The following is a 55,606-nucleotide window of genomic DNA, read 5'->3' as shown; positions in this document are numbered from 1 at the left end:
CACCTGCTACTACTACCGCAAGGCCTACTACCGGTCGTTCTGGCTGTCGCCACCGGCCTGCGCGGTCCCGGACGGTCACAAGGAGTACGGCGGTGAGACCCGTTTCCCGCTGCTCGGGCAGAACCTGCACCGCTACTTCTTCTACGCCGCCGCGATCATCTCGCTGATCAACACCTGGGACGCGATCCTCGCCTTCCACTCGCCGAAGGGCTTCGGCTTCGGGCTGGGCAACATCATCCTGCTGCTCAACGTGGTGATGCTCTGGGCGTACACGATCTCCTGCCACTCCTGCCGACACATCATCGGCGGCCGGCTCAAGCACTTCTCCAAGCACCCGGTGCGGTACAAGGCCTGGACCTTCGTCTCGGCGTTGAACGTCCGGCACATGCAGCTCGCCTGGATCACCCTCGGCACCCTGGCGCTGGCCGACTTCTACATCATGGCGCTCGCGGCCGGCTGGTTCTCCGACCTGCGGTTCATCAACTAAAGGGCCCCTGACATGACCACAACCACTCGCATCGAACGACACCACTACGACGTCGTCGTCATCGGGGCCGGCGGCGCCGGTCTGCGCGCGGCGATCGAGGCCCGGCTGGCCGGCAAGAAGACCGCGATCATCTCCAAGTCGCTGTTCGGCAAGGCGCACACGGTGATGGCCGAGGGCGGCGCGGCCGCCGCGATGGGCAATGTGAACAGCCGGGACAACTGGCAGGTGCACTTCCGCGACACCATGCGTGGCGGCAAGTTCCTCAACAACTTCCGGATGGCCGAGCTGCACGCGAAGGAGTCGCCGCAGCGGATCTGGGAGCTGGAGACGTACGGTGCGCTCTTCGACCGCACCAAGGACGGCAAGATCTCGCAGCGCAACTTCGGTGGCCACGAGTACCCGCGCCTGGCGCACGTGGGCGACCGGACCGGCCTGGAGCTGATCCGCACCCTCCAGCAGAAGATCGTCTCGCTCCAGCAGGAGGACCAGCGGGAGTTCGGCTCGTACGACGCCCGGATCAGGGTGTTTTCCGAGACGACCATCACCGAGCTGCTGCTCGACGGCGACCGGGTGGCCGGCGCGTTCGGCTACTACCGCGAGTCGGGCGAGTTCATCCTCTTCGAGGCGCCGGCGGTCGTGCTGGCCACCGGCGGCGTCGGGCGCTCCTACAAGGTCACCTCGAACTCCTGGGAGTACACCGGGGACGGGCACGCGCTGGCGCTGCGGGCCGGGGCGACGCTGATCAACATGGAGTTCCTCCAGTTCCACCCGACCGGCATGGTCTGGCCGCCCTCGGTGAAGGGCATCCTGGTCACCGAGTCGGTGCGTGGTGACGGTGGCGTCCTGAAGAACTCCGAAGGCAAGCGGTTCATGTTCGACTACGTCCCCGACGTCTTCCGCAAGCAGTACGCGGAGACCGAGGAGGAGGCGGACCGCTGGTACACCGACCCGGACAACAACCGGCGTCCACCGGAGCTGCTGCCCCGCGACGAGGTGGCCCGCGCCATCAACAGCGAGGTTAAGGCCGGCCGGGGCTCCCCCGCCGGAGGTGTCTTCCTGGACATCGCAAGCCGACGTTCGGCCGACGAGATCCGCCGTCGACTGCCGTCGATGTACCACCAGTTCAAGGAGTTGGCCGACGTCGACATCACGGCCGAGCCGATGGAGGTCGGCCCGACCTGTCACTACGTGATGGGCGGTGTCGAGGTTGACCCGGATTCGGGTGCCGCCTTCGGCCACGTACGCGGGCTGTTCGCCGCCGGTGAGGTCTCCGGTGGCATGCACGGCTCCAACCGACTCGGTGGTAACTCCCTGTCCGACCTGCTGGTCTTCGGCAAGCGGGCGGGCGGGCACGCGGCCAGCTACGCCGACGGGCTGACCGCCCGGCCGAAGGTGGCCGTGCACGAGGTCGAGGCGGCCGTGGAGACCGCCCTCGCGCCGCTGCAACGGGACACCGGCGAGAACCCGTACACCCTTCAGCAGGACCTCCAGGCGGTCATGGGTGACCTGGTGGGCATCATCCGCAGGGAGGGTGAGCTGGCCGACGCGTTGGTCCGGCTCGCCGAGCTGCGTGAGCGGGTGGCCAAGGTGAGCGCGGCCGGCGGCCGACGCTACAACCCGGGCTGGCACCTGGCCCTGGATCTGCGCAACATGCTGGTGGTCTCGGAGTGCACCGCGAAGGCGGCGCTGGAGCGGCAGGAGTCGCGCGGCGGGCACACCCGGGAGGACTACCCGGCGATGGAGCCAAAGTGGCGGCAGGTCAACCTGGTCTGCGCGCTGGACGGCGACACCGTGCAGCTGACCCGCAAGCCGCTGCCGAAGATGCGGCCGGAGCTGATCGGCCTCTTCGACCGGGCCGAGCTGGCCAAGTACCTCACCGACGAGGAGCTCGCCGACTTCGACGCCCTCGTTGCCGACGCTGGAGAGGCGGACAACCGATGAGCGGGAAGCGTCAGTTCCGGATCTGGCGGGGCGACGAGAGTGGCGGTGACCTCCAGGACTACATGGTGGAGGTGAACGAGGGCGAGGTCGTCCTCGACGTCATCCACCGCCTGCAGGCCACCGACGCGCCCGATCTGGCCTGCCGGTGGAACTGCAAGGCCGGCAAGTGCGGCTCCTGCTCCATGGAGATCAACGGCAAGCCGCGGCTGGGTTGCATGACGCGGATGTCGACCTTCGGCGACGACGAGACCGTCACGGTCACCCCGCTGCGTACCTTCCCGGTCATCCGGGACCTGGTCACCGACGTCTCGTTCAACTACGAGAAGGCACGGGAGACCCCGGCGTTCGCCCCTCCGGCGGACGTGGCCCCGGGTGACTACCGGATGCAGCAGGTCGACGTGGAGCGCTCGCAGGAGTTCCGCAAGTGCATCGAGTGCTTCCTGTGCCAGACCGTCTGCCACGTGATCCGCGATCACGAGGAGAACAAGCAGGCGTTCTCCGGCCCGCGGTACTTCATCCGGGCGGCCGAGCTGGACATGCACCCGCTGGACGCCCGGACCGACCGCAAGGAGTACGCGCAGGCCGAACAGGGCCTCGGATTCTGCAACATCACCAAGTGCTGCACCGAGGTCTGCCCCGAGCACATCAAGATCACCGACAACGGGATCATCCCCATGAAGGAACGGGTCGTCGACCGCAGGTACGATCCCCTTGTGTGGCTTGGTAGCAAGATCTTCCGTCGGGGCGAGACGCCCCAGACCAGCGTGACCACCGCCCGTCAGGGCTCGGCGACGCCGGGCTCCGCCCGGGGTGGGTTGCACTCGCACGCGGGTGGCTCCCACGACTCGCGGGCTGAGGCGCAGGCGCAGAGCGGCGTCAACTGGCACCGGGAGGTGCCCCACCCGACCGCGCCGGCGGTCGACGACCGGGGCAAGCTGCCGCTGACCGAGCTCACCTTCGACCGGGCCGCCGCGCCGTCGCCGTTCGGCGACGACGTGACCTTCCCGCTGCCTCCGGAGCACCTCAACTTCGCTCACCCGGAGCAGGACAACAAGCACTAACCACCTGAACAACAACGGGGGTCGTGGCAGTTGCCACGGCCCCCGTCCCACTTCCCGCACCCCCAGCGCCCACCCCACCCCACCCCATCACCCCGGCGATCAAGAGCTTTCGGTCATCTGAAGGCGTGATCGTGACCAAAACCTCTTGATCATCCGGGCGTAGGGGGCCCTGAGGTCGGGCCCCGGAGATGGGGTTACGGGGTTGGGGTTAGGAGGGGGCGGAGGGCGGCCACGATGGGGGCGTCGGCGGGGAGCCAGGTGACCGAGTCCAGTTCGTCGGCGGTGAGCCAGCGGAGCGCCTCGTGCTCCAGCGCCTGGGGCTGGTCGCCGCCGAGCAGGCGGGCCGCGTACACCTTGAGCACCGAGCGGCCGTGCGCCATCCGTACGTTGCGGCCGACCCGGGCGCCGATCTCGACGCGTACGGCCAACTCCTCGGCGCACTCCCGGATCAACGCGTCGGTCTCAGCCTCCCCCGGCTCGACCTTTCCGCCCGGAAACTCCCACATGCCCGCTACCTCGGGTGGGGCGGAACGCGCACAGGCGAGCACCCGCCCATCCCGGATGATCGCTGCACCGACGATCACCTTCAGGTCCCGTCGTTCGGCCTGCCCGCCATCATTCGCCCGTTCGGTCCGCACGGGCGTCCAGGGTGCCAGATCAATCGGCGGTTTGGGTACCGTAGCCGTCCGCTAGGCCAACAAGACACGGAAGTGTGGGCGTGGACACCCCCCTCCGAGCAGCGAGAGACTAGGAGACACCGACAAGACACGGGATGGCGACGATTTGGCCACAAGCCGGCAACGGCGCTTGGGGGGTGCGGTGATGCGCGTGCTGTTCAACAGCAGGGCCAAGCACGACTACCTTTCCGACGCGTTGACCTTGCTATCTGGTTGGACGCGCGAGGGCGAGCAGATCCGACGGACGCTCGTGATCGACGATACCCAACACGCCGCACTAACTGAACGGGTCAAGGTCGTCGCGGATGCGCTGCATCTGCGACCCGAGATCAGCCGCCGGGCCGACAGCACCCAGATCCGGGTCGGGCACGGCAGCGGCGAGCCGCTGACCGAGGGCGAGGTGCTGTTGGCCGCCCGCATCGAGGACGCCTACCGGGCGGTCACCGAGGCCTGACTTCCGTCTCCGAATCCGACCCGGCGTCCTGCGGGTACCAGCGCAGCTCCACCGAGTTGCCGTCCGGGTCCCGCACGTAGATCGAGGTCGCCGAACCGCGGGCACCGAACCGGCTGACCGGGCCGGTCAGCACCGTGAAGACCCCCGACTCGATCACCTGTTTCCAGTCCAGTGGTGCCACCACCAGGCAGAAGTGGTCCACGTTCGCGCCCTGCGGCTCACCTCGGACGAGGTCGATGATGCTGTCGGGGCTGATCCGCACCGACGGGAACGGGGCGGTGCCCGCGCGCCACTCGTCGACCCGTACCGGTGCCAGCCCGAGCCGGCCGCAGTAGAAGTCCACTGACCGTTCCACGTCGGCGACGGTCAGCACCAGGTGGTCGAAACCGGTTACCCGCACCGCGCTCACGCCTCCTCCAGGTGGGCCGCCGCGCGCAGCCAGTCGCTGAACAGGGCTGGGTCGACGTCGGCGACGTCGCGCAGCTTCACCGCCGCCATCGCCCGCGCACCGGGGATCAGCCGCCCCGACGGGTCGACGATCTCCTGCCCCCGCCACAGCCCGAAGGTGACGTACGACCCGTACGCCTTGACCAGGCAGACCGGGCGCTGGCCGGGCCGGTCGCCCAGGCCCCAGACCGGGTGCCCGTGCCACATCGCGCCGGTCGCCCCGGGCAGGGCCGCCGCGATGATCGGCGTCAGCTTCTCGCCGATCTCGCGCAGTGGGCCGGCCAGGCCGGCCAGGTAGTCGTCAATGCTCACGTCAGAGCCTTTCGCTCGGTGTTCCCTGCCGCGTTCACGATCCCCGGACGAGGGACGCCGACCAAGACCCGATGCCGCTACGATCGTTGCCCACAGGTCAACGATGGGAACGGTGTGCTGGAGCGGTACGAGGTCGAGACGTTCCTGACCCTCGCGGAGGAACTGCACTTCGGCCGGACCGCCGAGCGGTTGACCGTCAGCACCGGCCGGGTCAGCCACATCGTGAAGAAGCTGGAGCGCCGGATCGGCGCACCGCTGTTCGCCCGCACCAGTCGGGTCGTCCGGCTCACCCCGATCGGCCGGCAGCTCGCCGACGAGCTGGCCCCGCTGGTGGCAGGCATGGACGAGGCCGTCCGCCGCGCGACCGACGCCGCCCGGGGCGTGACCGGGACGCTACGGGTGGCGTTCCTCGGCGAGTGGACCGCGCCGGTGCTGCTCCGGGCGGTGGCCCTGTTCGGTGAACGGCACCCCGACTGCCGGGTGGAGGTGCACGAGGCGCAGTTGTCCACCACCCGATCGGGGCTGCTCGACGGCGAGACCGACGTGTTGATCGCCTCGTACCCGTTCGACGGGATGGCCACCGGCCCGGCGCTGCTCTCCGAGGACCGGGCGCTGGCGGTGGCGGCGGGTCACCCGCTCACCCGGGAGCGGTCGGTGTCGTTGGAGGTGCTCGCCGACCACCCGGTGGTGCAGTACCCGACAGTGACCTCGGTGGAGTTCAAGCGGGACCGCACACCGGAGCGCACCCCGTCCGGCCGGGCGGTGCCGAAGGGGCCCGCCGGGAACACCTTCTCCGAGATGCTGTCCCTGGTCGCGCTCGGCCGGGGAGTGCTGCCGGTGGGCGAGCACACGCGGCGCTACTACCCGCGCCCCGACGTGGCGTACGTGCCCATCCACGACGCGCCACCGATTGAACGAGGGCCGGTCTGGCTGCCCAGCAACAACACCACCCGGGTACGCGAGTTCGTCCGCGCCGCGACCGACGCGAACCCCCGATGAGGCACGCCGAGTTCCGCCACCACCGGCTGGTCCAGGTGTACGACGCGGAGTGCCGGTGGGGGCCGGACGACGACTTCTTCCAGAAGGTGGTCGACGAGACCCCGGCCGCCCGGGTGCTCGACCTCGGCTGCGGCACCGGCCGGCTGACCATTGCCCTCGCCGCCGCCGGCCACACCGTCACCGGTGTGGACCCGGCCGACGCGTCAGTGGCCGCCGCCCGCGCCAAGCCGGGTGGTGAGCGGGTGACCTGGCTCGCGGGCACGTCGGCGCTGCTGCCGGAGCGGGCGTTCGACGTGGCGGTGCTGACCAGCCACGTCGCGCAGTTCTTCGTGGACGATGCGGAGTGGGCGCGTACCCTCGCCGACCTGGCCCGGGCGCTGGTGCCCGACGGCCGGCTGGTGTTCGACGCCCGCGACCCGGCGGACCGTCGCTGGGAGCTGTGGAACCCGGTGGATTCGCACCGGTTGGTCACGCTGCCCGACGGCGGCGAGGTCCGCGCGTGGACCGAGGTCACCGGGGTACGCGACGGAGTGGTCGACTTCACCCACCACTACCACTTCGACGACGGGGAAGAGCTCCTGAGCTCGGCGAGCCTGCGCTTCCGCACCGAGGCCGAGCTACGCACCTCTCTGACCAGAGCGGGCTTCATCGTGGATCGCGTTCACGGGGGCTGGCACGGCGAGCCCGTCGGCCATGGCGACGGCGAGTTCGTGGTCCTCGCCCGGGTGGGCACGTTGGCACCGGTTTTCTAGCCTGGATCACATGGCGAACATCGCGTACGACCGCAAAGAGCAGGTCCAGCAGATTGAGAGTGGCCTCCTCGAAGGCGAGCAGATCATCGCCGTCTACGACGCCGTCGGCACCGGCACCGGGTTCATCGGGCTGACCGACCGCCGCGTGATCATCCAGGACCGGTCCTTCGTCGGGAAGCGGTTCGCGATCACCAGCATCCCGTACTCGAAGATCACCAGCGTGAGCGTGGTCAGCAACAAGTCGTGGGGTGGTTCGTTCTTCTCCACCGGCGCCATCGCCATCCACGTCGGCACGCACACCTATGAGGTGGAGTTCCGTGGCGCGCAGAAGAGCCACCACGTGCACAACGTGATCCTGCACCACATCTCCTGACCGCACGTCCCGTCGTGGGCCCGGCTGGCGTAATTGCCTTGCCGGGCCCGCGGCGTCTCTGGTGTCCTCGGTCGACAGCCGCGCGAAGGGAGCAGCCGCCATGCCCAACACGACGAAGTCCCCCGAACCAACCGTCATCCGACCCGAGGAATCGAGACTTCGTGAGCAGAACTGTTCCCCTGGCGCTGCTGGGCGCCACTGACACCAACCTCGGAGGCCGCTGATGTCGGTCTTCGACGATCCCGGCCTCTTCGGCCGACTGTGGGCCGCCGACTACGACGGCCCGGGCAACCCCGACCCGGCGCCCGCCGTGGACTTCCTGGCCGAACTGGCCGACGGAGGTCCGGTTCTCGAACTGGCGATCGGCACCGGCCGGGTCGCGCTGCCGCTGGCCGAACGCGGCCTCGCCGTGCACGGCGTCGAGGCGTCCGAGGAGATGCTCGCGCAGTTGCGGGCGAAACCCGGCGGTGACCGGATCCCGGTGGTCGTCGCCGACATGGCGGATGTGCCGGTGGCCGGTGAGTTCCGGCTCGCGTACCTGGTCTTCAACACCCTGTTCAACCTGGTGGATGCCGAGCGGCAGGCGGACTGCTTCCGCAACGTCGCCCGGGTGCTGTCGCCGGGCGGCGCGTTCGTCATCGAGACGTTCGTGCCCGACCCGCGCAGCTTCGACTCGGACGAGCAGGTGCAGGTGCGTGAGGTCACCGAGGACTCCGCGACGATCCGACTGCACCGGTACGACCGGCCGGCGCAGCGGTTCATCCGGCAGACGATCACGTTCGACGCGGACGGTGTGCACCTGAAGCCGTTCGCCATGCGGTACGCCTGGCCGCACCAGATCGACGAGATGGCGCAGCAGGCCGGGCTCCAGCTCGCCGAGCGGTACGCCGACTGGCACCGACGACCGTTCCAGACCGACAGCCCGTCGCACATCTCCGTCTACCGGGCGGAGTAGCGGTTTGATCGGCTCGGGTTCCGGAAAGTCCGGGTGTCATCGCCCCGACGTCAAGGAACCCGAGTCGATCTGCCGCCGCCGGAAAGGTGAGATGCCGCCATGAGCAGACGAGCCATCCAGGTAGTCCTGGCCCTGTCGGTCGTCCTGATGGTCACCGGCATCATCCTCAAGGTGACCGGGGACGGCGGGGCCGACACGGCCGGCACGGTGGCGGTGTCGCTCGCCTCGGTGGGTTCGATCGTGGCGACCATCGGCTCGTCCTTCCGCAATACGCGCGGAAACGACGGCCCGCAACGGTGATCCGGCCAGTTCGCTGTCCGATCAGACGGACACGCCGGGCCGAGGTGTGGAGCGCGGCCAGCAGCAGCGGTGGCTGGGCTTCGATCCCCGAGGGCATGGGCGTGGATGTGTCACTGTGGGCACGACGACCTGTCACCGTGTGACCTGGGTCGATCTCGGTCATTGGAAGCGGGTGCCCATGATGACCAAACGAGTCGAACGAGCCGTCCTGGGGCTGGCGCTCGGCCTGCTAATTGTCGGCTGGGTCCTTCGGGACAACGAGCACGGCAGCGCCCATACGGTCGGCCGGGTGCTGGTGCCCCTCGGCTGGATCTGTTGCATCGTCGCCGGTTTCAGCCAGTCCCGTCGCGGCAAGCGCGAGAACGACCGGCTACGCGCGGCGCTGCTCGGCAGCCCCACCACAACGGGAGCAGACGAGCGCCCGGACCGTCCTCCCGGCGAAGACGACCGCCCGAGCCGGTGATCCGGCCTTTCACCCTCGGCTGATTCTGCTGGTAGCAGTAGGTGTTGATCCGCGGGTCCCGCGCCGGGTGAGCTGACAGCATGCCGGACGACTCCCGATTCCCGCGCTCCTCTCCGTACTGGCCGGTGGTCAGTCACCCTCAGCTCCGACGCGTACTGCCCGGGCTGGCCGTCTCCGCTTTGGGCGACGGCCTGGCGGTGGTCGCGGTGACCTGGCTCGCCATCCAACTCGCCCCGCACGATCAGCGAGGCACCTGGATCGCGCTGGCCATGGCGGCGTACACGCTGCCCAGCGCGGCCGGGACTGTCGTCTTCGGCCGGCTGCTACGTGGGCGCAGCGGCGCCCAACTCGCCGGGTGGGACGCGATTCTGCGGGCCAGTGCGCTCGGGGCGATCCCCCTCGCCTACCTCCTCGGCGCACTGACCATCGGGCTGTACGTCGTCCTGCTCGCCGCGTCCGCATTGCTGCACTCGTGGGGTTCCGCCGGGCGTTTCACACTGATCGCCGAGCTGCTGCCGCAGCGACACCACCTGCCGGCCAACGCCGTGCTCGCCAGCATCGCCGGGTTCGCCACCATCGTCGGTCCGCCACTGGCGGGCCTCCTGATCGCCTGGGTTGGGCCGGTATGGGTCATCGCCATCGACGCTGCCACCTTCGCCGCGCTGGCCCTCACGTACCGTCTCGCCCTCCCTGCACGCAAGAGCGACCACCGGCGTGAGCGCGGCGCCTCGCGGACCGAAGGCTTCGCCGTCATCCGCCGCAACCCCGCGCTGCTGGGCCTGCTGGTGCTGAGCCTCTGGTTCTTCTTCCTCTTCGGGCCGGTGTACGTGGCCATGCCGATCCACGTCACCGACGACCTGCACGCCTCCGCGACGCTGCTCGGCGGCTACTACACCGCGTTCGGCGTCGGCGGTCTGGTCGGTGGTGTGGTCGCCGGCCATCTACGTCGCTGGCCGCTGCGTGCCACCACCATCAGCATCGTCGTCGGGTTCGGCGTCGCCATGCTGCCGCTCGGCCTGGGAGCACCTGTCAGCCTGTCGCTGCCCGCCTTCGCCGTGGCAGGCCTGATCTGGGCACCGTACATGGCCACGTCGATGGCGCTGTTCCAGCGCAGCACGTCCATCGCGCAGCTACCGGCGGTGCTCGCCGCGAACGGCGCCATCCTCGTGCTGGCGGTGCCGCTGGGCACCATGCTCGGCGGGCCACTGGTGGGTGCCATCGGTGCACGCCCGACGCTGCTGCTGTGCGCCGTGGCGATCGTGGCCCTCGGCCTGATCGCCGGGGCAATCGCGATCTCCAGGCGGAGCTCGCGATTGCCCGGCGATGCAGCCGTCACCGAGGTCAGTGCCAGTCGCTGATCCGGACGTCGTCCGGGGCCGGTCGGCCGTGGCCGGTCTCCACCTGCTCCTTGAGGCTCATCAGGAACAGCGCCCACTTGGTGCTGCAGTGGTGCATGAACTCGACCGGCTCGCGCCAGCCCTGGTGCGCAAACTGGACGATGGTGTACTCGCCGCGCTGGTCGAGACGCCAGTCGACCTCGGTGCCGACCCACTCCTCGGGGCCGTCGACGACGCGCCACCGCACCCGCCCGGCGGGGTTCAGCTCCAGGACCTCCATGTCGAAGCCGCCGGCATCGCCGAACCGGAAGGCCAGCTGTCCACCGACTTCGCTCTTGCCCACCGTGTCGGTGGTCCACCAGGCGGCGAGGCCCTCCGGCGTTGCCACCGCTCGGTAGACGTCGTCGAGCGGAGCGACGACGCCGACCCGGTGCAGAATGTCGACCATTTTCAGCCTCCCTGGTTGGTGGTGCGGTGGCGTTCGATCGTCTCGGCGATGCGCTTGATCCGGCGGAGTCGGGCGTCCCAGGTGGAGCCGACCGCCGACAACTGGGCGACCGCGCGGGCGAGCTGCGCCTCGTCCACCTGGTAGTGACGCTCCCGACCGGCCGGCTCGGCGTGGATCAGCCCAACCCGGTCGAGGACCGCCAGGTGCTTCGAGACGGCCTGACGGGTGACGGGTAGCCGCCTGCTCAACGAGGTGGCGGTACCCGGCCCGTCGGCGAGAAGAAGATCGATCATCGTACGCCGAATGGGGTCGCCGATCGCCGACCACAACTCGTCGTCGACCGCCGCGCTCACGGGGTCGCGACCAGCCGCGCGACGTACTCGCCCAGCCGGGGCATGTAGTGGTCCCAACCGTTCTCGTGGTCGCGGTACTGCTCTTCCAGGACAGCGACCTCCCAACCCAGCTCGCGGAACCCGGTCTCGGTCATCCGGATCAGCGTCCCGCCGCCGCTGGGCACCAGGTCGAAGGTGACGAACAGCGCCTGCCCGCTCCGGTCCGGCTCGGTGAAGCACCACCGGAACGAGAACCGCTTCGGCGGGTCGACCTCGACGACGGCGAGCGCGACGGTCTTCGTCTCCCCGGTGTCGGCGTCGCGCCACACCAGCTCACCGGGCGCGCCGGAGACGGACTCGAACCGCGCGTCGTCGGGCCACCACTCCCGCATGTGCTCGGGTTGGCTGACCACCTCGAAGACGACTTCGGGGGACGCGTTGACGTGGATGTCGCGTTCGATCGTTCCCTGTTCCATGCCCACAACCTTTCGCAACCTTTGGTTGCACTCAACCTACGACAGCGTACACCCATCGCGCAACCTTTCGTTGCACGTCGCGGTTTCGTCGTACCCGGGGTGCACGATCGGCGCATGTCTGAGCCATCGCCGCACCGACACCACGCCATCGACTACGTCGAGCTCACGGTGACCGACCTCGCCGTGGCCAAGCGCTTCTACGCCGACGCGTTCGGTTGGCAGTTCAACGACTACGGGCCGGAGTACGCCGGCATCCGCAGCCCACACGGCGACGCCGCGCCCGAGGTGGGCGGTCTCCGTGTGGACAGTGAGGTTCGGGCGGGCGGCCCACTCGTGCTGCTCTACTCCGCCGACCTGGACCGGTCCGTGCAGGCCGTGAAGGAGGCCGGCGGCCAGGTGGTGAACGGGCCGTACGAGTTCCCCGGTGGCCGCCGGTTCCACTTCACCGACCCCAGCGGCAACGAGTTGGGCGCCTGGGCCGAGCAGTAGGACGCCGAGGTCGCCCGGGCGGGGCTGAGCGTCCTCGCCAGCTCCGGCAGAGTGTCGCCATGGCCGGAACAGGACTGGACGTCGAGGGCTGGATTGCGCGCGAGGGTGCGCTGAGTCGGGTCCCGGCGGCGTTCGCCGGTGTTGTCGACGTGGCACGCGCTCGGATAGCCGAGTCGTTCGACGGTGGTCGGCTGCACAGCGCCTACATCTACGGCAGCATCCCGCGTGGCACCGCCATCCTCGGCGTCTCCGATCTCGACCTGCTCCTCGCCCTGCACACCGAACCAACCGAGGCCGACCGGGCGGCTGCCACCAGGATCGAGCAAGACCTCGACCGGTCCTTTTCGCAGATCGACGGCGTGGGCATCCTGTTGTTCAGTGCGCGTACGCTGCTCAGCGAGCTTGAGCGGCACGACCTCGGCTTCTTCGTCGCCTGCCTGTGCACCCCTCTGCTGGGCGACGACCTCGCCGACCAACTCCCCCGCTACCGGCCCACTCCCCTGCTCGCCCGCGAGACGAACGGCGACCTGTCCCTTGCCCTTCCGGGATGGCGCCGCCAGGCAGCCGAAGCGAACAACGACCAGCAACGGAAGGCACTCAGCCGGGTCGTCGCTCGGCGCATCGTCAGGACGGGGTTCACACTGATCATGCCGCGCTGGGGAGGCTGGACGAGCGACCTCACTGAGTCCGCCGAGGCGTTCGGGCTCCACTATCCGGAACGTGCCGGGCAGATGCGTAGAGCTGCCGCTATCGGCCGCACGCCCTCGCCGGTTCCGGGTGTGCTCCGCGAACTCATCGACGACCTCGGGCCCTGGCTCGCCGCCGAGTACGCAGTCGTCCATGGCGAGAAGGCCCTCCGTCCCTGAACTATCGGAGGTCCTCGCCAGTCAGGACGGGACAGCCGAACATGTCCGTGAGGACGGCCCTCTGGTGGTCGGTCAAGGGGTTCGCGAACACCGCGACGGCGACCCCGCGCTGCCGGCAGGCCTCGGCGACTTCGCGGGCCCTACCGAGGCTGAGCAGAGTCCGCCGCGAGAACGGGCCGCCCATCTTGTCCGCTCCACCGGACGAGACACCCCGCCGCTGCACGTGCCGGCTCACGACCTGACCGCCGTGGGCTTCCACCAAGCTGGCCAGCAGATTGAGTTTGCTGTCGAACCTCTTGTCCTTCGCTGAGAACAGGCCCACCAGTGCCACCTCGGCACCTGCCAGCACAGCGTTCAACGCCCCGGAGCGATGCCGGTTCACCGAGCCTCCGACCGTCAGCTCCGGCGGGCGCGCAGCACGCCGGTCAGCATCGGCAGCGTGAACTCGCCGTGTGCCGTTTCGGGTCGGCTCCCCAGGAAGGAGCGGATCCGGCCGAGGGTGGCGGCCCGCTGCTCGTCCGGCATGACCAGCATCCCGGCCCGCGTCGCGAGCGTCGCGACGAGCGAGTCGGCGGTACGGCGCTGCCCGTGCGGGAACTCGACCTGCTCCGCCGACCCGAACAGGGCGATCAGGCCGGCGCTCGGAACGAGCATGTCCGCCGTAGTCGTGCGCCAGCTGCTCAACGTGTCACGCGGGCCGATGGCCGCACTCCCGCTGACCCGTTCGAGCCCGACAACCCAGTCGATCCGGTCGTCCATGATGTTCCACAGACCGGCCAGGACACCGCCGGGTGCGAGGACCCGGGCGATCTCCGCCCCCGCGACAGTCATGTCGAACCAGTGCAGGGCGTTGCCGGCCAGCACGGCGTCGACGGAAGCGTCCGGCAACGGGATCGCCTCCGCGCTACCTGGCAGGGCACGCACAGCCGGCAGCGCACGGCGTAGCTCGGTGAGCATCGCCGGGTCGGGTTCGACCGCTACGACGTCCGCGCCCACCGCCGCCAACGTCGCGGACAGCTTGCCGGTGCCGGCGCCCAGGTCGAGCACGCGCAGGCCGGGCGCGGGTTCCAGAGCCCACCGCACCGCGGCCTGCGCATAGTCCGGGCGGTGCTCGGCGTACGCGGTCGCCGCCGCGCCGAACGACGATCGGAGCAGCTGTTCCGTCATCCGGTCAACGTACCGCCGCTTGTCGACATTGACTGCGACCATGGCCACCGTGCAGATCTTGCGAAGCTGGTGGCGCGTCCGCTACCCGGTCTACATACTCGGCCTCGCGGTCGGGATGGTCATGATGTGGCTGCCCATCAAGACCTCCCAGGACAACGACGCGTGGGAGAGTCGACTGCGCGTCGACGGCGTGCCAGCCCAGGCAGTCATCGATGAATTCGTGCACAAGCGGCGGAACAGCAACACGATGCACCTGCGCTACGAGCTTGCCGGGGCCCAGCGTCAGGCCGAGGTTGGCTGTTGGGAGGTCTGCCTACCGGCTGGCAGTGCGGTACGGGTCTGGGTCAACCCCAACGACCCGGATGATTTCGTGACTGAGTTCGGGACGTTGAGCGGGAATCGGGGTCGGCTGCAAGGGGTGGTCGGGGCGGCAGGCCTCATGCTGTTCGGGGTAATGGTGTTAGCCGTGATCGCCCGGCTTTACCAGCGACGACGCGACCGCCGGCGAAACGACTGGCAGCGGCAGCAACGCGAACAGCGCCAACGACAGTTCGCAAACGCCAGGGCCGGAAGAAAACGCAAGCCGAGCCGGCGACGGCCGAACCAGGACTGACGACGCGCAACACTAGCCACATGCTCACCTACGTCCGTTGGTACTGGCCGGATGAGGACCGCTGGAACTACGACGAGCTGGACGCCGACCGGTCGGCGCTGCGCCACATCGAGCTACGCGGCTCGGACGGGGTCTTCATGGCGGCGGCGGCGCTCGCGGATGTGCTCACCGCCCGAGACTCGGGGACCCAGGGCGCGGCGACCCAGTACGAACAGCGGTACGGAATTGTGCCGGAGGCCCCGTTCCCGCTACCCGACTCGGCGTTGGAACCCACTCTGGAAAGCCTGCCCTCGGAGGAGTTCGAGCGCCTGTGGCGGGACGCTCGTCGGCAGCTGGAACAGCAGGCCGCACCTGACTCGTCGGTCCGGGACGAACAATGACAGCTCCTGCGGTTCGACGACCACAGGTGAGGGTGGGACCAGCTGACCCCACCGGCCTGATCGGTCTCGCCGGCCGACAACACCCCGTCGGCTACCACTTCGCCGGCAGACGCGTGATCGTTCGGCTCGACCGCGGCCTCGTGCGGATCACCGCCCGACGGGTCCTACTGTGCAGCCTGCCCAGCCCGCTCAGCGCTACGAAGATCGCCCGTATCCACGACGCCCACCGCCGGACCACGGCCCACCCCAAGTTCAGAACCGGTACGGGTTGAACGCCGCGCCAGCTGCCAGGGATCCCTGGTCATCGCCGGCCAACGTATCCATGTTGGCCTCGTCCACTTCGGAGCAACGCTCACCGTCGAAGCCGCCGACATCACCTTCCGCGTCCACGACGGCGACCAACTCGTCACCGAGGTAGCCCGCACCAGTGTCAAACCGATCGCCCGGTTCAAGGCTCGCAAACCCGAACGCACACGAGCTGTGCACCAGCCGGCGAGCAATTGACCAGTGGATTGGTAGCCTGCCTGCTCCGAGCACGAAGGGGCCAATCATGAGCCAGCGCAAGGCGGCCGGGATCATCATTGGTTGCGTCCTAGCCGGCTCTTCGGTGGTAGGGCTCCTGTGCTGCCTTGGCGCACTTGTGCTGCTCCCGGACGGCCCAAAGCATGCGCACCGGTATCTGGATCAGGTGCAGATGGATCCCGCGTACCGGCAAGTGGGTCAGGGCGGTCAGGGCAACTGCAACTGCAACCTGGAGTACTTCTATATCGGCCCCGGCCACACGGATCCAGCACGGGTCTTTTCAGGCCCTGCGCTTACCCTTCAACCCACGGATGGATCCGTCGCAGTTTGGGACCGACTCCTTGAGGGTGAAGGAGCCAGCAAGGCGAGCGGTAACTGCCGGGTGGTGGTGTACCGGTACCAACGTGACCGCGAACCGTTTGATAACTGGAAGCTGTCCACCGACGAGCGAGCTCTCGTGGCATCCGGCCGTCTAGCGGTTCTCTCTCTGTACGCATCGTGCGAACGAGACTACGGCTAGCACTTGATGGGTGACACTCTGCCGGCCGAGGGACAGGCGAATCAGGAGCTTTCGAGGCTGACCTCGTGCATCGCCCCGTCCGGTCCCAACCGGAACCTCCGCGGCAAACTCATGGCCCGCCGTGCCTGCGCGTATGCGGCTTCACGCGCGGCCTGTTCCTCGCCGGACGGGTCGGTCACGCGGAAGCCGTGCAGGTGAACAGCTTCGGCGTCGATGTCGTCCGACTCGGGGTGCCCCTCGACGACGAAGCCGAACAGCGCGCGCAATGCCTGCTCGCCCAGCGCGAGGGGATGGAACGGCAATGGGTACGGTGCTTGGTTGGGCCACCCCGGTACGGGCTCAACAGGATGCTCGCCTGCCCAGTAGGGCAGCTCGAAGTCGTACGGCTTGCCGATGTTCTCCCGGATGCCGCCGTCGGGCGACAGGCTCAGCGACCTGATGAGCAGGCCGTCTTCCCAGACCGCGAAACTGAGCCAGTCCACGACCGAGTGCATCCCGTGCATGATGATCCGCCTGCCCGCCCCCGCTTCGCGCAGGTGCTCCGGCAGCTCCGACGGACGGTCGAGCACCAGTCGCCGGTCGCAGTACAGCTCGGCCCCGGATGGATCTGACGTACCAGCGTTTCGGTCTCGGACAGCTCCGATCGCGTCGCGCCGTACAACGCGGGACGCAGATCTCCATCGGCGAATGCCAGCAGGGCTGTCTTCGCGCCCACGTCGCTCCTCCAGGTCTTCGGCCGCGCACAAACGCACGCACCCTACCTGCCGGCGAACGTCCGAGTCGGTCGGCCTCGCGCGACCGACTCGCCGATTTCCCCCAACCGCCTGTCCCGCGACTACAGGAGAGGTTCAGACGTTGAAGCGGAACTCCACCACGTCGCCGTCCTGCATGACGTACTCCTTGCCCTCGATGCGGACCTTGCCCGCCGCCTTGGCCGCCGCCATCGAACCGTGCTCGACCAGGTCGTGGTACGAGACCACCTCGGCCTTGATGAAGCCGCGCTGGAAGTCGCTGTGGATGACACCCGCGGCCTCCGGCGCGGTGGCGCCGACCGGGACGGTCCAGGCGCGCGCTTCCTTGGGGCCGGCCGTGAGGTACGTCTGGAGGCCGAGGGTGCGGAAGCCGACCCGGACGAGCTGGTTGAGGCCGGGCTCGTTCTGCCCGATCGACTCCAGCAGCTCGCGGGCCTCCTCCTCGGGCAGGTCCACCAGCTCAGACTCGATCTTGGCGTCCATGAAGATGGCCTCGGCGGGGGCGACCAGGGCGCGCAGCTCGTCGAGGAACGTCTCGTTGGCCAGCTCGGCCTCGTCGACGTTGAAGACGTACAGGAAGGGCTTGGTGGTGAGCAGGTGCAGCTCGCGCAGGTGCTCCAGCTCGATCTTGGCGGCGGCGGCCCCGGAGTAGAGGGTGGTGCCACCGTCGAGCACCTCGATCGCGGCCTTCGCGGCGGCGACGGCGGCGGCCCGGTCCTTGCGGAGCTTGGCCTCCTTCTCCAACCGGGGCAGCGCCTTGTCCAGGGTCTGCAGGTCAGCGAGGATCAGCTCGGTGTTGATCGTCTCGATGTCGTCGGCCGGGGAGATCTTGCCGTCGACGTGCACCACGTTCGGGTCGGAGAAGGCCCGGACGACCTGGCAGATCGCCGAGGCGTCCCGGATGTTGGCCAGGAAGGCGTTGCCCCGGCCCTGCCCCTTCGACGCGCCGCGGACCAGGCCGGCGATGTCGACGAACGACACCGGGGCCGGCAGCACCTTCTGCGAGGAGAAGATCTCGGCCAGCTTGCCCAGCCGCTCGTCGGGCAGCCCGACCACGCCGACGTTGGGCTCGATGGTGGCGAACGGGTAGTTCGCCGCCAGCACGTCGTTCTTGGTCAACGCGTTGAAAAGCGTGCTCTTGCCGACGTTGGGCAGGCCGACGATGCCGATGGTGAGACTCACGACGGGCCAGCTTACGCCGGTCCCGGCCGGGCCGGTCCAGGCGGCTCCGATTCGGCACTGCGCAGGTGGTCGATCGTCGCTCCCCCCGCACGGCGGCAGGCGTTGCTAATCTCCCGGTTCGATGTTCCGCTGCTGGAGGTGAGATGACCTCGACATTGCCTGAGCTGTACATCGCCGTCGATGTGGAGGCGGACGGGCCGATCCCCGGGCCGTACAGCATGATCTCGCTGGGCATGGCCGTGGCCGGCCGCCCGGACCTCACCTTCTACACCGAGCTACGTCCCATCTCCGACGAGTTCGTCCCGGCGGCGCTGGCCGTCTCGGGCCTGGACCGGGACCGGCTGCTGCGGGAGGCGCCCACCGCGCAGGAGGCGATGTCCGCAGCGGCAGCCTGGGTCAACGGGCTGCGCCGGGTCGGCCGTCCGGTCTTCCTCGCCGCCCCGGCCGTCTGGGACGGCATGTTCGTGCACTGGTACTTCGTCCGCTTCGTCGGGCACAGCCCGTTCGGTGCGACCGGCTCCGGTGTTGATCTCCGCAGCTACTGGATGGGGTTGACCGGCAGCGAGTGGGTCCGAACCCGCAAGGGCACCATCAAGCAGGAGCTGGGCCTGCACGACCTGCCGCACACGCACCACGCCGGGGAGGACGCCGCCGAGCTGGCGCAGGTCTTCGACGCGGTGCTCCGCCGCCGACAGGCCGTCGACGAGGCGTGACGCTCAGCCGAGCAGGCGGGGGGCGATGACGGCCTCCCGGACGCTGCCGTCCGCGCCGCGGCTGACCTCGTACGCCGAGACGCCCTCGCGGTCTGCGATCGCCTCGACCAGCCGGGTGCCCCGGTAGACCAGGCCGACGCCGTCGTCGGTGCAGTGGCTGGTGGGGAGCGTGCCGTCACCGACCAGATCGTGCATGAGCGGGCGGCGCTGGCCCTCGCTGTCGTAGTGCACCCCGTTGCCGTACGGCAGCCAGGCCAGGCCCTCGGTGAAGCCGCGCAGCCGGGGGCCGAAGCTGTCGGTGGCACCGCCGACATGCCAGCAGATCGAGCCCGCGGAGACGCCGGCCAGCACCACGCCGGCCTGCCAGCACTCGTGCAGGATCTCGTCGAGCCCGTGCACCCGCCACACCGCGACCAGGTTGGCCACGCTGCCGCCGCCGACCCAGATCACGTCCTGGGCGAGCAGGTGGGCGCGGACGTCCTCGACGTTCGGCATCGGGAACAGGGCGAGGTGTGACAGCCGGAACCGGGTGTCGGCGAACGCGCCGTAGACGGCGGTCAGCGAGGTGGGCTGGTCGCCGACGGCCTGCCCGAGGTAGCAGACCCGCGGCTGCGGACCGGCCTCGGCCAACTCGGCCGCCAGCTCGAAGACCGGGCTGGGGCGCAGGTCGTAGGGCCCGCGGTCGCCCCGGAAGAAGCCCATGCTGGTGGCGATGATGGTCGGTTCGCTGGCGGGCATCGAAGCGTCCTTCCGTCGGGGGCGGTGCGGCGTCCATCCTGCCGTAGCCGGTCTCCGGTTTGCTCGGTGCGGGGCCCGACCGCCACGCGCAGGTGGTGGTCGGGCCGCGCCAGCCTCATGATCAACCAGCCTGGTCGGGCCGCCGTTGGCGGGGCACCTCGACCTCGGGCCAACGGCCCAGGGCTCGACGGTCGGCCGGCGTCAGTTGCCCGGCGGCGGCGCGGGGCAGGGTGAACCGGTCGGCGGCGGCCGGGCCGGCCGAGACCGACTCGCGCAGCATCCAGCGCACCTCGTCGGCCGTCCAACCCAGCCCCGGCCGCGCGGCGATCTCGCGGATCAACCGCCGGCCGACCCTCGTGTCGTCGTCGTAGAAGCGCATGCACCAGTGGTGCGTCCACATCCCGAGCGCCCGCAGGCCCGCGTCGTCAAGGGAGCCGGCCAACCGGCCGCAGGCCGTGTCGGGGAAGCTCTGCTCGGGGTCGCCCGCCCGGTCCCGTTCGATGGCGCCCACGGCGGCCGGCGCGACAGCCCGCATCCGGCGGTAGAAGGACTGCGCCACCGCGCGGGGCAGCGGCGGGAACGCACCCGCTGTCGACGCCGCCGCCCAACCCGCCACGCTCGTCATCCGCCGCACCCCTTCTTCAGTTGGTGGCCGGACGCTACCCGGCACGACCGACACTTTCGGGCCGAAAAACCCCACCGATCGTGGATAGCGACGATGACCTGGGACGTCTGTATCTGTGACAACGAAACGGGGGTGGTGGGTGGACGAGGACGAGCGCGCGCGGCTGGCCGAGTTCGTCGGCAGCCGGACTCCGGCGCTGATGCGGGTCGCGTACCTGTTGACCGGGGACCGCAACGCCGCCGAGGACCTGTTCCAGTCGGCGTTGGCGCGGACCATCCCGAAGTGGGGCACCATCCGGCACGCCGATCCCGAGGGCTACCTGCGGGTGGTGATGTACCGCGAGCAGATCAGCTGGTGGCGGCGACTTCGCCGGTGGCGGGAGACACCGCTCAACCCGGCGGACGAACCGGTCGGCGGCGACCCGAGCGGCGGCTCCGACGTGCGGTTGGCGATGCGGGCCGCGCTGCGCCACCTGCCACCGACGCAGCGGGCGGTGGTGGTCCTCCGCTACTACGAGGACCTGCCCGAAGCCCGGGTGGCCGAGTTGCTGGGCTGCTCGGTGGGCACCGTGCGCAGCCGTACCCATCGAGCGGTGAAGCGACTACGCGACCTGCTGCCGGACGTCGACATGCTGGAGGTACGGCGATGACCGAACCCTTCGAGCACCTCATCCGCTCCACCCTCACCGACCTGGCCGAGGAGGCACCGATCGTGCATGACCAGTTGAGCCGAGCGGAACGGCGGGTGCGCAACAGACGTCGCGCCACGGTGGCGGTGGGGGCGGTGGGCACCCTGGCGGCGATCCTGATCGCCACCCCGCTCGCCCTGGCCGCGACCGGCTCGGACGGACCTCCCCCGGCCGTGCCCAGCCCGGCCGGTCCGGCGGCAGTGCCCAGCCCACCCGAACCCACCCCGTCCGCGCCCACCGCGGTGCCGACGGTCGAGCCGAGCCCCGGAGGCGCGCCCGGGGACCCGTCGATCACGCCGGGCCCGCCCGGCGTCCCGGGCCGGCCGACTGTCACGCCGAGCCCGGCGACTCCGCCGGGCCCGCCCGGTGTACCGGGCCGGCCGACTGTCTCACCAACCCCGACGACTCCGCTGGGCCCGCCCGGTGTGCCGGGACGGCCGATTGTCACGCCGAGCCCGTCACGTTGAGCATCACCGGTCAGGTCGGTGGTTCTTCCGCCCCGGCCTGACCGGTCAACCCAGGAGATTCCGGTCACCTTCGCGCGACGCTCCCCGTACCGGCGAGCGTCGCGCGCTGCGGCGACCGGCGAGCATTGGTCCACCGAATTTGTCGAGGCCGGCATGCCCGCTCATTCTTGGGCCATGACCGATCCCGGACACCCGCGGTGCGAGCTGCGGGGGCAACGATGAGCACCGCCATGGCCCGGGTGCCCGACTCCCTCCGGGGGCAGATCGTCACGCCCGGCGACCGCCGGTACGCGAACCTGCGCTCGACGTACACCAGGTCGGCGTCGCCGGCTGCCGTGCTGCTGCCGAAGACCACCGCGCAGGTGGTCGACGCGCTCCGCTACGCGCGGGAGCAGCGGCTGCCCATCGCGGTCCGCAGCGGCGGGCACGGCTTCTCCGGGGCCTCCTCCAACAACGGTGGGGTGGTCATCGACCTCTCCATGCTCAACCGGGTTCAGGTGATCGACGAGCGGGCCGGGCTGGTCCGGGTCGAGGCCGGGGCCCGCTGGGCGAACGTCGCGAAGGCGCTGGCCCCGTACGGCCTGGTGATCAGCTCGGGTGACTACGGCGGTGTCGGCGTCGGCGGCCTGGCCACCGGCGGTGGTGTCGGCTGGCTGGTCCGCGCCCACGGCCTCACCATCGACAGGGTCCGCGCCGTCGAGGCGGTGCTGGCGGACGGGACGCTGGTACGCGCTGACGCCGACCACGAGCCGGAGCTGTTCTGGCTGATCCGCGGGGCCGGGGCCGGGGCGGGGATCGTGGTGGCCTTCGAGATCGAGGCTGCCGAGCAGCGCAACGTCGGTGTCGCGCAGTTGGTCGTCGAGGCGCATCCGGACGGTCGCACCGTCCGGGAGTGGACGAGCTACCTCGCGCAGGCCCCACGGGAGCTGTCAGCGGCCGCCGTGGTGTACGCCGAGGGTCGGTCGGTCCTCATGTCCATCACCGCCGTGGTGGCCGCCGAGAGCCTGCGCCGGGCCCGGCCGGCGGTGGAGCCGCTGCTCGCCATCGGCAAGGTGCTCGAACACCGGACCGACCTGCTGCCCTACCCGACGCTGGTGCCGACCGCGCACCTCAACCCCAACGTCGGGCAGCAGCGTGGCACGACCACCAACGGTCTGTTCACCGCGCTGGACGACGCCGGGGCGCGGGCCGTGACGCGAGCGGTGACCGGGCCGGGGCGGGCGGTGATCCAGCTCCGCTCGTTGGGTGGGGCGGTCAACGACGTCGCTTCCGACGCGACCGCGTACCCGCATCGTCACCAGGACACGCTGATCGTGGCCTCGGTGTTTCCGCCGCAGGCCGACGCCGCGCTGAACGCCGCCTGGCGGGCCGCCGGGGCACGCGCCGACGGCGCGTACGTCAACTTCGAGAGCCGGCCGGACCCGGCCGCGTTCGCCCGGATCTACCCGGGCGAGACCGGGGCCCGGGTCCGGCGGCTGTGGAAGCGGTACGACCCGGACGGCGTGTTCCGATCGGCCCTGCTGACCGGCCAGGCCAACCGCGCCGGCCAGGGCAACCGGTCGGGCCGCGCCGGCCAGGCCGACCGAACCAGTCAGGGCTCCCGCGCCGGCCGGTCCGGTCAGCCGCACCGACGCCGCCGCTGACCGCAGGCTCGGCGCGCACACCCAGGTCCGATTCCCGCCAGCCGATGACCGGTCGAGCGGGGCATCATCGGTGATATGGAGATGGACTTCGAGCGGTGTTACCGGGCTGTGGACAGCCGTGACCAGCGGTTCGACGGCTGGTTCTACACCGGTGTGACGTCCACCGGGATCTACTGCCGGCCGTCCTGCCCGGCGATCACACCGAAGCGGCAGAACGTCCGATTCTTCCCGTCCGCCGCCGCCGCGCAGGGCGCCGGGCTGCGCGCCTGCCGTCGCTGCCGGCCGGACGCCGCGCCCGGCTCCCCGCTCTGGGACGTCCGCGCGGACGTGGTCGGTCGGGCGATGCGGCTCATCGCCGACGGGGTTGTCGACCGGGACGGCGTACCGGGGTTGGCCTCCCGGCTGGGCTACACCGAGCGGCACCTGCACCGGATGCTGAGCGCCGAGATGGGCGCCGGGCCGCTCGCGCTGGCCCGCGCCCAGCGCGCCCAGACCGCCCGGATCCTGATCGAGACGACCGACCTGGCGATGGCCGAGATCGCGTTCGCCGCCGGCTTCGGCAGCGTGCGGCAGTTCAACGACACGCTTCGCGAGGTGTACGCGAGCGCCCCGTCGGACCTGCGCACGGCCCGTGGCCGCCAGCAGGCGCCGGCCGGGGCGGGGACCATCGCGCTCCGGCTGGCGTACCGCCCGCCGCTGCACGCCCGGGCGCTGCTGGACTTCCTCGCGGTGCGGGCGTTGCCCGGTGTGGAGGCCGTCCGCGACGGGGCGTACCACCGGGGTCTGCGGTTGCCGCACGGCACCGGCCAGGTGGCGCTGACCCCGGCGGACGGGCACGTGGCGGCGACGTTGCGGCTCGCCGACCTGCGCGACCTGGCGCCTGCGGTGGCCCGCTGCCGCCGGTTGCTCGACCTGGACGCGGACCCGGCGGCCATCGACGCAACGCTGGCCGCCGACCCGGCGCTGGCCCCGGTGGTCGCCGCCGAACCCGGCATCCGCGTCCCCCGCGCCGTCGACGGTTTCGAGCAGGCCGTCCGCGCCATCATCGGCCAACAGGTCTCGGTGACCTCCGCAAGAACAACCCTCACCCGCCTCCTCTCCCACCGCGTCGATCATGAGGTTGACCCGGCCGATGAAGATCGAACCCCAGGTCAACCTCATGATCAACGGGGTGAGCTGCGGGGGTTTTTGAGCGCGGAGGACCTTTTGGGCCTGCCGGACTCGGGGTTCGGGATGCCTGTGGGGCGGCGGGAGGCATTGCGGGGGTTGGCTCGGGCCGTGGTGGACGGGTCTGTCGACCTCGCCGCTGGAACGGACCGGGGGGAGGTCGTTCGGGGGCTGCTCGCGCTCCCCGGCATCGGCCCGTGGACCGCCAACTACCTGGCCATGCGCGCCTTCGGCGACCCGGACGTCCTCCTCAGCTCCGACCTCGCGGTCCGGCGCGGCGCCGCCGCACTCGGCCTGCCCGACACCCAACCAACCCTCGACAGGTACGCCGAGCGTTGGCGTCCCTGGCGGTCCTACGCCACGATCAGACTCTGGAGAGCGGCATGAACATCGACAGCACCGTACTGAGCACACCGGCCGGCCCACTGAGCATCCTCGCCGGCCCCGACGGTGACGTACGGGCCGCCGGCTTCACCCCGGACCCGGCGGCGCTGCTGCCCCTGGTCCACCCGGCCCTGCGGGCACCGCTACGCGAGCGGGCCGACCTCGGCCCGGTCAGTGCGGCGGTCCACTCCTACCTGGACGGTGACCTCGCCGCCATCGACGCGGTGCCGGTGCGTCAACGCACCGGTGGAGAGTTCATGGCGCATGCCTGGCAGGTGCTGCGCGAGGTGCCGCCGGGCACCCCGGTCACCTACACCGGGTACGCCGCGCTGGCCGGTCGACCACCGGCGGTGCGGGCCGCCGCGGCCGCCTGCGCCCGGAACGCGGCAGCCCTCTTCGTGCCCTGCCACCGGGTACTTCGCACCGACGGCACGCTCGGTGGCTACCGCTGGGGGCTGGACGTGAAGAAGTGGCTTCTCGGTCATGAGCGACGCTTGACAACAAGCTGACAGGAGCATCGACACTCATTGACGCTACCGTCGGGTAGTGCCTGTGGAGAGCGACGGCGACCCGGCCGCCCGGGCCGCCGCGGGCACCCACCCCGTGCACAACCTCTGGCGGCTGCGCCCCTACCTGCGCCCGTACGCCGCCGAGTTCGCCTGGCTGCTCGTCGCGGGCCTCGCCGGCACCGCGGCCGGGATCGCCGTACCACTGGTCGTGCAGCGGGTCGTGGACGGGCCGGTGGCCCGACACGAACCGGCCGGGCTGCTCCAGCTCGGCGGTCTGGCGCTGCTGCTCGGCGTCGTCGAGGCGGTGCTCATCTTCATCCGCCGGTGGGTGCAGTCGTCCTCGGCGGTGGGCATGGAGGCGGCGCTGCGCGCCGACGTCTACGCCCACCTGCAACGGCTGCCGACCAGCTTCCACGACCGCTGGCAGTCCGGCCAGTTGCTCTCCCGGATCACCAGCGACCTGTCGGTGATCCGCCGGTTTCTCTCCTTCGGCGTCTTCTTCCTGGTGCTCAACCTGACCACGTACGTGGTCGTGGTGGTGCTGCTGATCAACCTGCACCCGGCGCTCGGGGTGCTGGTCGCGGCCAGCGCGGTGCCACTGCTGCTGATCAGTCGCCGGTTCGGCCGGCACTACCACGCCGCGTCCCGCCGGATGCAGGATCAGCAGGGCGACGTGGCGACGCTGGTCGAGGAGACCGCGCAGGGCCTGCGCACCATGAAGGCTTACGGGCGGGGGCCCGAACTGGCCGCTCGCTTCGCCGGTGCGGCCCGCCGCCTGCACGACACGGGCGTCGGCAAGGGGCGGCTGCTGGCGAACACCTCGGCGCTGCTCGACCTGGTACCCAACGTGACCCTTGGCGTGGTGCTGGCGGCCGGGGCGGCCGCCGCCGCGCAGGGCGCGCTCACCATCGGCGAGCTGGTCGCGTTCGTCAGTCTCCAACTGATGCTCATCTGGCCGGTGCAGTCGCTGGGTTGGATCATCGCCAACGGTCAGGAGGCGGCCACCGCCGCCGACCGGATCCAGGAGGTGCTGGACACTCCACCGGAGATCGTGGATTCTGCCGGCGCTGTCGCGTTGCCGCGCAACGCGGTGCACGGTCGGCTGCGCTTCGAGCGGGTCGCGTTCAGCTATCCGGGTGCCACCACGGGGGTGCTGCGCGAGATCGACCTGACCATCGAGCCGGGCGAGACGCTGGCCCTGGTCGGCGCCACCGGCTCCGGCAAGAGCACCCTGCTCTCCCTGGTGCCCCGGCTGCACGACGTGACCAGCGGCCGGATCACCCTGGACGGGCACGATCTGCGCGAGCTGCGGCTGGCCTCGCTGCGCCGGCTGGTCGGCGTGGCGTTCGAGGAGCCCACCCTCTTCTCCATGTCGGTGCGGGAGAACCTCACCCTGGGTCGCCCGGACGCCGGTGACGACGAGATCCATGCGGCCCTCGCGCTGGCCCAGGCCGACTTCGCGTACGACCTGCCCTGGGGGTTGGCGACCCGGGTGGGCGAGCAGGGGTTGTCCCTCTCCGGCGGGCAACGGCAACGGCTCGCGTTGGCACGGGCCGTGCTCGGCCGACCGGCGGTGCTGGTGCTGGACGATCCGCTCTCCGCCCTCGACGTGCACACCGAGGCCCTGGTCGAGGCGGCGCTACGGCGGGTCCTGCGCGACAGCACCGCGCTGCTGGTGGTGCACCGGCCGTCGACGATCGCGCTGGCCGACCGGGTCGCCCTGCTGGAGGACGGGCGGATCACAGCGACCGGTCGGCACTCCGACCTGCTGGCCACCGTTCCGGCGTACCGGGCACTGCTCGCCGCCGAGCCGCCCGCGGGGCGCCCACCGCCGGCTGGGGCCAGTGGCCCGAGTTCGTCCCCTTCGGACGGGTGGGGGCTGGTGCGTTCGTGAGCGTGCCGGAGCAGGCCGACCCACCTCCCGAGGAGGAGCCCGAGCTCACCCGCTGGCGCGGAACCGCCACCGACCCTGAGGCTGACCGCAGTCGAGCCGAGGACACCAGCCCCGAGGCCGTGGCCCGGCTGCGCCGGCTCAGCCGCACCCTGCTGGGCGGTCTGCTCCGGCCGCATCGGAGGCGTCTCGCCGCGGCGGTCGCGCTGCTGCTGGCCCAGAACGCCGCCGCGATGGCCGGCCCGTACCTGGTCATGATCGGCATCGACCGGGCCATCCCGCCGTTGCGCGCCGGCGACGCCGGCCCGCTGGTCACCGTTGCCGGGGCGTTCGCGGTGGCCGCGGTGACCGAGTACGCGGCCCGCCGCGGCTTCCTCACCCTCTCCGCCCGGATCGGCCAGGCCGTCCTGCTCGACCTGCGGCAGCGGGTGTTCGGGCACTTCCTGCGGCTCTCGGTGGGCTTCCACGAGCGGTACACGTCCGGCCGGATGGTCTCCCGGCTCACCAGTGACCTGGACTCGATCGCCGAGCTGGTCGACGGTGGGATCGACAGCCTGGTGCTGGCCGGGCTCTCGATCCTGTCGGTGGCCGCCATCCTGCTCTGGCTGGACCTGCCGCTGGCGGCCGTGACGCTGTTCGCCTTCCCTTTCCTGTTCTGGCTCTCCCGCTGGTTCGCCCGATCGTCGGCCAGCGCGTACCGACGGACCCGGGACGCGGTCGCGCTGGTCATCGTGCACTTCGTCGAGTCGATGCGGGGCATCCGGGCGGTGCAGGCGTTCCGCCGGGAGCCTCGCAACCAACGGATCTTCGTGGCGCTCGGCGACGACTACCGGCGGAGCAGCCTGCACGCGTTCCGGCTGATCGCCACGTATTCGCCCGCGATCAAGCTGATCGGCAACGTAACCGTGGCGGTGGTGCTCTGCTACGGCGGTTGGCGGGTGCTCGGCGGGCAGACCGAGATCGGTGTGCTCGCGGCGTTCCTGCTCTACCTGCGCCGCTTCTTCGAGCCGATGCAGGAGCTGAGCCAGTTCTACAACTCGTTGCAGTCGGCCACCGCCGCGCTGGAGAAGCTGGCCGGGGTGCTCGACGAACGACCGGCCGTCGCCGAACCGGCCCGGCCCACACCGCTGCCGACCGGTCCCGGCCGCGGTGAGTTGATCTTCCGCTCGGTCGGCTTCGGCTACCGGGCCGACACCCCGATTCTCTGCCGGCTGGAGTTGACAGTGCCGGCCGGGCAGACCGTGGCGCTGATCGGCCCCACCGGGGCGGGCAAGTCGACGATCGCGAAGCTTGTCGCCCGGTTCCACGACCCCGACACCGGCACGGTCCGGCTGGACGGGGTCGACCTGCGCGACGTACGCGACGCCGACCTGCGCCGCGCTGTGGTGCTGGTGACGCAGGAGAACCACCTGTTCAGCGGAACCGTCGCGGAGAACATCCGGTTCGGTCGCCCGGGGGCCGACGACGACGCCGTCCAGGCCGCCGCGCGGGCGATCGGCGCGCACGACTTCATCGCCGCACTACCCGAGGGGTACGCCACTCAGGTGCACCGGCGCGGCGGCCGGCTCTCCGCCGGGCAGCGGCAGCTGGTGGCGTTCGCCCGCGCGTTCCTGGCCGACCCGACAGTGCTCATCCTGGACGAGGCGACGTCGTCGCTGGACGTGCCGACGGAACGTCTGGTGCAGCGGGCACTCGGAACCATCCTGCGCGACCGCACCGCACTGGTGATCGCACATCGCCTCTCCACAGTGGAGACAGCCGACCGGGTGCTCGTCCTCGACGGCGGAAGGGTCGTCGAGGACGGCCCACCCGCCGTGCTCGCCGAGGCCGACGGCCGGTACGCCGCCCTGCACCGCCAGTGGCGTGACTCGCTGATCTAGCCGGGCCGGCCGGTCGCGGCCACAACCGCCGGCCGGTGTGTTCGGCCGCAACTACGTCGCCCCGCACCCGCTACGTGCCTACGATCGCAGGATGACCGATACGGCGAGGACGGCCCGCGCCGGCGTTCCCGAGCGTCCGACCCTGGACGGGCTCGAGGAGAGCTGGGCACGCCGCTGGCAGGAGGAAGGCACGTACGCGTTCGACCGCTCGAAGCAGCGGAGCGACGTGTTCTCGATCGACACCCCGCCGCCGACCGTATCGGGCGAGTTGCACATGGGGCACGTCTTCTCGTACACCCACACCGACACCACGGCGCGGTACCAGCGGATGCGTGGCAAGGCCGTCTTCTACCCGATGGGCTGGGACGACAACGGGCTGCCCACCGAGCGTCGAGCGCAGAACGTGTACGGGGTGCGCTGTGATCCGGCACTGCCGTACGACCCGGTGTGGCGGCCACCGGCGGGTCCGGTCGACGACGCGGCCCGCCGCAACCCCACCCCGATCTCCCGGCGAAACTTCATCGAGCTGTGCGAACGGCTGACGGTCACCGACGAGCAGTCCTTCGAGGCGCTGTGGCGGCGGCTCGGGCTCTCGGTGGACTGGTCCCTGACGTACACGACCATCGGCCGGATCGCCCGGACCACCAGCCAACGGGCGTTCGTCCGCAACCTGCGCCGCGGCGAGGCGTACCAGTCGGAGGCGCCGACCCTCTGGGATGTCGGCTTCGCCACCGCTGTCGCCCAGGCGGAGCTGGAGGACCGGGAGCGCCCCGGCGCGTACCACCGTCTGCGGTTCACCGCGGCCGACGGGCGTGAGGTGCTCATCGACACCACCCGGCCAGAGCTGCTACCGGCCTGTGTGGCGCTGGTCTGCCACCCCGACGACGAGCGGTACGCCGACCTGGTGGGCGGCACCGTGCGCAGCCCGCTGTTCGACGTCGAGGTGCCCGTGTACGCCCATCCCCTCGCCGAGCCCGGCAAGGGCACCGGCGTCGCGATGGTCTGCACCTTCGGTGACCTGACCGACGTGACCTGGTGGCGTGAGCTGGGACTGGACACCCGAGTGGTGATCGGCCGGGACGGTCGGTTGCTCCCCGAGCCGCCGCACGGGGTGCCGGCCCAGCCGTACGCGGCGCTGGCCGGGCAGACCGTCAACGGCGCCCGCCGGGAGATCGTCGGGATGCTGGCCGACGCCGGTGACCTGATCGGCGAGCCGCGCCCGATCACCCACCCGGTCAAGTTCTACGAACGCGGCGACCGGCCACTGGAGATCGTCTCGACTCGACAGTGGTATCTGCGCAACGGCGGCCGGGACGAGGCTCTGCGAGCCACGCTGCTGGGCAGGGGCGAGCAGCTGCACTGGGTGCCGGCGCACATGAAACACCGCTACGACAACTGGGTCGGCGGCCTCAACGGGGACTGGCTGGTCAGCCGCCAACGCTTCTTCGGGGTGCCGGTGCCGGTGTGGTACCGGCTCGACGACACTGGCGAGCCGGACTGGTCCCACCCTCTCACGCCGGACGAGTCCGCGCTGCCGGTCGATCCATCCAGCGATCCGGCGCCCGGTTACGACGAGTCGCAACGCGGGCGACCGGGCGGCTTCATCGGCGACCCGGACGTGCTGGACACCTGGGCCACGTCCTCGGTGACCCCGCAGATCGTCGGTGGCTGGGAGACCGACCCGGACCTGTTCGCCCGGGTCTTCCCGATGGACCTCCGCCCGCAGGGGCAGGAGATTATCCGGACCTGGCTCTTCGACAGCGTGGTCCGCTCGCACTTCGAGCACGGGGTGCTGCCCTGGCGGGACACAGTGCTCTCGGGCTGGATCCTCGACCCGGACCACAAGAAGATGGCCAAGTCCAAGGGGAACGTGGTCACCCCGCTGGCCCTGTTGGAGCAGCACGGCTCGGACGCGGTGCGCTACTGGGCGGCCAGCGGTAAGCCCGGCATGGACCTGGCCTTCGACCCGGCGCAGATCAAGGTCGGCCGGCGACTGGCCACCAAACTGCTCAACGCGTCCAAGTTCGCGCTCGGGCTGGGCGCTGCGGACGCGTTGCGCGCCCCGTACGACAACTCCAGCTCGGCGCGTCTGACGCCACGCCGCGACCTGGAGCTGTCGGCCACCACACCACTGGACCGGGCCATGCTCGCCGAGCTGGCCACCGTGGTCACCGCCGCGGGCGCCGCCTTCGACTCGTACGACCACACGGCGGCCCTGCAGGTCACCGAGGCGTTCTTCTGGCGGTTCTGCGACGACTACATCGAGCTGGTCAAGGAGCGGGCCTACGGCACCGGCGCGGCGGCCGACTCCGCGCGGGCGGCGCTGGCCTCGGCGCTGTCGGTGCAGCTGCGGTTGTTCGCCCCGGTGCTGCCGTACGTGACCGAGGAGGCCTGGTCGTGGTGGCGGTACGGCTCGGTGCACCAGGCGCCGTGGCCCACCACCCACGAGGTGGCCCGGACGATCGAGGGCTCGGGTGACCCGGCGCTGCTGCGGCTCGCCGGTGACGCGTTGAGCCAGGTGCGACGGGCCAAGTCGGAGCGGAAGCTGTCGATGAAGGCGGAGGTGCCGTTGGCGGAGGCGCTCGGCCCGGCGGCGCTGCTGGAGCAGCTCACGCTGGTCGCCGACGACCTACGGGCGGCGGGCCGGATCGGCAAACTCGACCTGCTCCCGGACCGTACCCCGGAGTTGGTCATCGCCTGCGCCTTCTGACAGGGGTCCGCCGCCGCCCGCTCGGGCGGCGGCGGACCGGCGGGTCACCAGCCGCGCAGGAAGCGCAGCCCGAGCAGGAACGCGATCACGGCGGGCCCGACCAGCAGGGTGATCGCCTGGAGGCGGTACGGCATCCGGTGCCGGGTCAACTCCCCCGCGTTGCCCAGCACGATGGCCCCGGCCAGCATCAGGAACGCACCCCACCAACCGGTCTCCAGGTGGATCAGCTCCACCCGGATCAGTTGCAGGGTCAGACCGAGCAGTGCTCCGGTCAGCGCGAGCAGGGCCACCGCCCGGTGCAGGCCCCGGGCCAGCGGGTGGGCCGCGCGCCAGCCGTAGGTGCCGGCCACCGCCAGGCAGGGCAGCACCACCATGAGCGGCCAACCCCGTCCCATCACGCCGAACATCAGCAGCGCGCCGACCGCGAAGACCATCGTGCCGACGCAGGCGAGCATGTACCCGGCGAAGGCCCGGCCGCCACCGCGAGCCAGCAACGGCCCACCGCTGGCCGCGATCAACGCGGCCGGGATCAGGATGAACACCGCCCACCAGTGGAACTGGCCGCTGCCCTGAGCCGCCGTGGCGACCGTGGCACAGGCCAGCCCGGCGACGGCCAGGCTGGTCAGCCACGGCCGGCTGCTCCGGGAGTATGGCTCAGCCAACGACGTCCGCTCCGCTTCGACGCTCACGTCCACCAGCCTGGCCCGAGGTGGCCCGACCGGTCCATCCGGCCAGCCCTACCGCCGCGCGGGGGCTGGCCGGAACAGCGTCTCGCACCGCCGTCAGCTCGTCTCGCCGGCCACGCTGAACGAGCGCAGGCGGTCGATGGCGAGCACTGTGAAGCCGACGCTGACCAGCGCGGTCATCACCGACGCCACCGGCACCGACACGCTGGTCTCCAGCAACCCGGTGGGGGCGATCCGGTCGGCGAGGGCGATCACGTACTGCTGGATGGAGAGCACCTTGGTGCCGCTGACGAAGTTGCCCAGCAGCCCCTCCCAGATCAGCACGTAGACCAGCCCGAGCAGCACCGGCCGCCTGGTGACCAGGCTGAGCGCGAGGAACAACGCCGAGTACGCCAGCGCGCCGAGCGCCGCCGCGACCGCCAGCGCCAGTCCGAGGCGTACCGAGTCGGCGAGCACGCCCGCGACGTAGAGCGGCACCGCCACGGTGACCGCGGTGACCCCGGCGGCCACCGCGAGCTTCGGCAGCACGATCTGCCAGCGCGGCAGCGGCTTGGTCAGGATGTGCACCACGGTGCCGTCGTCGATCTCGGCGCCCAGCACGCCCGTTCCGATGATCAGCGCGACCACCGGCAGCACCACGGCCAGCCCGAGGCCGACCAGCACCGGCGGCCCCCACTGGCCCGGGTCCACTCCCAGCGACCGGCAGAGCACGGCCAGCCCGAGCAGCACCAACGGCAGCGGTAGCAGCAGCAGGAACCGACGTCGGCCGAACAACCCGCGCGCGGTGATCCAGGTAACTGTCGACATGTCAGGCCTCCACCAGGTAGGAGAAGACACTCTCCAGGGACTCGTCGGACGGCACCAACTGGCGCACCCGGATGCCTTTGTTCAGCGCGATCCGGGGCAGCGCCCGGGTGAACGCGCCGTAGTCACCGGCCCGCACGGTCAAGCCGGTCGGGTCCAACTCGACCCCACTCACCGACGCCTCCGCGATCAGCGCGACGGCCAACGCCCGGTCATCTGTGGAGCGCACCGCGAAGACGTGCGGGCGGTTGGTCATCAACCGGCGGATGGTCCGGAAGTCGCCGGAGGCGGCCAACCGGCCGGCCACCATCACCTGCACCGTTCCGGAGACCTGTTCGACCTCCTCCAGGATGTGCGAGCTGAACAGGATCGTCCGGCCAGCGTCGCCCAGGGTGTGCAGCAGCTGCATCATGTGCAGCCGCTGGCGCGGGTCCATGCCGTTGAACGGCTCGTCGAGCAGCAGCACCTGCGGGTCGTGCACCAGCGCGGCGGCCACCCGGGCACGCTGGCGCATGCCCTTGGAGTACGTGCCGATCCGGCGGTCCTGCGCCGACTCCAGCTCCACCAGATCAATCGCCCGTCGGGCCGCGGCCGCCGGATCGGGCAACCGGTGCAGCTTCGCGCTGGCCAGCACGAACTCGTACGCGGTGAGGAAACCCTGCACCGCCTCCCGCTCGCTGACCAGCCCCAGCCGCCGGTAGACGTCGGGATTGCGCCAGGTCGGCTCGTCGTCGAGGGTGACGGTGCCGCGCGACGGGGCGAGGAACCCGGCCATCATGTGCAGCAGCGTGGTCTTGCCGGCGCCGTTCGGGCCGAGCAGCCCGGTCACGCCCGGCCCCAGGGCCATGCTGATGTCGTTGACCGCGACCACGTTGCCGTACCACCGGGACACCCCGGTCAGGCTCAGCGTGCTCATCAGGAGGCGACCTTCCGGTAGCGGGCCAGCAGGAGGGCGGTCGCGCCGGCGACCAGCAGCACCGCTGCCAGGGCGTAGACCGGGCCGAACCCGCCGATCATCATCTCGCCCGGATCGCCCTCGACCAGCAGGTCACCCAGCGACCAGATGCCCACCCCCTGCACCAGCGTGGAGGGGGAGGCGAGCCCGGCCAGCTCGTTGGCGGCGCGCGACGGCAGGATGCTCAGCACGCCCACGATCGGGGTGGTCATCAGGAAGACCGCGACCACGCCGCCGGCGGCGAAGGCGCGCTTGCCGGTCAGCGACGCGACCAGCAGGCCGACCGAGGCGAAGACCACCGCCCACAGCCCGGCGTAGAGCAGCCCGGGCAGCAGGTCGAGCAGCTCGTTCCACACCCCGCGCATGCCCTGCTTGGTGGTGAACGCGGCGCCCAGGAACATCAGCAGCTGCGGCCCGCCGAGGAGCAGCCAGAGTGCGGTGACCAGCGCCAGCAGCTTGGCCAACGCGTAGTCGGAACGCGGCAGCGGCCGGGAGAAGTACAGCGGCAGCACGCCGCTGCGCAGATCCCGGGAGACCAGCTCCGGAGCGACGACCGCGACGAAGAAGATGACCAGCCAGCTCATCGCGTCGGCGAACTGGGCGTACGTGGCGACCGGCTCGCCGATCTGGCTGCGTACCGCGGCCAGGGCCACCGCGACCAGGGTGACGATGCCGACCACCAGCCACGGGAAGATCTTGGCCTTGGCGCTGCGACCGAAACCGAACGCGGTACGCAGACCGTGCAGGTAGAGCGCGCCGAAGACCTGCCGGCGGCCGAGCCTCGGGCCCTCGTAGCGTTGATAGCCGATGTCGTGAATGACGCCGGTCGGCGTGGGGCGCACGGCGGCGGTGGACGGCTCAGGCATGAGTGAGCTCCCTCGTGGCGAAGAGTTCGGCCACCCGGTGCCGGCGCTGGTCCAGTCGGTGCAGTGGCAGGTCCAGTTCGGCGACCGCACCGAGGATCAGGTCGTAGGTGCCGTCGTCGGCGAGCGGCACGAGGAGCAGTCGCCCGTCCCGGGCGACAGGCAGTTTCAGCTCGGCGAGCCGGGCGGCGAGCTCCTCGGTGCCCTCGCTGACCTCCACGGCGAGCACGTCGGTGGCCGAGGTCATCGCGGAGATGTTGTCAGCGCGCAGCAACCGGCCGCCGTCGATGGCGATCAGCGTGTCGCAGATCCGCTCCACCTCGCCGAGCAGGTGCGAACAGACCAGCACGGAGATGCCGAACTCGGTGCCGATCCGGTGCACCAGGGCCAGCATGGCGTCGCGCCCGGCCGGGTCCAGGCCGTTGGTCGGTTCGTCCAGCAACAGCAGGTCGGGGTCGTGCACCAGCGCCTGGGCCAGCTTGACGCGCTGCTTCATGCCGGTCGAGTAGCCACCGACCGGGCGATAGCGCTCCTCGTAGAGCCCCACGTGCCGCAGCGCCTCCGAGGCTCGCTCGCGAGCCGCGGTGCGGGGAAGGCCGCTCATTCGACCAAGGTGGGTGACCAGTTCGGCGGCGGACAGGTCCGGTGGGAGGCAGTCGTGTTCCGGCATGTAGCCGACCCGGTTGCGGACAGCCGCCGGGTCTGCGGTCGGGTCGATGCCGAGCACCGAGACCTGACCGCTGGTTGGTGCGATCAGGCCGAGCAGGATCTTGATCAAGGTGGATTTTCCGGCGCCGTTCGCGCCCACCAGGCCGATGATCCCGGGCTCGACGGCGACGGTGAGGTCGGCCAGCGCGGTGACCCGACCTCCGTACGTCTTGGTGAGCGACTGGGTCGCGATCAGTGTCACGCGCCCAGCGTAGGGAGTCGATGCCCAGCAGGGACACCGGCACGCCCCCGGCCCTCCCCTGATCCTTTCCCCGCCGGACCCCTAAGGTCCCCCGCTGAGGCTCCCGGGACGTTTCCGCCGGTCCCGCGTTCGACCCGACCCCGCCTTCGGAAAGACCCGTCCAAGGTGACACCATTCACCTCCCGTTCACCAGGCGTCGACCCGCCCGGTGATCGACCGACGACGCGGGAGGGATCCTGATGGCCGAGGTGGGCGTCCCCAAGGTGAGCGTCGTGGTGCCGGCGTACAACTGCGGCCCACACATCGAGAAGCTCGCTGCCTCGCTGCTGCGGCAGTCGCTGCCCGCCGACGAGTTCGAAGCCATCTTCGTCGACGACGGCTCGACCGACGACACCGCGAAGCGGCTGGACCGGCTGGCCGCCGAGCACCCGCACATCAAGGTGCTGCACATCGAGAACTCCGGTTGGCCGTCGCGTCCGCGCAACCTCGGAGTCGACCACGCCCGCGGCGAGTACGTCTTCTTCGCCGACGACGACGACTGGTTCGCCGACGAGGCACTGGAGCGGCTCTATGCCTGCGCGAAGGCGAACGACGCCGACATCGTGGTGGGGAAGATGGCCGGGTACGGACGCCCCGTGCCCCGGGAGCTGTTCCGCAAGAACCGCTTCGACGCCACCCTCGGCAACTCCCCACTGGTCGACAGCCTGACCTGTCACAAGTTGTTCCGGCGGTCGTTCCTCAACGAGCATGGTCTGCGGTTCCCGGAGGGCGGCAAGCGTCGGCTGGAGGACCACTCACTGGTCATCCGGGCCTACTTCCTGTCCCGGCGCACCTCAGTGCTGTCCGACTACGTCTGCTACCACCACGTCCAGCGGGGCGACGCGCGCAACGTCACCGCGAGCGAGCTGGACCCGGCGAGCTACTTCGCCAGCGTGCGGGAGGCGCTGGACGTCGTGGACGCCAACACCGAGCCGGGTCCGCTGCGGGACCGGCTGCACCGGCGCTGGCTGCGCAACGAGATGCTCAGCCGGCTGCGCGGCAAGCGGCTGCTGAACGCCCGCGAGGCGTGGCTGGAGCAGGTCGCGCTGGAGATCCAGAAGATCATCCAGGACCGTTTCGCCCCGGGCGTCGCCGGTGGTCTGCCACCCCTGCTCCGAGCCGTGGCGTACCTGGCGGAGCAGGGGCGCGTCGCGGACCTGCGCAGGCTTGCCCGCTGGGAGGCAGGCATCGCCGCACACGGCACGGTCAACGAATTCCAACGTGTCGACCACGCCGTCACGGTGACCGTCGCCGCCGAGCTGCGCGCCGCGGACCAGCCTGTCGGGTTCCGCGCCGACGATGGCCGCGACGTGCTGATGCTGCCGATGGAGGAGGTCACCCCCGAGGTCCTCGACGCCACCGCGCAGGTGCGCAAGGCCCGCCTGGACCTGGTGGCCCGCCACCGGGAGACCGGTGCCGAGATCTTTATTCCGAACACCTTCCAGACCGAGCGGATCACCGGTACGACCGGAGCGGACACCGTCCACCTGGTGCACCGGGCCACCGCCACGATCGACTTCGCCGCCCTCAACGGCGGCCGGACCAGGGGCAGCTGGCAGCTCAAGGCCCGGATCACCAACGTGGGCTGGACCGAGGACGCCCGACTGCCGCTGGTGTTCATCTGCCGGGCCGACGGCTCTCGACCCCGGATCCGCGACGAGCGGAAGGTGTGGAACCGGGTGCGGTCGGCGGTAGGCCGGCGGATCAAGCGCTGATCCGCCCGCGGGGGTCTTGGAGTGGCGCCCTCGACCGATGGGCGGTCGGCTGCGAAACTGTGTGCCGGTCAGCGAGTGGGGGGTGTGGATGAGCAACGGCTGGGTGCTGCCCGACGAGGTGCTACGGGACGCACCGGCGTACACGCCACGTCCCGGTGAGCTCGCGGATCTGGAGCTGCTGCTGACCGGCGCGTACGCCCCTCTGACCGGTTTCATGACCCGCGCCGACCTGGTCTCGGTCAGCCGACGCGGCCGACTGGCCGACGGCACACCGTGGCAGGTCGCGGTAGTTCTGCAGGTGCCGGCCGCCCTGGCCCAGAGCTTTGATCCGCGCGACCCGGCCCGCCGGGCGCTCGTGCTGACCGATGGGGAGGGCGCCCCGGTGGCCGCCCTGGACGTGGCCGACGTCTGGCCGGTCCGCGAGGGCGTGGCGGGAGTGGGCGGCCAGGTTCGGCGGCTGGGCGACGGTGGGCACGGTCCGTTCCAGCGACTGCGGCGTAACCCGGAGGAGGTTCGTGCGCTGCTGCCCCCGGGCCGGGTGCTCGGGGTGATTGCCGATCGGCCGCTGCATCGTCCACAGCTCGCCCAGATCGCCCACGCCGCCCGCACCCTGGCCGCTCATCTGCTCGTGATGATCCCGGTGGGCGAGGGCGGCGCAGACGGGCTCCCGCCGGAGGCGCTGGTCCGTACGATCTTCGCCGCACGGGACCGGATGCCACCCGCCACCCTGGTCGCGGTGCCGCTGTCGCATCGACGCGAGGAGATCAGCGACGCGCTGCTGCGCGCCCGGGTCTCGGCCGCGTACGGGGTCACCCACCTGCTCTCCACCGGGGAGATGCTCTCCGGCGCCGGGCTGCGGGTGCTGGTGCCGCGCGAACTCGCCTACGACAACCGGGACGGGCAGTGGCGTTGGCGGGAGGACATCCCACCGCGCAACCGCCGGCTCGCGCTGACCCAGCCGGAGATCGACGACCTGCTCGACCGGGGCTTCCCGCTACCGGAGTGGCACACCCCGCCCGCTGTGGCACGGGAGTTGGCCCGGGCCCGGCCGCCGCGTCGGCAGCGAGGGCTGGTGGTCTTCCTGACCGGTCTCTCCGGCTCCGGCAAGTCGACGATCGCCCGAGGGCTGGCGGACGCGTTACGGGAGAGCGGCGACCGCACGGTGACCCTGCTCGACGGGGACGTGGTACGCCGGGAACTCTCCGCCGGGCTGGGCTTCAGCAAGACCGACCGGGATCTCAACGTCCGGCGGATCGGCTGGGTGGCCGCCGAGATCGCCCGGCACCGTGGGGTGGGCATCTGCTGTCCGATCGCCCCGTACGCGGCGGCCCGGGCCACCGCCCGGGAGATGGCCCTCGCCGCCGGATCGGGTTTCGTGCTGGTGCACGTGGCTACTCCGCTGGAGGTGTGCGAGCGGCGGGACCGCAAGGGCCTGTACGCGCGAGCGCGAGCCGGCCTGCTCACCGGGATGACCGGCATCGACGACCCGTACGAGGAGCCGACCGACGCCGATCTGGTGCTCGACACCACCGACCTGAGCGTGGCGGACGCGGTGCAGGCCGTGCTGCACCATCTGACCGAGACCGGTTGGGTGGAGCTGAAGATCGCCACCGCCTGAGGCGTCGCCGTACCCGTTCCTTCCACCGCTGAGCGGCACGCGCTAGTGTTCATCTTTGTTGGAACACGTTTGACCGCGTGAGGTACGTGGACGTCCGGGGAGGCACGGCTGATGCTCGCTCAGCAGCGGCAGGCGGCCATCCTGGAGCGGGTCCGCTCGACCGGCGGCGTCCGGGTCAGCGAGTTGGCAGGCGAGTTCGGCGTGTCCGACATGACCATCCGGCGTGACCTGGACGCGCTGCACGAGCGTGGCCTGCTGGCCAAGGTGCACGGCGGTGCCACCACGACCGGGCCGAGCTCGACCGACGAGCCGGGTTTCCACGCCAAGTCGGTCCGCCAACTGCCCGAGAAGGCGGCCATCGCCGACCGGGCGGCCCAGTTGGTCCGGCCGGGAGCGGCGATCGCGCTCTCCGCCGGCACCACCACCGCCGAGCTGGCCCGCCGGCTTGTGGACGTGCCCGAGCTGACCGTCGTCACCAACTCGCTGCCGGTCGCCGAGATCATGCACGCCGGCGGCCGCCCGGACCAGACGGTGGTGCTCACCGGCGGCGTACGCACACCGTCGGACGCGCTGGTCGGTCCACTCGCGGTCGGGGCCGTCCGGTCACTGCACCTTGATCTGCTCTTCCTGGGTGTCCACGGCATCACCGAGCGGGCCGGCTTCACCACCCCGAACCTGATGGAGGCGGAGACCGATCGGGCACTCGTGGCCGCGGCGGACCAACTGGTGGTGCTCGCCGACCACACCAAGTGGGGCACGGTGGGCATCTCCTCGATCGTCGCGTTGGCGGCGGCCCACGTACTGGTCAGCGACGACCGGTTGCCTCCACCCGCACGACGGGTACTCGGCGAACAGGTGGGCGAATTGATCATGGTGAAGGCGAGGGGCGGGCCGCGTGATGCGCACGCCGACAACTGAGGGGACGGCGCCGTGAAGCGCACCGCGATCGACCTGGCCGACGGCCGGGAGCTGATCTACTTCGACGAGCGCGACGACGCGGTCCGCGACCAGCCGGACCGCCGGGACCTGCCGCCGCCTCCCCCCGCGTCGCAGCTGCGCTACGACCCGTTGACCGACGAGTGGGTGGCGGTCGCCGTGCACCGGCAGACCCGCATCTTCCTCCCGCCGGCGAACGAGTGCCCTCTCGACCCGTCGGTGGGCGACCGGCTGACCGAGATCCCCGCACCCGACTACGACGTGGTGGTCTTCGAGAACCGGTTTCCGTCGCTGAGCGGTCGGGTGGCCGAGGAGCCCGGGGAGATCACCCCGTTCACACCGGTCCGGCCGGGCCTCGGCCGGTGCGAGGTGGTCTGCTTCACGTCGGATCACAACGCCTCCTTCGCCAGCCTGCCGCCGCGCCGGGTCCGCACCGTGCTGGACGCCCTCGCCGACCGCACCGAGGTGCTCGGCGCGCTGCCCGGCGTCGAGCAGATCTTCTGCTTCGAGAACCGGGGCGTTGAAATCGGTGTCACGCTGCACCATCCGCACGGCCAGATCTACGCGTACCCCTTCGTGACGCCGCGCACCCGCGCGCTGCTGGCCGCGGCGCGCCGGCACGCCGAGCGGACCGGCGGCGGCAACCTGTACGCGGACGTGCTAGCTGCCGAGCGTGCTACCGGTGACCGGGTGGTCGCGGAGAACGAACACTGGACGGCGTTCGTCCCGGCGGCCGCCCGCTGGCCGTTCGAGGTGCACGTCGCGCCGCACCGCGTGGTGCCGGACATCCCGGCGCTCAGTGACAGCGAGCGGGACGCCTTCGGGCCGCTCTACCTGGATCTGCTGCGCCGCTTCGACGGCCTGTTCGACATGCCGATGCCGTACATCTCGGCCTGGCACCAGGCGCCCGTGCGGGTCGACCGCGAGCTGGGCCACCTGCACCTTCAGCTGTTCAGCATCCGGCGGGCCCAGGACAAGCTGAAGTACCTGGCCGGCTCCGAGTCCGGGATGGGCGTCTTCATCAATGACATCGCCCCGGAGCGGGCCGCCGAGTTGCTTCGCGCCGCCTGAGCGGCCCCTGCGGTGCGCTGGTCCTGAGTTTGCGCGGTGCGGCATGAGCTTGGCGGGAAACAGGGCGCGGGGGGCCCGGGACAGGGCCCCCCGCAGGGAAGGGACGGCTGGCTGTGCACGGCACAGCCGGGAAGGCTGGCTGATCGGCGCACGGGTGCCGCGGGTCGACCGTGGTCAACCTTCCTTGGACGCGACTGGCATCTCGTCCATCCTGGTCAACGAGGCGCGCCGGCCGCAGTGACGCCGATCGGCGCGGCGGTGTCGGACACGCCGAAGCCCGCCGGCAGTGGTGCCGGCGGGCTTCGTTGACGCGGTACGCCTGGATCAGGCAGCGATCTTGCGGGCCAGGTTCTCGTCGAGCGCGTTCATGAACTCGTCGGTGGTCAGCCACGGGGCGTCGCGCGAGATGAGCAGCGAGAGGTCCTTGGTCATCTGGCCGCCCTCGACGGTGTCGACGATGACCTGCTCCAGGGTGTTGGCGAACTCGGTGACCGCCGGCGTGCCGTCCAGCTTGCCCCGGTGGGCGAGGCCCCGGGTCCAGGCGTAGATCGACGCGATCGGGTTGGTCGAGGTCTTCTCGCCCTTCTGGTACTGCCGGTAGTGCCGGGTGACAGTGCCGTGCGCGGCCTCGGCCTCGACGGTCCGGCCGTCCGGGGAGAGCAGGACGGAGGTCATCAGACCCAGCGAGCCGAAGCCCTGCGCGACGGTGTCGGACTGCACGTCACCGTCGTAGTTCTTGCAGGCCCAGACGTAGCCGCCCTCCCACTTGAGCGCGGCGGCGACCATGTCGTCGATGAGCCGGTGCTCGTAGGTGATGCCGGCGGCGTCGAACTCGGCCTTGAACTCGGCTTCGAACACCTCGGCGAAGAGGTCCTTGAACCGACCGTCGTACGCCTTGAGGATGGTGTTCTTGGTGGACAGGTAGACCGGGTAGTTGCGGTCCAGTCCGTACCGGAACGACGCCCGGGCGAAGTCCCGGATCGACTCGTCGTAGTTGTACATGCCCATGGCGATGCCGCCGCCGGGGAAGTTGGCGACCTCCATCTCCATCGGCGCGCCGCCGTCGGCCGGGGTGTAGGTGATGGTCACCGTGCCCGGGCCGGGGACGACGAAGTCGGTGGCCTTGTACTGGTCACCGTGGGCGTGCCGGCCGATGATGATCGGCTTGGTCCAGCCGGGGACCAGCCGCGGCACGTTGGACATGATGATCGGCTCACGGAAGACGACGCCGCCGAGGATGTTGCGGATGGTGCCGTTTGGCGACCGCCACATCTTCTTCAGGCCGAACTCCTCGACCCGGGCCTCGTCCGGGGTGATGGTCGCGCACTTGACGCCGACGCCGTGCTCCTTGATGGCGTTGGCGGCGTCGATCGTGACCTGGTCGTCGGTCTCGTCGCGGTGCTGGATCGACAGGTCGTAGTAGTGCAGGTCGACGTCGAGGTAGGGCAGGATCAGCTGCTCCCGGATCTGCTTCCAGATGATCCGGGTCATCTCGTCGCCGTCGAGTTCTACGACCGGGTTGTTTACCTTGATCTTCGCCATCGGCCGGCGCTCCTCTCGGGGGACACGTGCTCAAGCAGTACGAGCGTACTGCAATTGGGCCGGCAGCCCCCAGCCGGCCTCGACCGGCCGGCGGAACCGGGCTGCGCGGAACAGGAATGCCCTGGAATCATCGTCCGATGCCACTGAACCGCACCCTCGGGTCTATCACGGTCACCGCACTCACCGACGGCGAGGGTGCCTTCTTCCAGCCCCGCACGGAGGCGTTTCCGCAGGCCACAGCGGGGCACTGGGCGGAGGCCGACCGGCGCGACCCCGGCTCGGTGACCGCCGACGGGCAGTGGTGGCTGCCGTTCCGCAGCTTCGCGATCCGCGTCGGCGACGGGCCGGTCACGCTGGTCGACGCCGGGATCGGCCCGGTCGACGCACCCGCCGCGAGCTGGGCACCCGTGCCGGGGCGGCTGCCCGCCGAGTTGGCCGCCGCGGGCATCGACCCCGCAGATGTCGACACTGTCGTCCTGACCCACCTGCACAGCGATCACATCGGCTGGGCGGTCACCGGCACGCCGGGGCTGCCGTACTTCCCGAACGCGAGCTACCTGCTGCAGCGCGCCGAACTCGACGCGGCGGAGACGCTCAACCCCGGGCTGCCGGCCGGCCTCATCGCACCCTTGCGCGCCGCCGGCCAGCTCCGGGTGGTCGACGGCGAAACCGCCCTCACCCCAGCGGTACGTCTGCTGCCCACCCCGGGCCACACGCCCGGTCACCAGTCGGTGCTCCTGACCTCGGCCGACGAACGGATGCTGCTCACCGGGGACCTACTGGTGCACATGGTGCAACTCGTCAACCCCGACCTGGCGTACGCCCACGAGGAAGACCCGGACCTGGCTCGCACCTCCCGGCTGACCGCCCTACGCACCCACTCCCCCACCGTCCTGGCCACCCCCCACCTCGGCACCCCCTTCACCCCCCACCAGCCCACCCAGGCCTGAAGCGCGGTCCCAATCGAAATACGCCCACCCCACCCCACCCCCACCCCCAACTGGTTGATCAAGAGGTTTGCGTCACCGCAGGCGCGATTCTTGACGCAAACCTCTTGATCAACCGGGGGCGGGGAGGGCGGAGCCGGGGTCGGCGGGGTTGGGGCTGGACGGCGAAGGGCGCGCCGGGTTTGCCGGCGCGCCCTTCGCTGGTGCTGTGGTTCGGGGGAACTACATGCTGGAGATGTCGCCCTGCTTGGCGCGGACGGCTTCCGCAGCCTCCAGGAGGCTGGCACGCTCGTCGGCGTCCAGGTCGGTCTCGACGACCCGCTTGACGCCCTCGGCGCCGATCTCGGCCTCGACACCCAGGTAGACACCGGAGATGCCGTACTCGCCGTCAACCCAGGCGCAGACCGGCATGACCTCGCCGGAGTCCTCTGCGACGGCCTTCGCCATCCGAGCCGCAGCGGCGGACGGGGCGTAGTAGGCAGAACCGGTCTTGAGCAGCGCGACCACCTCGGCGCCACCGTTGCGGGTCTTGACGACCAGCTCCTCGATCTGCTCGGCCGGCATGGCGTCGCGCAACGGCTTGCCGTTGACGGTGCTCTTCGACGGCACCGGGACCATGGTGTCGCCGTGCGAGCCCAGGGTCAGCGTGCGTACCGAGGCCACCGGCACGTTCAGCGCCTCGGCGACGAAGTTGCTGAACCGGGCGGTGTCGAGCATGCCGGCCTGGCCGAGCACCCGGTTCTTCGGGAACTGGGTGGCGAGCTGGGCCAGCGCGGTCATCTCGTCCAGCGGGTTGGAGACCACGATGACGACGGCGTTCGGGGCGTACTTGGCGACGTTCTCGGCGACCTGGCGGACGATCTTGGCGTTGGTCTCCAGCAGGTCCATCCGGCTCATGCCGGGCTTGCGCGGCAGACCAGCGGTGATCACGACGACGTCGGAGCCCTCGATGCTCTCGTAGCCCTCACCGTTGGGGCCGGTGGTCACGCCGACCACCTTGGTCTCGAAGCCCTCGATGGCCCGGGACTGGTTGAGGTCGAGCGCGAGGCCCGCGGGCTTGCCCTCCACGATGTCGGTGATCACTACGGTGTCGAAGACGTCGTACTCGGCCAGGCGCTGTGCGGTGGTGGAGCCGTAGAAGCCAGCCCCGACGACAGTGACCTTCTTACCCATGGTCGTCCCACTCCCTGATACCAGTCGGTTTTCCGGACCGTATCAGTCATCCTGGCACCGATCAGGCCAGGGGCGGCGGCCATCGCCGGGATGGGGTGAACGTCACCGCCGTCCTGGTTCGACGCTACCGAGGTGCGGGTCAGCCGCGCTCGGCACGCTCGACGACGTTGGTGAGCAGCATGGCCCGGGTCATCGGGCCCACACCGCCGGGCATGGGGACCAGCGCGCCGGCCGTCTCAGCCACCTCCGGGTCGACGTCGCCGGTGTAGCGACCCTTGCCGTCCGCTCCGATCACGCGGGTGATGCCGACGTCCACCACCACCGCGCCGGGGTTGATCATGTCGGCGGTGAGCAGACCCGGTACGCCGGCCGCGACGATGACGATGTCGGCGGCCCGGGTGTGCGAGGCGAGGTCGAGGGTGCCGGTGTGGCAGAGGGTGACAGTGGCGTTCTCGCTGCGCCTGGTGAGCAGCAGGCCGAGCGGTCGGCCGACGGTGTTGCCACGACCGACCACCGCGACGGTGGCCCCGCGCAGCGCCACGTCGTGCCGGCGGAGCAGCTCGACGATGCCGCGCGGGGTGCACGGCAGCGGACCGTCGTAGCCCAGCACGAGCCGACCCAGGTTGACCGGGTGCAGGCCGTCGGCGTCCTTGTCCGGGTCGATCAACTCAAGCACCCGCTGGGTGTCGAGGTGGGCCGGCAGCGGCAGTTGAACGATGTAGCCGTGGCACGCCGGGTCGGCGTTCAGCTCGGCCAGTACGTCGTCGACCTGCTGTTGGGTGGCGTCGGCCGGCAGTTCGCGGCGGATCGAGGCGATGCCCACCTCGGCGCAGTCGCGGTGCTTGCCGTTGACGTACGCCTGACTGCCCGGGTCCGCACCGACCAGGACCGTGCCGAGCCCGGGGGTGATGCCGCGTTCCGCGAGTGCCTTCACCCGGATGCGCAGCTCGTCCTTGATCTCCGCTGCGGTTGCCTTGCCGTCCAGAAGCGTCGCCGTCACGACCAGATCGTCTCACGGCCGCCGCTCGCGGATCAGACGACCTCGCTCCAGGCCGTCCGCCGACCCGTGGCGGTGGGGCGGCCCACCGGACGGGCCGGGCCAGGGCGGGTGATCGCTACTGAAGTCACCGTGCGTGAGGTGTTGCTAGTCACTTTCGGTGACAATTTGTGGGTTCGATCACGCTCGAACCAGACAGCAGAGACCAGCTCCACGGAGACAGGACGGCCGCCCCAGGCGGCGCCCGGACGGTCGAGCGGGGGCAAACACGTCGCCCGCCATCGCAATTTCCGCAGGCCGACGTCGATAAACCCGGTTTGGGGTAGCAGATTCACTCGCCCTCGACAAGAGAGGCAACCCCGGACCGTTACCCACCCGCAACCGCGTCGTTGTCGAAGGCCCGTCGCCGACCTACCGTTACCGCTTGTTGCGCAGCGTAACCCAGCGTCGGGCCTGACTGCGCAGCGTGAGGAGATGAGGAGGCTCAATGCGAGTTCGTAGACTCGCCGCCTGGACCGCCCTCCCGCTCGCGGTGACGCTGGGCCTCGCGGCCTGCGGCAGCGGCGGAGACGGTGGATCCGGTGGCAGCGACAGTTCGGTGGTCAGCATCCAGATCGCCGAGCCGAAGCACCTGGTTCCCACCAACACCACCGAGACGTCCGGGTCGCAGGTGCTCGCCGGCCTGTTCAGCCCGCTCGTCGACTACGACGCCCAGAACAAGCCGTACGAGGTCGCCGCGCAGTCGATCACCTCGTCCGACAACAAGGTCTGGACGATCAAGCTCAAGGACGGCTTCACCTTCCACAACGGTGAGAAGGTCACGTCCGAGGACTACATCAACGCGTGGAACTACGGCGCGTACGCCCCGAACGGCCAGGACAGCAACTTCTTCTTCGAGAAGATCGCTGGTTACGCCGACCTCCAGGGCAAGGCGCCGAAGGCCAAGGAGATGTCCGGTCTGAAGAAGGTCGACGACCTCACCTTCACCGCGACGCTCTCCGAGCCGTACATCGACTTCAAGACGACGCTGGGCTACAACGCGTTCTACCCGATGCCGGACGCCGCGTTCTCGGCTCCGGGCGTGCTCAAGGACTCCTACGAGCAGGCGCCGATCGGGCAGGGCCCCTTCAAGATGAAGGGCGCCTGGCAGCACGACAGCAAGATCGACGTCGAGCGCTACGACGCGTACCCGGGCGAGAAGCCCAAGGTCAAGAACATCGAGTTCCGGATCTACCAGCAGCTCACCGCGGCCTACGCGGACGTCCTGGCGGACAACCTGGACGTGCTGCCCACGATCCCGACCGAGAGCCTGAGCACCGCGCCGAGCGACCTGGGCGACCGGTACAGGACCAGCCCGATGTCGTCGTTCCAGTTCCTCGCGTTCCCGACGTTCGACAAGGACTACAGCAGCCCGGACGTGCGCAAGGCCATCTCGATGGCGATCGACCGTGACGAGATCACCAAGTCGGTCTTCAAGGGTTCGCAGACGTCGGCTCGTTCCTTCGTCTCGCCGGTCCTCCCGGGCTACCGGGAGAACACCGCGGGCAAGGCCGGCGAGTTCAACCCGACCGAGGCCAAGAAGCTCTACCAGGCCGCCGGCGGTCCGTCGAAGATCGTCATCTCGTACAACGGCGACGGCGGGCACAAGGACTGGGTCGACGCCACTGTCAACCAGCTCAAGGCCAACCTGGGCGTCGACGCGGTCGGCTCGGCCGAGCCGAAGTTCGCCGACCTGCTGACCAAGGTCGAGAAGAAGACGCCGGTGGGTGCGTTCCGGATGGGTTGGGTCATGGACTACCCGACCATGGAGGACTACCTCGGCCCGCTGTACAGCACGAACGGCTCGTCGAACTACTACGGCTACAGCAACCCGGAGTTCGACAAGCTGGTCAAGGAGGGTTCCGCCGCCAAGACGCAGGACGAGGCGATCGCCAAGTACCAGCAGGCGGAGGACATCCTGGCCAAGGACATGCCGGTGATCCCGCTCCGCTTCGGCGAGAACGTGTTCGGCCACTCGTCCAAGGTCAAGAACGTGGAGATGGACCTGTTCCAGCGGGTCAACCTCGTCAAGATCGAAGCAGCCAGCTGAGCTGACCATGGTGCGGGCCACCCGGGCGACGATGCCCGGGTGGCCCCGACCGCGCCACCGGGGCCGGGCCGCAGCAGCGGACCCGGCGTCGGTGGCGCCGGCTCCCCCGGGCCGGACGGCACGTCTCGGATATTTCGGGTACGACCAGAGATGCCGTCCTGCGACCCTTTCGCACATTTCCGGAGAGACTGCTAAGCATGTTCCGCTACATCCTGCGGCGCCTACTGCAGATGGTCCTGGCGTTCTTCGGGACCACCCTGATCGTCTACGCGCTGACATTCGCCGGGCAGGGCGACCCGATCCAGGCGCTCGCCGGCGAACGGCCGGTGACGCCAGCGCAGCGGGCCTACCTCACCGAGAAGTACAACCTGGATCAGACGGGCGTCGGCGGCTTCTTCTACCGCTACTTCGACTACGTGAAGGACCTGCTCCAGGGCAACCTGGGCGAGTCGCTCACCGGTCGGAGCATCGGTGACATCCTCCAGCAGGCCTGGCCGGTCACCGTTCGGCTCGCGCTCATCGCGCTCGCCGTGGCGATCATCTTCGGTGTCACCGCCGGGGTCCTCGCCGGCATCCGCCGGGCCAGCATCTTCGACAACTCGACGCTGGTGCTGACCCTGCTGGTGCTGGGCATCCCGACGATCGTGCTGGCGCCACTGGCGCAGTACTTCCTGGGCGTCAAGTGGCAGCTCTTCCCACCCACCGCCGGCTCCGACCCGACGTTCTACGCGCTCCTGCTGCCGGGCATCGTGCTCGGCTCGCTGTCGCTGGCCACCGCCCTACGACTCACCCGGGCCTCGGTGGCGGAGAACCTGCGCGCGGACTACGTCCGGACCGCCCGGTCCAAGGGCCTGGTCAAGCGGCGCATCGTCATCGTCCACGTGCTGCGCAACTCACTGATCCCGGTGGTCACCTTCCTCGGTGTGGAACTGGGCAACCTGATGAGCGGCGCGATCATCACCGAGGGCGTCTTCAACATCCCCGGCGTGGGCTTCAACCTCTTCCGCGGCATCCGCACCGAGGACGGCCCCCTGGTGGTGGGCATCGTCAGCGTGCTCGTCGTGGTCTACCTGGTCTCGAACCTGGTGGTGGACGTCCTGTACGCCGTACTCGACCCGAGGATCCGCTATGAGTGATTTTGAAACTGTGGCGGCCACCGAGAACCAGGCCGCGCGACGTGGCCCCTCGGGGGAGCCGGGCACGCCCAACCAGGTCGGCGCCGCGAACAAGCCCCGCAGCCTGGCCGGGGACGCCTGGCGCGACCTGCGCCGCAACCCGATCTTCTGGATCTCGCTGGCGCTCGTCGTCATCTTCACCCTGATGGCGCTGCTCCCCGGGGTCTTCACCGCCAACAGCCCGAACGACTGCCTGCTCTCCCGGCAGCACGCCGGGCCGTCCGGCGGGGCCATCTTCGGGTACGACTTCCAGGGCTGCGACACGTACTCCCGGGCGGTCTACGGCACCCGGGCATCGCTGCTGGTCGGTGCGCTCGCCGCGCTCGGCACCGGCATCATCGCGCTGGTGATCGGCATGTTGGCCGGTTACTTCGGCCGCTGGGTCGACGCGGTGCTCTCCCGGGTGATCGACGTGGTGCTCGGCATTCCGCTGCTGCTGGCCGCGATCGTGCTGCTCAAGCGGGTGTCCAGTGACAGCCAGTGGGCTCGGATCGGCGCGGTCGTCTTCGTGTTGGCCCTCCTCGGTTGGACCACCGCCGCCCGCGTGGTCCGGTCCTCGGTGATCACCGCGAAGGAGCAGGACTACGTCGCGGCGGCCCGGATGCTCGGCGCCGGCAACAGCCGGATCATGTGGCGGCACATTCTGCCGAACTCGCTGGCCCCGGCGATCGTCGTGCTGACCATCGCGCTCGGCTCGTTCATCGCGGCCGAGGCGACGCTCTCCTTCCTCGGCATCGGCCTGAAGGCGCCCACCATCTCGTGGGGGCAGGACATCGACACCGGCCGGATCCACATGCGGGAGGCGGCCACTCCGTTGATCGTCCCGTCGGCCTTCCTGGCGCTGACCGTGCTGGCGTTCATCATGCTCGGCGACGCGATCCGTGACGCCTTCGACCCGAAGCTGCGGTGAGAACACCATGACCGTCAATCCAACTCCCGCCTCTGCCACCCCCGAGGGCGGCCACCTGCTGGAGCTGCGGGACCTGCACGTCGAGTTCCGCACCAACGAGGGCGTCGCCCGGGTGATCAACGGTGTGTCGTACCACCTGGACGCCGGCGAGACCCTTGCCGTGCTCGGCGAATCCGGCTCGGGTAAGTCGGTCACCGCCCAGGCGATCATGGGCATCCTGGACACCCCGCCCGCGTTCGTCCGCTCCGGCCAGATCCTCTACCAGGGTGAGGACCTGCTCACCCGCTCCGAGGAGCAGCGCCGGCAGGTACGCGGCAAGGAGATCGCGATGATCTTCCAGGACGCGCTCTCCGCCCTCAACCCGGTCTTCCCGGTCGGCTGGCAGATCGGTGAGACGCTGCGCCAGCGCGCCGGCATGTCCCGAGCCGACGCTCGACGTCGTGCCGTCGAACTGATGGATCTGGTCAAGATCCCCGGTGCCGCCAAGCGGATCGGCGACTACCCGCACCAGTTCTCCGGCGGCATGCGGCAGCGCGTCATGATCGCCATGGCGTTGGCGCTGGACCCGAAGGTGCTGATCGCCGACGAGCCCACCACGGCCCTCGACGTGACAGTGCAGGCCCAGATCATGGACCTGCTGGCCGACCTGCGCCGGGAACTCAACATGGCGATGATCCTGATCACCCACGACCTGGGTGTGGTCGCCGGTGTCGCGGACCGGATCGCGGTCATGTACGCCGGCCGGATCGTCGAGCACGCCGACGTCCGCTCGCTCTACAAGGCGCCCGCCCACCCGTACACCAAGGGGTTGTTGGAGTCGATCCCGCGCCTGGACGTTCGCGGCCAGGAACTGTCGACGATCAAGGGGTTGCCGCCGAACCTGATGCGTATCCCGTCCGGCTGCCCGTTCCACCCCCGGTGCCCCTACGTCCAGCAGGTCTGCGTGGACGAGGTGCCGCACGACCTGGTCCTCGGCGACGGCCGGACCAGCGCTTGCCACTTCGCGCAGGAGGTCCGTGATGACAGCGTCGCCCGCTAACCCCACCAAGGTCCGCGGCGAGACCATCCTCTCCGTCGACAACCTGGTGAAGCACTTCCCGATCACTCAGGGCGTGCTGTTCCAGCGGCAGATCGGGGCGGTGAAGGCCGTCGACGGGGTGAGCTTCGAGCTGCGTCGGGGCGAGACGCTCGGCGTGGTCGGCGAGTCCGGCTGCGGCAAGTCCACCCTCGCCCGGTTGCTGATGCGGTTGGAGACGCCCACCTCCGGACGCGCCACCCTGGAGGGCAAGGACCTGTTCAAGGCCTCCGGCGGTGAGCTGCGCCGGCTGCGCCGCAACATGCAGATGGTGATGCAGGACCCGTACACCTCGCTGAACCCGCGGATGACCGTCGGCGACATCATCGGCGAGCCGTTCGAGATCCACCCGGATGCCGCGCCGAAGGGCAGCAAGGCCAAGCGGGTCCAGGAGCTGTTGGACCTGGTCGGGCTCAACCCGGAGCACATCAACCGGTACCCGCACCAGTTCTCCGGCGGTCAGCGTCAGCGCATCGGCATCGCCCGCGCCCTCGCGCTGAAGCCCGAGGTGATCGTCTGCGACGAGCCGGTGTCGGCGCTCGACGTCTCCATCCAGGCCCAGGTGATCAACCTGCTCAAGCAGCTACAGGGCGAGCTGGGGCTCTCGTACATCTTCATCGCGCACGACCTGTCCGTGGTGCGGCACATCGCCGACCGCGTCGCGGTGATGTACCTCGGTCGGATCGTCGAGATCGGCACCGAGGACGAGATCTACGAGCGGGCCACCCACCCGTACACCCAGGCTCTGCTCTCTGCCGTGCCGGTGCCGGACCCGGAAGCCCGCGACCAGCGCAACATGATCCGGCTGGTCGGCGACGTGCCCAGCCCGGCCGACCCGCCGAGCGGGTGCCATTTCCGGACCCGCTGCTGGAAGGCCCAGGAAGTCTGCGCCGTCGAAGACCCGGCAACGGTCCCGAGAGCGGCGGACCCCCACCCCTCGGCCTGCCACTTCGCCGAACTCCGCCCCACCCCGGCCTGACCGGCCCAGACCCCTGCCGTTGATCATGAAGTTATTGCCCTGACACGCCGACGTGCAGGGCAATAACTTCATGATCGACGGGGTCTGGCCCCGGTGGGGGTTAGTGGAAGAAGTGGCGGGTGCCGGTCAGGTACATCGTCACGTTGGCCTTCTTGGCCGCCTCGATGACTTCTTCGTCGCGGATGGAGCCGCCGGGCTGCACGATGGCGCGGACGCCGGCGTCGATGAGGATCTGCGGGCCGTCGGCGAACGGGAAGAACGCGTCCGAGGCGGCGACCGAGCCGCGCGCCCGGTCGGCGCCGGCGCGGGTGACCGCGAGCTGCGCCGAGTCGACCCGGTTGACCTGACCCATGCCCACGCCGACGGTGGCGCCGTCCTTGGCGAGCAGGATCGCGTTGCTCTTCACCGCGCGGACCGCCCGCCAGGCGAACGCGAGGTCCCGCAGCAACTCCTCATCGGCGGCCTCGCCGGTCGCCAACTGCCAACTCGCCGGGTCGTCGCCGGGGGCGTTCACCCGGTCGGCGACCTGGGCCAGCACGCCACCGGTCACCGGCCGCAACTCCACCAGCGCCGGCGTCCAGGCCGGTGCCCGCAGCAGCCGGATGTTCTTCTTGCCCTGCAACACCTCGACCGCGCCCTCGTCGAAGCCGGGGGCGACCACCACCTCGGTGAAGATCTCGGCGACCTGCCGGGCCAGCTCGACCGAGACCGACCGGTTGACCGCGATGACACCGCCGAACGCCGACACCGGGTCGCACGCGTGCGCCCTGCGGTGCGCCTCGGCGACGTCCGCGCCGACCGCGATGCCGCACGGGTTGGCGTGCTTGATGATCGCCACCGCCGGCTGGTCGGCGAAGTCGTTCGCGGCCCGCCAGGCGGCGTCGGCGTCGACGTAGTTGTTGTACGACATCTCCTTGCCGTGCAGCTGCTCGGCCTGGGCCAGCCCCGCCGGGGCGTCCGGGTCGGTGTAGAGCGCGGCGGGCTGGTGCGGGTTTTCCCCGTACCGCAACGCCGTCGACTTGCGCAGCGCCAGCCCCGCGAACGCCGGCCAGGAGTCGTCGGCCGGGGCCAGCTCCCGGGCGCACCACTGGGCCACCGCGACGTCGTACTCGGCGATGTCGGCGAACGCCCGGGCGGCCAGCGCACGACGCTGGGCCATTGTGAAGCCACCCTCGCTGAGCGCGCCGAGCAGCGCCGGGTAACCGGCCGGGTCGGTGAGCACGGCGACCGAGGCGTGGTTCTTGGCGGCGGCCCGCACCATGGCCGGGCCACCGATGTCGATCTGCTCCACGCACTCCTCGACGTCGGCGCCGGAGGCGACGGTCGCCTGGAAGGGGTAGAGGTTCGAGACCAGCAGGTCGAACGCCGCCACGCCCAGCTCGTCCAGCTGCGCCACGTGCGTGTCCTTGCGCAGGTCCGCGAGGAGACCCGCGTGCACCTTCGGGTGCAGGGTCTTCACCCGGCCGTCGAGCACCTCGGGGAACCCGGTCACCGTCTCCACCGGCGTGACCGGCACCCCGGCGGCGGCGATGGTGCCCGCCGTGCTGCCGGTGGACACGATCTCCACGCCGGCCGCGTGCAGGGCCTGAGCCAGCTCGACCAGCCCGGTCTTGTCGTAGACGCTGACCAGCGCCCGCCTGATCGGGCGGCGCCCGTCCTGAGTGGGACTCACGGAACCGTGACCTTCCTTCCGGTGATGGTCCAGCCTTCGCGGACCAGCCGACCGACCTGCTCGACGAGCTGGCGTCGCTCGGCTTCCTTGATGCGCTCGGTGAGCGTGTCGACGTCGTCGTCGTCCAGCACCGGCACCGCTACCTGCGCGACGATCGGCCCGGTGTCCATGCCGGCGTCGACGAAGAAGAGGGTGGCCCCGGTGAGCTTCACGCCGTAGGCGAGTGCGTCACGCGGGCCGTGGATGCCGGGAAACGCCGGCAGCAGGGTGTTGTGCGTGTTCAGGTAGCGGTCGCCGAAGGCGGCGAGGAAGTGCGGACCGACCAGCTTGAGGAAACCGGCGGAGATGACCAGGTCGGGTTGGTGCTTCGCGACGTGCGCGGTGAGCGCGCGGTCCCAGTCCTCCCGGGTGTCGTGGTCGCGGACCCGTTCGACGAAGGTCGGCACCCCCGCCGCCTCGGCCCGGTCCAGGCCCGCGATGCCGTCGCGGTCCGCGCCGACCGCGACGACCTGTGCGCCGTACGCGGGGTCGGCGGCGGCATCCAGCAGCGACTGAAGGTTGCTCCCGGAGCCGGAGATGAGGACGACGATGCGGGCGACAGGCGCGGGCTCGGTCACCGGGCCACCCTATCGGGCAGGTCAGGGACGCCCTCCGGCTGGGCGGCGCGCCGATCTTCGACGGTGCCGACGTGCGTCGACCCGGTACGCTGCCGCTCGCTCGGGCCGAACGCCGCACCGGCCCACACACCGCCCCTGATCCGGCACACGAAGCGGTCGACAAGGGCCCGTTTGCCTGCTTTGGGAGACATGTCGTCCTGTTGCTGTACTGGGCTTTGGGAGGACTGACCGCGATCATGGATGGAAACAAGAGCACCAACTGACGGAACCAGTCCAAGGAGCTTCTCGAATGCAGCCCGGTAACCCCGGTCAGGACCCGTACGGCCAGCAGCCCAACCAGGACCCGACCGCTCCCCAGCCGCCGGCCGCCCCGTACGGCCAGCAGCCCACCTCCGGCCAGCCGTACGGTCAGCAGCCGCAGGACCCGTACGCCGCGCCGCAGGCCCCGTACGGTCAGCAGCCCACCTCGGGGCAGCCGTACGGTCAGCAGCCGCCGTACCAGGACCCGTACGCACAGCAGCAGCCCCCGTACGGCGCCGGCCCGACCTACCCGAACGCCGGGTACCCGCAGGCACAGGGGCAGAACAACACCCTCGGCCTGGTGTCGATGATCCTCGGTATCGCGTCGATCCCGCTGGTCTGCTGCCTGTACCTGGGCATCCCGGTCGGCATCGCGGGCATCGTGACCGGCTACCTCGCCAAGCAGAAGGTGGCCCAGGGGCAGGCAAACAACGCCGGCCAGGCCAAGGCCGGTCTGATCTGCGGCGCGGTCGGCGTCGGGCTGGGCATCCTGCTGCTCATCCTGAGCGTCGTGGCGCAGGTCAACCTGCCCACCCAGCCCTGACGGGCTCGGATTCGACGGGGCGCTCCGGGTTCGCCCGGGGCGCCCCGCGCTCGTCTACCGCGCGGGTCGCCAGGTCAGCGCCCGCGTGGCTGGGGCTCTACTGTGCGGGCCCGCGGGTCAGCGCCCGGGTGGCGGCGGCGCCGAGCAGCGCGCCGACCGCTATGACGCCGGCCGCTACCGCCCCGACCTGCCAGCCCACCGGCCCGACCTGGGACAGCCGACCGGCGCCGAGCGGCCCGCCGGAGACCGCCGCGGCCGCCCGGCCCCAG

Annotated in this window: 58 protein-coding genes (1 of these 58 cut by a window edge); 35 read left to right on the top strand and 23 right to left on the bottom strand. The window is 70.4% G+C overall.

Annotation, left to right across the window (positions count from 1 at the left end):
• The 3 genes in view from sdhC to GUI43_RS08775 are tightly spaced (at most 12 nt apart) and all read left to right on the top strand, a layout consistent with a single transcriptional unit that may run on beyond the window.
• Positions 1–487, top strand: partial view of a succinate dehydrogenase subunit SdhC gene (gene sdhC, locus GUI43_RS08785; protein WP_112583731.1) — the 3' portion only. Its footprint begins 320 nt before the window's first position; only the last 487 of its 807 coding nucleotides appear in the window; its start codon lies off the left edge, out of view; its stop codon occupies positions 485–487.
• A gap of 12 nt (positions 488–499) precedes the next feature.
• On the top strand, positions 500–2,428 hold the full coding sequence (locus tag GUI43_RS08780; RefSeq protein WP_112698527.1) for a fumarate reductase/succinate dehydrogenase flavoprotein subunit: 1,929 nt from the start codon (positions 500–502) through the stop codon (positions 2,426–2,428).
• Positions 2,425–3,489 (top strand): succinate dehydrogenase/fumarate reductase iron-sulfur subunit, encoded by a 1,065-nt coding sequence (locus GUI43_RS08775; protein ID WP_112604992.1) that lies wholly within the window; start codon positions 2,425–2,427, stop codon positions 3,487–3,489. The genes GUI43_RS08780 and GUI43_RS08775 overlap by 4 nt, the downstream gene beginning before the upstream one ends.
• Before the next feature lie 194 nt (positions 3,490–3,683).
• On the opposite strand, the gene GUI43_RS08770 is transcribed toward GUI43_RS08775, so the two are convergent.
• Positions 3,684–4,127, bottom strand: coding sequence for a (deoxy)nucleoside triphosphate pyrophosphohydrolase (locus GUI43_RS08770; RefSeq protein ID WP_112698526.1), 444 nt, complete (start codon positions 4,125–4,127; stop codon positions 3,684–3,686).
• A 184-nt stretch (positions 4,128–4,311) separates the two neighbouring features.
• Between GUI43_RS08770 and GUI43_RS08765 the strand changes: the two genes are divergently transcribed.
• Positions 4,312–4,620 carry a 4a-hydroxytetrahydrobiopterin dehydratase gene (locus GUI43_RS08765; RefSeq protein ID WP_112604995.1) on the top strand — a complete coding sequence of 103 codons (309 nt, stop codon included), beginning with the start codon at positions 4,312–4,314 and terminating at the stop codon, positions 4,618–4,620.
• Here GUI43_RS08765 and GUI43_RS08760 read toward each other — a convergent pair.
• Both GUI43_RS08760 and GUI43_RS08755 read right to left on the bottom strand, forming a co-directional pair.
• Complete coding sequence (locus tag GUI43_RS08760; RefSeq protein ID WP_112698525.1) at positions 4,607–5,029, bottom strand: VOC family protein; 423 nt, start codon at positions 5,027–5,029, stop codon at positions 4,607–4,609. The genes GUI43_RS08765 and GUI43_RS08760 overlap by 14 nt on opposite strands.
• Entirely contained in the window at positions 5,026–5,379 is a 354-nt protein-coding gene (locus GUI43_RS08755) for a DUF1801 domain-containing protein (protein ID WP_112698524.1), read from the bottom strand. The genes GUI43_RS08760 and GUI43_RS08755 overlap by 4 nt, the downstream gene beginning before the upstream one ends.
• Positions 5,380–5,493: 114 nt before the next feature.
• On the opposite strand from GUI43_RS08755, the gene GUI43_RS08750 reads away from it, so the two are divergent.
• From GUI43_RS08750 to GUI43_RS08720, 7 genes are all read left to right on the top strand, one after another.
• Positions 5,494–6,378, top strand: a complete 885-nt coding sequence (locus tag GUI43_RS08750) for a LysR family transcriptional regulator (RefSeq protein WP_112698523.1) — start codon at positions 5,494–5,496, stop codon at positions 6,376–6,378.
• Entirely contained in the window at positions 6,375–7,130 is a 756-nt protein-coding gene (locus GUI43_RS08745; RefSeq protein ID WP_112698522.1) for a class I SAM-dependent methyltransferase, read from the top strand. The genes GUI43_RS08750 and GUI43_RS08745 overlap by 4 nt, the downstream gene beginning before the upstream one ends.
• Before the next feature lie 10 nt (positions 7,131–7,140).
• Positions 7,141–7,503, top strand: a complete 363-nt coding sequence (locus tag GUI43_RS08740; protein WP_030337500.1) for a PH domain-containing protein — start codon at positions 7,141–7,143, stop codon at positions 7,501–7,503.
• A gap of 223 nt (positions 7,504–7,726) precedes the next feature.
• Positions 7,727–8,458, top strand: a complete 732-nt coding sequence (locus GUI43_RS08735) for a class I SAM-dependent methyltransferase (protein ID WP_112583739.1) — start codon at positions 7,727–7,729, stop codon at positions 8,456–8,458.
• Positions 8,459–8,557: 99 nt separating this feature from the next.
• Complete coding sequence (locus tag GUI43_RS08730; protein ID WP_112583740.1) at positions 8,558–8,758, top strand: hypothetical protein; 201 nt, start codon at positions 8,558–8,560, stop codon at positions 8,756–8,758.
• A gap of 181 nt (positions 8,759–8,939) precedes the next feature.
• The gene (locus GUI43_RS08725) at positions 8,940–9,221 is read left to right on the top strand and encodes a hypothetical protein (protein WP_146763256.1); all 282 of its coding nucleotides are present in this window, start codon (positions 8,940–8,942) and stop codon (positions 9,219–9,221) included.
• An 80-nt stretch (positions 9,222–9,301) separates the two neighbouring features.
• Entirely contained in the window at positions 9,302–10,579 is a 1,278-nt protein-coding gene (locus GUI43_RS08720; protein ID WP_112698521.1) for an MFS transporter, read from the top strand.
• On the opposite strand, the gene GUI43_RS08715 is transcribed toward GUI43_RS08720, so the two are convergent.
• The 3 genes from GUI43_RS08715 to GUI43_RS08705 are packed head-to-tail and all read right to left on the bottom strand — an operon-like array spanning position 10,563 to position 11,814.
• On the bottom strand, positions 10,563–11,006 hold the full coding sequence (locus tag GUI43_RS08715) for an SRPBCC family protein (RefSeq protein ID WP_091406258.1): 444 nt from the start codon (positions 11,004–11,006) through the stop codon (positions 10,563–10,565). The two genes, GUI43_RS08720 and GUI43_RS08715, sit on opposite strands and share 17 nt — an antisense overlap.
• A gap of 2 nt (positions 11,007–11,008) precedes the next feature.
• Entirely contained in the window at positions 11,009–11,359 is a 351-nt protein-coding gene (locus GUI43_RS08710) for an ArsR/SmtB family transcription factor (protein WP_112698520.1), read from the bottom strand.
• Positions 11,356–11,814: an SRPBCC domain-containing protein gene (locus tag GUI43_RS08705; RefSeq protein ID WP_112583744.1), complete on the bottom strand. Its 459-nt coding sequence runs from the start codon at positions 11,812–11,814 to the stop codon at positions 11,356–11,358. Before GUI43_RS08705 ends, GUI43_RS08710 begins: the two co-directional genes overlap by 4 nt.
• Positions 11,815–11,928: 114 nt before the next feature.
• Here GUI43_RS08705 and GUI43_RS08700 point away from each other — a divergent pair, with 114 nt between their 5' ends.
• Positions 11,929–12,303, top strand: coding sequence for a VOC family protein (locus GUI43_RS08700; RefSeq protein ID WP_112698519.1), 375 nt, complete (start codon positions 11,929–11,931; stop codon positions 12,301–12,303).
• Between the two features lie 59 nt (positions 12,304–12,362).
• Positions 12,363–13,169, top strand: coding sequence for a nucleotidyltransferase domain-containing protein (locus GUI43_RS08695; RefSeq protein ID WP_112698518.1), 807 nt, complete (start codon positions 12,363–12,365; stop codon positions 13,167–13,169).
• A gap of 1 nt (position 13,170) precedes the next feature.
• Here the strand turns inward: GUI43_RS08695 and GUI43_RS08690 are convergent, their stop codons facing one another.
• Positions 13,171–13,551 carry an HflX-like GTP-binding protein gene (locus GUI43_RS08690; protein ID WP_211326667.1) on the bottom strand — a complete coding sequence of 127 codons (381 nt, stop codon included), beginning with the start codon at positions 13,549–13,551 and terminating at the stop codon, positions 13,171–13,173.
• 14 nt (positions 13,552–13,565) lie between these two features.
• Positions 13,566–14,336, bottom strand: a complete 771-nt coding sequence (locus GUI43_RS08685; protein ID WP_112583803.1) for a class I SAM-dependent methyltransferase — start codon at positions 14,334–14,336, stop codon at positions 13,566–13,568.
• A 40-nt stretch (positions 14,337–14,376) separates the two neighbouring features.
• On the opposite strand from GUI43_RS08685, the gene GUI43_RS08680 reads away from it, so the two are divergent.
• Both GUI43_RS08680 and GUI43_RS08675 read left to right on the top strand, forming a co-directional pair.
• Positions 14,377–14,949, top strand: coding sequence for a DUF3592 domain-containing protein (locus GUI43_RS08680; RefSeq protein WP_112583747.1), 573 nt, complete (start codon positions 14,377–14,379; stop codon positions 14,947–14,949).
• Between the two features lie 20 nt (positions 14,950–14,969).
• The gene (locus tag GUI43_RS08675) at positions 14,970–15,329 is read left to right on the top strand and encodes a hypothetical protein (RefSeq protein ID WP_112583748.1); all 360 of its coding nucleotides are present in this window, start codon (positions 14,970–14,972) and stop codon (positions 15,327–15,329) included.
• A 252-nt stretch (positions 15,330–15,581) separates the two neighbouring features.
• On the opposite strand, the gene GUI43_RS33790 is transcribed toward GUI43_RS08675, so the two are convergent.
• From GUI43_RS33790 to ychF, 3 genes are all read right to left on the bottom strand, one after another.
• On the bottom strand, positions 15,582–15,911 hold the full coding sequence (locus GUI43_RS33790; protein ID WP_167457768.1) for a hypothetical protein: 330 nt from the start codon (positions 15,909–15,911) through the stop codon (positions 15,582–15,584).
• Positions 15,912–16,412: 501 nt separating this feature from the next.
• Positions 16,413–16,940 (bottom strand): DUF6928 family protein, encoded by a 528-nt coding sequence (locus GUI43_RS08660; RefSeq protein WP_249037686.1) that lies wholly within the window; start codon positions 16,938–16,940, stop codon positions 16,413–16,415.
• Between the two features lie 279 nt (positions 16,941–17,219).
• Complete coding sequence (gene ychF / locus GUI43_RS08655) at positions 17,220–18,305, bottom strand: redox-regulated ATPase YchF (RefSeq protein WP_091406282.1); 1,086 nt, start codon at positions 18,303–18,305, stop codon at positions 17,220–17,222.
• 143 nt (positions 18,306–18,448) lie between these two features.
• Here ychF and GUI43_RS08650 point away from each other — a divergent pair, with 143 nt between their 5' ends.
• A complete protein-coding gene (locus GUI43_RS08650) occupies positions 18,449–19,018 on the top strand; it encodes an exonuclease (RefSeq protein WP_112583750.1) in 570 nt (189 codons plus the stop codon).
• Positions 19,019–19,021: 3 nt separating this feature from the next.
• Here the strand turns inward: GUI43_RS08650 and GUI43_RS08645 are convergent, their stop codons facing one another.
• Positions 19,022–19,756 carry a Type 1 glutamine amidotransferase-like domain-containing protein gene (locus GUI43_RS08645; RefSeq protein ID WP_112698517.1) on the bottom strand — a complete coding sequence of 245 codons (735 nt, stop codon included), beginning with the start codon at positions 19,754–19,756 and terminating at the stop codon, positions 19,022–19,024.
• Between the two features lie 121 nt (positions 19,757–19,877).
• The gene (locus GUI43_RS08640; protein ID WP_225855414.1) at positions 19,878–20,381 is read right to left on the bottom strand and encodes a hypothetical protein; all 504 of its coding nucleotides are present in this window, start codon (positions 20,379–20,381) and stop codon (positions 19,878–19,880) included.
• Positions 20,382–20,520: 139 nt separating this feature from the next.
• Here GUI43_RS08640 and GUI43_RS08635 point away from each other — a divergent pair, with 139 nt between their 5' ends.
• The 8 genes from GUI43_RS08635 to valS all read left to right on the top strand — a co-directional run bounded on the left by GUI43_RS08635 (position 20,521) and on the right by valS (position 31,720).
• Positions 20,521–21,030, top strand: a complete 510-nt coding sequence (locus tag GUI43_RS08635; RefSeq protein ID WP_112583752.1) for a SigE family RNA polymerase sigma factor — start codon at positions 20,521–20,523, stop codon at positions 21,028–21,030.
• Complete coding sequence (locus GUI43_RS08630; RefSeq protein ID WP_112698516.1) at positions 21,027–21,536, top strand: hypothetical protein; 510 nt, start codon at positions 21,027–21,029, stop codon at positions 21,534–21,536. Before GUI43_RS08635 ends, GUI43_RS08630 begins: the two co-directional genes overlap by 4 nt.
• Before the next feature lie 218 nt (positions 21,537–21,754).
• Positions 21,755–23,179 carry an FAD-binding oxidoreductase gene (locus GUI43_RS08625; RefSeq protein ID WP_112698515.1) on the top strand — a complete coding sequence of 475 codons (1,425 nt, stop codon included), beginning with the start codon at positions 21,755–21,757 and terminating at the stop codon, positions 23,177–23,179.
• Positions 23,180–23,254: 75 nt separating this feature from the next.
• Positions 23,255–24,733: a DNA-3-methyladenine glycosylase 2 family protein gene (locus GUI43_RS08620; RefSeq protein WP_112698514.1), complete on the top strand. Its 1,479-nt coding sequence runs from the start codon at positions 23,255–23,257 to the stop codon at positions 24,731–24,733.
• Positions 24,730–25,239 (top strand): methylated-DNA--[protein]-cysteine S-methyltransferase, encoded by a 510-nt coding sequence (locus tag GUI43_RS08615; protein ID WP_112583756.1) that lies wholly within the window; start codon positions 24,730–24,732, stop codon positions 25,237–25,239. Before GUI43_RS08620 ends, GUI43_RS08615 begins: the two co-directional genes overlap by 4 nt.
• 37 nt (positions 25,240–25,276) lie before the next feature.
• The gene (locus GUI43_RS08610; protein WP_112583757.1) at positions 25,277–27,133 is read left to right on the top strand and encodes an ABC transporter ATP-binding protein; all 1,857 of its coding nucleotides are present in this window, start codon (positions 25,277–25,279) and stop codon (positions 27,131–27,133) included.
• Entirely contained in the window at positions 27,130–29,010 is a 1,881-nt protein-coding gene (locus tag GUI43_RS08605) for an ABC transporter ATP-binding protein (RefSeq protein WP_112605040.1), read from the top strand. The genes GUI43_RS08610 and GUI43_RS08605 overlap by 4 nt, the downstream gene beginning before the upstream one ends.
• A 91-nt stretch (positions 29,011–29,101) precedes the next feature.
• The gene (gene valS / locus GUI43_RS08600) at positions 29,102–31,720 is read left to right on the top strand and encodes a valine--tRNA ligase (protein WP_112698562.1); all 2,619 of its coding nucleotides are present in this window, start codon (positions 29,102–29,104) and stop codon (positions 31,718–31,720) included.
• Positions 31,721–31,764: 44 nt separating this feature from the next.
• Here valS and GUI43_RS08595 read toward each other — a convergent pair whose 3' ends face one another.
• The 5 genes from GUI43_RS08595 to GUI43_RS08575 all read right to left on the bottom strand — a co-directional run bounded on the left by GUI43_RS08595 (position 31,765) and on the right by GUI43_RS08575 (position 35,938).
• The gene (locus GUI43_RS08595) at positions 31,765–32,409 is read right to left on the bottom strand and encodes a hypothetical protein (protein WP_112583808.1); all 645 of its coding nucleotides are present in this window, start codon (positions 32,407–32,409) and stop codon (positions 31,765–31,767) included.
• A gap of 93 nt (positions 32,410–32,502) precedes the next feature.
• Positions 32,503–33,213: an ABC transporter permease subunit gene (locus GUI43_RS08590; RefSeq protein WP_112583758.1), complete on the bottom strand. Its 711-nt coding sequence runs from the start codon at positions 33,211–33,213 to the stop codon at positions 32,503–32,505.
• Position 33,214: 1 nt separating this feature from the next.
• A complete protein-coding gene (locus tag GUI43_RS08585; RefSeq protein WP_091406310.1) occupies positions 33,215–34,126 on the bottom strand; it encodes an ABC transporter ATP-binding protein in 912 nt (303 codons plus the stop codon).
• Positions 34,126–35,031: an ABC transporter permease gene (locus GUI43_RS08580; protein WP_112583759.1), complete on the bottom strand. Its 906-nt coding sequence runs from the start codon at positions 35,029–35,031 to the stop codon at positions 34,126–34,128. Before GUI43_RS08580 ends, GUI43_RS08585 begins: the two co-directional genes overlap by 1 nt.
• A complete protein-coding gene (locus GUI43_RS08575) occupies positions 35,024–35,938 on the bottom strand; it encodes an ABC transporter ATP-binding protein (RefSeq protein ID WP_091406315.1) in 915 nt (304 codons plus the stop codon). The genes GUI43_RS08580 and GUI43_RS08575 overlap by 8 nt, the downstream gene beginning before the upstream one ends.
• 239 nt (positions 35,939–36,177) lie before the next feature.
• On the opposite strand from GUI43_RS08575, the gene GUI43_RS08570 reads away from it, so the two are divergent.
• The 4 genes from GUI43_RS08570 to galT all read left to right on the top strand — a co-directional run bounded on the left by GUI43_RS08570 (position 36,178) and on the right by galT (position 41,317).
• Positions 36,178–37,692 (top strand): glycosyltransferase family 2 protein, encoded by a 1,515-nt coding sequence (locus GUI43_RS08570; RefSeq protein ID WP_112583760.1) that lies wholly within the window; start codon positions 36,178–36,180, stop codon positions 37,690–37,692.
• Positions 37,693–37,780: 88 nt separating this feature from the next.
• A complete protein-coding gene (gene cysC / locus GUI43_RS08565; RefSeq protein ID WP_112583809.1) occupies positions 37,781–39,310 on the top strand; it encodes an adenylyl-sulfate kinase in 1,530 nt (509 codons plus the stop codon).
• Positions 39,311–39,421: 111 nt separating this feature from the next.
• Positions 39,422–40,228, top strand: coding sequence for a DeoR/GlpR family DNA-binding transcription regulator (locus tag GUI43_RS08560; protein WP_112583761.1), 807 nt, complete (start codon positions 39,422–39,424; stop codon positions 40,226–40,228).
• Between the two features lie 12 nt (positions 40,229–40,240).
• Complete coding sequence (galT, locus tag GUI43_RS08555) at positions 40,241–41,317, top strand: galactose-1-phosphate uridylyltransferase (protein WP_112605027.1); 1,077 nt, start codon at positions 40,241–40,243, stop codon at positions 41,315–41,317.
• Positions 41,318–41,641: 324 nt separating this feature from the next.
• On the opposite strand, the gene GUI43_RS08550 is transcribed toward galT, so the two are convergent.
• On the bottom strand, positions 41,642–42,859 hold the full coding sequence (locus GUI43_RS08550; protein ID WP_091406326.1) for an NADP-dependent isocitrate dehydrogenase: 1,218 nt from the start codon (positions 42,857–42,859) through the stop codon (positions 41,642–41,644).
• A 137-nt stretch (positions 42,860–42,996) separates the two neighbouring features.
• On the opposite strand from GUI43_RS08550, the gene GUI43_RS08545 reads away from it, so the two are divergent.
• A complete protein-coding gene (locus GUI43_RS08545; protein WP_112698513.1) occupies positions 42,997–43,809 on the top strand; it encodes an MBL fold metallo-hydrolase in 813 nt (270 codons plus the stop codon).
• A 219-nt stretch (positions 43,810–44,028) separates the two neighbouring features.
• On the opposite strand, the gene GUI43_RS08540 is transcribed toward GUI43_RS08545, so the two are convergent.
• On the bottom strand, positions 44,029–44,979 hold the full coding sequence (locus GUI43_RS08540; RefSeq protein ID WP_112583765.1) for a malate dehydrogenase: 951 nt from the start codon (positions 44,977–44,979) through the stop codon (positions 44,029–44,031).
• Positions 44,980–45,118: 139 nt separating this feature from the next.
• Positions 45,119–45,979, bottom strand: a complete 861-nt coding sequence (locus GUI43_RS08535) for a bifunctional methylenetetrahydrofolate dehydrogenase/methenyltetrahydrofolate cyclohydrolase (protein ID WP_088950132.1) — start codon at positions 45,977–45,979, stop codon at positions 45,119–45,121.
• 484 nt (positions 45,980–46,463) lie between these two features.
• Here GUI43_RS08535 and GUI43_RS08530 point away from each other — a divergent pair, with 484 nt between their 5' ends.
• The 5 genes from GUI43_RS08530 (at position 46,464) to GUI43_RS08510 (ending at position 52,204) form a co-directional block, all read left to right on the top strand.
• Complete coding sequence (locus tag GUI43_RS08530; RefSeq protein ID WP_112698512.1) at positions 46,464–48,065, top strand: peptide ABC transporter substrate-binding protein; 1,602 nt, start codon at positions 46,464–46,466, stop codon at positions 48,063–48,065.
• A gap of 197 nt (positions 48,066–48,262) precedes the next feature.
• Positions 48,263–49,201, top strand: coding sequence for an ABC transporter permease (locus GUI43_RS08525; RefSeq protein WP_112583767.1), 939 nt, complete (start codon positions 48,263–48,265; stop codon positions 49,199–49,201).
• Positions 49,194–50,150 (top strand): ABC transporter permease, encoded by a 957-nt coding sequence (locus GUI43_RS08520; protein ID WP_091406338.1) that lies wholly within the window; start codon positions 49,194–49,196, stop codon positions 50,148–50,150. The genes GUI43_RS08525 and GUI43_RS08520 overlap by 8 nt, the downstream gene beginning before the upstream one ends.
• Positions 50,151–50,157: 7 nt before the next feature.
• On the top strand, positions 50,158–51,189 hold the full coding sequence (locus GUI43_RS08515) for an ABC transporter ATP-binding protein (RefSeq protein WP_112583768.1): 1,032 nt from the start codon (positions 50,158–50,160) through the stop codon (positions 51,187–51,189).
• On the top strand, positions 51,170–52,204 hold the full coding sequence (locus GUI43_RS08510; protein ID WP_112583769.1) for an ABC transporter ATP-binding protein: 1,035 nt from the start codon (positions 51,170–51,172) through the stop codon (positions 52,202–52,204). Before GUI43_RS08515 ends, GUI43_RS08510 begins: the two co-directional genes overlap by 20 nt.
• 100 nt (positions 52,205–52,304) lie before the next feature.
• On the opposite strand, the gene purH is transcribed toward GUI43_RS08510, so the two are convergent.
• The gene (gene purH, locus GUI43_RS08505) at positions 52,305–53,876 is read right to left on the bottom strand and encodes a bifunctional phosphoribosylaminoimidazolecarboxamide formyltransferase/IMP cyclohydrolase (RefSeq protein ID WP_112583770.1); all 1,572 of its coding nucleotides are present in this window, start codon (positions 53,874–53,876) and stop codon (positions 52,305–52,307) included.
• Complete coding sequence (gene purN / locus GUI43_RS08500) at positions 53,873–54,493, bottom strand: phosphoribosylglycinamide formyltransferase (protein ID WP_112583771.1); 621 nt, start codon at positions 54,491–54,493, stop codon at positions 53,873–53,875. Before purN ends, purH begins: the two co-directional genes overlap by 4 nt.
• 289 nt (positions 54,494–54,782) lie before the next feature.
• On the opposite strand from purN, the gene GUI43_RS08495 reads away from it, so the two are divergent.
• On the top strand, positions 54,783–55,337 hold the full coding sequence (locus GUI43_RS08495) for a DUF4190 domain-containing protein (protein WP_112583772.1): 555 nt from the start codon (positions 54,783–54,785) through the stop codon (positions 55,335–55,337).
• Positions 55,338–55,606 lie beyond the last annotated feature (269 nt).

The organism is Micromonospora noduli (assembly GCF_003264365.1).
GTDB lineage: Bacteria > Actinomycetota > Actinomycetes > Mycobacteriales > Micromonosporaceae > Micromonospora > Micromonospora noduli.
This window is presented reverse-complemented; position numbering and strand designations above follow the sequence as displayed.

Coding starts and splice junctions, on each gene's coding strand:
- GUI43_RS08615 (WP_112583756.1), top strand. CDS start 24,730: ATGAACATCGACAGCACCGTACTGAGCACACCGGCCGGCCCACTGAGC.
- GUI43_RS08560 (WP_112583761.1), top strand. CDS start 39,422: ATGCTCGCTCAGCAGCGGCAGGCGGCCATCCTGGAGCGGGTCCGCTCG.
- GUI43_RS08625 (WP_112698515.1), top strand. CDS start 21,755: ATGAGCACCGCCATGGCCCGGGTGCCCGACTCCCTCCGGGGGCAGATC.
- GUI43_RS08650 (WP_112583750.1), top strand. CDS start 18,449: ATGACCTCGACATTGCCTGAGCTGTACATCGCCGTCGATGTGGAGGCG.
- GUI43_RS08540 (WP_112583765.1), bottom strand. CDS start 44,979: ATGGGTAAGAAGGTCACTGTCGTCGGGGCTGGCTTCTACGGCTCCACC.
- GUI43_RS08700 (WP_112698519.1), top strand. CDS start 11,929: ATGTCTGAGCCATCGCCGCACCGACACCACGCCATCGACTACGTCGAG.
- GUI43_RS08550 (WP_091406326.1), bottom strand. CDS start 42,859: ATGGCGAAGATCAAGGTAAACAACCCGGTCGTAGAACTCGACGGCGAC.
- GUI43_RS08570 (WP_112583760.1), top strand. CDS start 36,178: ATGGCCGAGGTGGGCGTCCCCAAGGTGAGCGTCGTGGTGCCGGCGTAC.
- GUI43_RS08675 (WP_112583748.1), top strand. CDS start 14,970: ATGCTCACCTACGTCCGTTGGTACTGGCCGGATGAGGACCGCTGGAAC.
- GUI43_RS08765 (WP_112604995.1), top strand. CDS start 4,312: ATGCGCGTGCTGTTCAACAGCAGGGCCAAGCACGACTACCTTTCCGAC.
- GUI43_RS08740 (WP_030337500.1), top strand. CDS start 7,141: ATGGCGAACATCGCGTACGACCGCAAAGAGCAGGTCCAGCAGATTGAG.
- GUI43_RS08585 (WP_091406310.1), bottom strand. CDS start 34,126: ATGAGCACGCTGAGCCTGACCGGGGTGTCCCGGTGGTACGGCAACGTG.
- GUI43_RS08510 (WP_112583769.1), top strand. CDS start 51,170: ATGACAGCGTCGCCCGCTAACCCCACCAAGGTCCGCGGCGAGACCATC.
- GUI43_RS08515 (WP_112583768.1), top strand. CDS start 50,158: ATGACCGTCAATCCAACTCCCGCCTCTGCCACCCCCGAGGGCGGCCAC.
- GUI43_RS08715 (WP_091406258.1), bottom strand. CDS start 11,006: ATGGTCGACATTCTGCACCGGGTCGGCGTCGTCGCTCCGCTCGACGAC.
- GUI43_RS08530 (WP_112698512.1), top strand. CDS start 46,464: ATGCGAGTTCGTAGACTCGCCGCCTGGACCGCCCTCCCGCTCGCGGTG.
- GUI43_RS33790 (WP_167457768.1), bottom strand. CDS start 15,911: ATGATGATCCCGGCCGCCTTGCGCTGGCTCATGATTGGCCCCTTCGTG.
- GUI43_RS08705 (WP_112583744.1), bottom strand. CDS start 11,814: ATGGAACAGGGAACGATCGAACGCGACATCCACGTCAACGCGTCCCCC.
- GUI43_RS08780 (WP_112698527.1), top strand. CDS start 500: ATGACCACAACCACTCGCATCGAACGACACCACTACGACGTCGTCGTC.
- GUI43_RS08730 (WP_112583740.1), top strand. CDS start 8,558: ATGAGCAGACGAGCCATCCAGGTAGTCCTGGCCCTGTCGGTCGTCCTG.
- GUI43_RS08630 (WP_112698516.1), top strand. CDS start 21,027: ATGACCGAACCCTTCGAGCACCTCATCCGCTCCACCCTCACCGACCTG.
- cysC (WP_112583809.1), top strand. CDS start 37,781: ATGAGCAACGGCTGGGTGCTGCCCGACGAGGTGCTACGGGACGCACCG.
- valS (WP_112698562.1), top strand. CDS start 29,102: ATGACCGATACGGCGAGGACGGCCCGCGCCGGCGTTCCCGAGCGTCCG.
- GUI43_RS08525 (WP_112583767.1), top strand. CDS start 48,263: ATGTTCCGCTACATCCTGCGGCGCCTACTGCAGATGGTCCTGGCGTTC.
- GUI43_RS08580 (WP_112583759.1), bottom strand. CDS start 35,031: ATGCCTGAGCCGTCCACCGCCGCCGTGCGCCCCACGCCGACCGGCGTC.
- GUI43_RS08495 (WP_112583772.1), top strand. CDS start 54,783: ATGCAGCCCGGTAACCCCGGTCAGGACCCGTACGGCCAGCAGCCCAAC.
- GUI43_RS08520 (WP_091406338.1), top strand. CDS start 49,194: ATGAGTGATTTTGAAACTGTGGCGGCCACCGAGAACCAGGCCGCGCGA.
- GUI43_RS08620 (WP_112698514.1), top strand. CDS start 23,255: ATGGAGATGGACTTCGAGCGGTGTTACCGGGCTGTGGACAGCCGTGAC.
- GUI43_RS08745 (WP_112698522.1), top strand. CDS start 6,375: ATGAGGCACGCCGAGTTCCGCCACCACCGGCTGGTCCAGGTGTACGAC.
- GUI43_RS08590 (WP_112583758.1), bottom strand. CDS start 33,213: ATGTCGACAGTTACCTGGATCACCGCGCGCGGGTTGTTCGGCCGACGT.
- GUI43_RS08545 (WP_112698513.1), top strand. CDS start 42,997: ATGCCACTGAACCGCACCCTCGGGTCTATCACGGTCACCGCACTCACC.
- GUI43_RS08720 (WP_112698521.1), top strand. CDS start 9,302: ATGCCGGACGACTCCCGATTCCCGCGCTCCTCTCCGTACTGGCCGGTG.
- GUI43_RS08645 (WP_112698517.1), bottom strand. CDS start 19,756: ATGCCCGCCAGCGAACCGACCATCATCGCCACCAGCATGGGCTTCTTC.
- GUI43_RS08680 (WP_112583747.1), top strand. CDS start 14,377: ATGGCCACCGTGCAGATCTTGCGAAGCTGGTGGCGCGTCCGCTACCCG.
- GUI43_RS08695 (WP_112698518.1), top strand. CDS start 12,363: ATGGCCGGAACAGGACTGGACGTCGAGGGCTGGATTGCGCGCGAGGGT.
- GUI43_RS08775 (WP_112604992.1), top strand. CDS start 2,425: ATGAGCGGGAAGCGTCAGTTCCGGATCTGGCGGGGCGACGAGAGTGGC.
- GUI43_RS08735 (WP_112583739.1), top strand. CDS start 7,727: ATGTCGGTCTTCGACGATCCCGGCCTCTTCGGCCGACTGTGGGCCGCC.
- GUI43_RS08640 (WP_225855414.1), bottom strand. CDS start 20,381: ATGACGAGCGTGGCGGGTTGGGCGGCGGCGTCGACAGCGGGTGCGTTC.
- GUI43_RS08725 (WP_146763256.1), top strand. CDS start 8,940: ATGACCAAACGAGTCGAACGAGCCGTCCTGGGGCTGGCGCTCGGCCTG.
- GUI43_RS08685 (WP_112583803.1), bottom strand. CDS start 14,336: ATGACGGAACAGCTGCTCCGATCGTCGTTCGGCGCGGCGGCGACCGCG.